General features: G+C 70.7%; 49 protein-coding genes, 2 tRNA genes, 1 other RNA gene and 3 pseudogenes (1 of these 55 running past the window's edge). 22 read left to right on the plus strand and 33 right to left on the minus strand.

From position 1 onward, the window contains the following. Window positions 1-428: 428 nt before the first annotated feature. A complete protein-coding gene (locus AB4030_RS11290) occupies window positions 429-1,547 on the minus strand; it encodes a glutamate--cysteine ligase (protein ID WP_442279324.1) in 1,119 nt (372 codons plus the stop codon). Between the two features lie 261 nt (window positions 1,548-1,808). Here AB4030_RS11290 and AB4030_RS11295 point away from each other — a divergent pair. Continuing rightward, window positions 1,809-3,236: pseudogene (locus AB4030_RS11295) on the plus strand (MDR family MFS transporter). Window positions 3,237-3,291: 55 nt separating this feature from the next. Beyond that, on the plus strand, window positions 3,292-3,780 hold the full coding sequence (locus AB4030_RS11300; RefSeq protein ID WP_442279457.1) for a pyridoxamine 5'-phosphate oxidase family protein: 489 nt from the start codon (window positions 3,292-3,294) through the stop codon (window positions 3,778-3,780). 161 nt (window positions 3,781-3,941) lie between these two features. Here the strand turns inward: AB4030_RS11300 and AB4030_RS11305 are convergent. Together AB4030_RS11305 and AB4030_RS11310 are read right to left on the minus strand one after the other, a co-directional pair. Next, window positions 3,942-4,787: pseudogene (locus AB4030_RS11305) on the minus strand (DNA topoisomerase IB); the annotation flags it as partial. A 56-nt stretch (window positions 4,788-4,843) separates the two neighbouring features. After that, complete coding sequence (locus AB4030_RS11310; protein ID WP_442279325.1) at window positions 4,844-5,059, minus strand: hypothetical protein; 216 nt, start codon at window positions 5,057-5,059, stop codon at window positions 4,844-4,846. Window positions 5,060-5,253: 194 nt separating this feature from the next. Between AB4030_RS11310 and AB4030_RS11315 the strand changes: the two genes are divergently transcribed. After that, window positions 5,254-6,585 carry an FAD-dependent oxidoreductase gene (locus tag AB4030_RS11315; RefSeq protein WP_442279326.1) on the plus strand — a complete coding sequence of 444 codons (1,332 nt, stop codon included), beginning with the start codon at window positions 5,254-5,256 and terminating at the stop codon, window positions 6,583-6,585. A 7-nt stretch (window positions 6,586-6,592) separates the two neighbouring features. Here the strand turns inward: AB4030_RS11315 and AB4030_RS11320 are convergent, their stop codons facing one another. The 3 genes and pseudogenes from AB4030_RS11320 to recR form a co-directional block, all read right to left on the minus strand. Continuing rightward, on the minus strand, window positions 6,593-7,864 hold the full coding sequence (locus AB4030_RS11320; protein ID WP_442279327.1) for an aspartate kinase: 1,272 nt from the start codon (window positions 7,862-7,864) through the stop codon (window positions 6,593-6,595). Between the two features lie 130 nt (window positions 7,865-7,994). Then, window positions 7,995-8,582, minus strand: a complete 588-nt coding sequence (locus AB4030_RS11325; protein WP_442279328.1) for a DUF5063 domain-containing protein — start codon at window positions 8,580-8,582, stop codon at window positions 7,995-7,997. A 181-nt stretch (window positions 8,583-8,763) separates the two neighbouring features. Further along, window positions 8,764-9,303, minus strand: a pseudogene (gene recR, locus AB4030_RS11330) (recombination mediator RecR); the annotation flags it as partial. A 671-nt stretch (window positions 9,304-9,974) separates the two neighbouring features. Between recR and AB4030_RS11335 the strand changes: the two are divergent. Further along, on the plus strand, window positions 9,975-10,316 hold the full coding sequence (locus AB4030_RS11335; protein ID WP_442279458.1) for an aminotransferase class I/II-fold pyridoxal phosphate-dependent enzyme: 342 nt from the start codon (window positions 9,975-9,977) through the stop codon (window positions 10,314-10,316). A gap of 306 nt (window positions 10,317-10,622) precedes the next feature. Here the strand turns inward: AB4030_RS11335 and AB4030_RS11340 are convergent, their stop codons facing one another. The 4 genes from AB4030_RS11340 to AB4030_RS11355 all read right to left on the minus strand — a co-directional run bounded on the left by AB4030_RS11340 (window position 10,623) and on the right by AB4030_RS11355 (window position 16,030). Beyond that, entirely contained in the window at window positions 10,623-11,744 is a 1,122-nt protein-coding gene (locus AB4030_RS11340; protein WP_442279329.1) for a HoxN/HupN/NixA family nickel/cobalt transporter, read from the minus strand. 45 nt (window positions 11,745-11,789) lie between these two features. Beyond that, window positions 11,790-12,464 carry a lysophospholipid acyltransferase family protein gene (locus AB4030_RS11345; RefSeq protein ID WP_442279330.1) on the minus strand — a complete coding sequence of 225 codons (675 nt, stop codon included), beginning with the start codon at window positions 12,462-12,464 and terminating at the stop codon, window positions 11,790-11,792. A 135-nt stretch (window positions 12,465-12,599) separates the two neighbouring features. Beyond that, window positions 12,600-13,358, minus strand: a complete 759-nt coding sequence (locus AB4030_RS11350) for a class I SAM-dependent methyltransferase (RefSeq protein ID WP_442279331.1) — start codon at window positions 13,356-13,358, stop codon at window positions 12,600-12,602. Window positions 13,359-13,423: 65 nt separating this feature from the next. Then, window positions 13,424-16,030 (minus strand): DNA polymerase III subunit gamma and tau, encoded by a 2,607-nt coding sequence (locus AB4030_RS11355; RefSeq protein WP_442279332.1) that lies wholly within the window; start codon window positions 16,028-16,030, stop codon window positions 13,424-13,426. A 187-nt stretch (window positions 16,031-16,217) separates the two neighbouring features. On the opposite strand from AB4030_RS11355, the gene egtB reads away from it, so the two are divergent. The 6 genes from egtB to AB4030_RS11385 all read left to right on the plus strand — a co-directional run bounded on the left by egtB (window position 16,218) and on the right by AB4030_RS11385 (window position 22,568). Then, complete coding sequence (egtB, locus tag AB4030_RS11360; protein ID WP_442279333.1) at window positions 16,218-17,519, plus strand: ergothioneine biosynthesis protein EgtB; 1,302 nt, start codon at window positions 16,218-16,220, stop codon at window positions 17,517-17,519. Continuing rightward, window positions 17,516-18,496, plus strand: coding sequence for an L-histidine N(alpha)-methyltransferase (gene egtD / locus AB4030_RS11365; RefSeq protein WP_442279334.1), 981 nt, complete (start codon window positions 17,516-17,518; stop codon window positions 18,494-18,496). The genes egtB and egtD overlap by 4 nt, the downstream gene beginning before the upstream one ends. 145 nt (window positions 18,497-18,641) lie before the next feature. Beyond that, window positions 18,642-19,103, plus strand: a complete 462-nt coding sequence (locus tag AB4030_RS11370) for a DUF3817 domain-containing protein (protein ID WP_442279335.1) — start codon at window positions 18,642-18,644, stop codon at window positions 19,101-19,103. A gap of 95 nt (window positions 19,104-19,198) precedes the next feature. After that, a complete protein-coding gene (locus tag AB4030_RS11375) occupies window positions 19,199-19,855 on the plus strand; it encodes an ABC transporter ATP-binding protein (protein ID WP_442279336.1) in 657 nt (218 codons plus the stop codon). A gap of 13 nt (window positions 19,856-19,868) precedes the next feature. Then, window positions 19,869-21,332 (plus strand): hypothetical protein, encoded by a 1,464-nt coding sequence (locus AB4030_RS11380; protein WP_442279337.1) that lies wholly within the window; start codon window positions 19,869-19,871, stop codon window positions 21,330-21,332. 48 nt (window positions 21,333-21,380) lie between these two features. Beyond that, entirely contained in the window at window positions 21,381-22,568 is a 1,188-nt protein-coding gene (locus AB4030_RS11385) for a GNAT family N-acetyltransferase (protein WP_442279338.1), read from the plus strand. Between the two features lie 135 nt (window positions 22,569-22,703). On the opposite strand, the gene AB4030_RS11390 is transcribed toward AB4030_RS11385, so the two are convergent. Beyond that, window positions 22,704-23,984 (minus strand): MFS transporter, encoded by a 1,281-nt coding sequence (locus AB4030_RS11390; RefSeq protein ID WP_442279339.1) that lies wholly within the window; start codon window positions 23,982-23,984, stop codon window positions 22,704-22,706. 156 nt (window positions 23,985-24,140) lie between these two features. On the opposite strand from AB4030_RS11390, the gene AB4030_RS11395 reads away from it, so the two are divergent. Beyond that, window positions 24,141-25,214, plus strand: a complete 1,074-nt coding sequence (locus AB4030_RS11395; RefSeq protein WP_442279340.1) for a LacI family DNA-binding transcriptional regulator — start codon at window positions 24,141-24,143, stop codon at window positions 25,212-25,214. Window positions 25,215-25,232: 18 nt separating this feature from the next. Here AB4030_RS11395 and ffs read toward each other — a convergent pair. The 3 genes from ffs to AB4030_RS11410 form a co-directional block, all read right to left on the minus strand. Then, an RNA gene (gene ffs / locus AB4030_RS11400) (signal recognition particle sRNA small type) lies at window positions 25,233-25,329 on the minus strand. Window positions 25,330-25,353: 24 nt separating this feature from the next. Beyond that, window positions 25,354-26,682 (minus strand): MFS transporter, encoded by a 1,329-nt coding sequence (locus tag AB4030_RS11405; RefSeq protein WP_442279341.1) that lies wholly within the window; start codon window positions 26,680-26,682, stop codon window positions 25,354-25,356. A 126-nt stretch (window positions 26,683-26,808) separates the two neighbouring features. Beyond that, window positions 26,809-26,896 (minus strand) — tRNA-Ser (locus AB4030_RS11410). Window positions 26,897-26,975: 79 nt separating this feature from the next. Between AB4030_RS11410 and AB4030_RS11415 the strand changes: the two genes are divergently transcribed. The 3 genes from AB4030_RS11415 to AB4030_RS11425 are packed head-to-tail and all read left to right on the plus strand — an operon-like array spanning window position 26,976 to window position 30,058. Then, a complete protein-coding gene (locus tag AB4030_RS11415; protein ID WP_442279342.1) occupies window positions 26,976-27,911 on the plus strand; it encodes an MBL fold metallo-hydrolase in 936 nt (311 codons plus the stop codon). Between the two features lie 44 nt (window positions 27,912-27,955). Next, window positions 27,956-28,969: an ornithine carbamoyltransferase gene (gene argF, locus AB4030_RS11420; RefSeq protein WP_442279343.1), complete on the plus strand. Its 1,014-nt coding sequence runs from the start codon at window positions 27,956-27,958 to the stop codon at window positions 28,967-28,969. Between the two features lie 54 nt (window positions 28,970-29,023). Continuing rightward, a complete protein-coding gene (locus AB4030_RS11425; protein ID WP_442279344.1) occupies window positions 29,024-30,058 on the plus strand; it encodes a metallophosphoesterase in 1,035 nt (344 codons plus the stop codon). Window positions 30,059-30,076: 18 nt separating this feature from the next. On the opposite strand, the gene AB4030_RS11430 is transcribed toward AB4030_RS11425, so the two are convergent. Next, window positions 30,077-30,754, minus strand: coding sequence for a response regulator (locus tag AB4030_RS11430; protein WP_442279345.1), 678 nt, complete (start codon window positions 30,752-30,754; stop codon window positions 30,077-30,079). Continuing rightward, window positions 30,751-32,439 carry an ATP-binding protein gene (locus AB4030_RS11435; protein ID WP_442279346.1) on the minus strand — a complete coding sequence of 563 codons (1,689 nt, stop codon included), beginning with the start codon at window positions 32,437-32,439 and terminating at the stop codon, window positions 30,751-30,753. Before AB4030_RS11435 ends, AB4030_RS11430 begins: the two co-directional genes overlap by 4 nt. Before the next feature lie 124 nt (window positions 32,440-32,563). Between AB4030_RS11435 and AB4030_RS11440 the strand changes: the two genes are divergently transcribed. The 3 genes from AB4030_RS11440 to AB4030_RS11450 all read left to right on the plus strand — a co-directional run bounded on the left by AB4030_RS11440 (window position 32,564) and on the right by AB4030_RS11450 (window position 35,412). Continuing rightward, window positions 32,564-33,373, plus strand: a complete 810-nt coding sequence (locus AB4030_RS11440; RefSeq protein WP_442279347.1) for an ABC transporter ATP-binding protein — start codon at window positions 32,564-32,566, stop codon at window positions 33,371-33,373. Then, window positions 33,370-34,269 (plus strand): ABC transporter permease, encoded by a 900-nt coding sequence (locus AB4030_RS11445; protein ID WP_442279348.1) that lies wholly within the window; start codon window positions 33,370-33,372, stop codon window positions 34,267-34,269. Before AB4030_RS11440 ends, AB4030_RS11445 begins: the two co-directional genes overlap by 4 nt. A 72-nt stretch (window positions 34,270-34,341) precedes the next feature. Further along, window positions 34,342-35,412, plus strand: coding sequence for an ABC transporter substrate-binding protein (locus AB4030_RS11450; protein WP_442279349.1), 1,071 nt, complete (start codon window positions 34,342-34,344; stop codon window positions 35,410-35,412). Window positions 35,413-35,481: 69 nt separating this feature from the next. Here the strand turns inward: AB4030_RS11450 and AB4030_RS11455 are convergent, their stop codons facing one another. After that, a complete protein-coding gene (locus tag AB4030_RS11455; RefSeq protein ID WP_442279350.1) occupies window positions 35,482-36,018 on the minus strand; it encodes a LytR C-terminal domain-containing protein in 537 nt (178 codons plus the stop codon). Between the two features lie 45 nt (window positions 36,019-36,063). After that, the gene (locus tag AB4030_RS11460; protein WP_020145941.1) at window positions 36,064-36,360 is read right to left on the minus strand and encodes a type II toxin-antitoxin system VapB family antitoxin; all 297 of its coding nucleotides are present in this window, start codon (window positions 36,358-36,360) and stop codon (window positions 36,064-36,066) included. A gap of 51 nt (window positions 36,361-36,411) precedes the next feature. Between AB4030_RS11460 and AB4030_RS11465 the strand changes: the two genes are divergently transcribed. After that, the gene (locus AB4030_RS11465; protein WP_442279351.1) at window positions 36,412-38,007 is read left to right on the plus strand and encodes a helicase HerA-like domain-containing protein; all 1,596 of its coding nucleotides are present in this window, start codon (window positions 36,412-36,414) and stop codon (window positions 38,005-38,007) included. On the opposite strand, the gene AB4030_RS11470 is transcribed toward AB4030_RS11465, so the two are convergent. From AB4030_RS11470 to AB4030_RS11485, 4 genes are all read right to left on the minus strand, one after another. Continuing rightward, the gene (locus AB4030_RS11470; protein WP_442279352.1) at window positions 38,008-38,844 is read right to left on the minus strand and encodes a helix-turn-helix transcriptional regulator; all 837 of its coding nucleotides are present in this window, start codon (window positions 38,842-38,844) and stop codon (window positions 38,008-38,010) included. Window positions 38,845-38,907: 63 nt separating this feature from the next. Next, window positions 38,908-39,804 (minus strand): SDR family oxidoreductase, encoded by an 897-nt coding sequence (locus AB4030_RS11475; protein ID WP_442279353.1) that lies wholly within the window; start codon window positions 39,802-39,804, stop codon window positions 38,908-38,910. A gap of 183 nt (window positions 39,805-39,987) precedes the next feature. Continuing rightward, window positions 39,988-40,077 (minus strand) — tRNA-Ser (locus AB4030_RS11480). Between the two features lie 10 nt (window positions 40,078-40,087). After that, window positions 40,088-40,591: a nucleoside deaminase gene (locus AB4030_RS11485; protein WP_442279354.1), complete on the minus strand. Its 504-nt coding sequence runs from the start codon at window positions 40,589-40,591 to the stop codon at window positions 40,088-40,090. Window positions 40,592-40,608: 17 nt separating this feature from the next. Here AB4030_RS11485 and upp point away from each other — a divergent pair, with 17 nt between their 5' ends. After that, window positions 40,609-41,247 (plus strand): uracil phosphoribosyltransferase, encoded by a 639-nt coding sequence (gene upp, locus AB4030_RS11490; RefSeq protein WP_442279355.1) that lies wholly within the window; start codon window positions 40,609-40,611, stop codon window positions 41,245-41,247. A gap of 29 nt (window positions 41,248-41,276) precedes the next feature. Here the strand turns inward: upp and AB4030_RS11495 are convergent, their stop codons facing one another. Beyond that, window positions 41,277-42,266, minus strand: coding sequence for a small ribosomal subunit Rsm22 family protein (locus AB4030_RS11495; RefSeq protein ID WP_442279356.1), 990 nt, complete (start codon window positions 42,264-42,266; stop codon window positions 41,277-41,279). 151 nt (window positions 42,267-42,417) lie between these two features. Between AB4030_RS11495 and AB4030_RS11500 the strand changes: the two genes are divergently transcribed. From AB4030_RS11500 to AB4030_RS11510, 3 genes are all read left to right on the plus strand, one after another. Continuing rightward, window positions 42,418-42,588, plus strand: a complete 171-nt coding sequence (locus AB4030_RS11500; RefSeq protein ID WP_442279357.1) for a hypothetical protein — start codon at window positions 42,418-42,420, stop codon at window positions 42,586-42,588. Between the two features lie 18 nt (window positions 42,589-42,606). Next, the gene (locus tag AB4030_RS11505; RefSeq protein WP_442279358.1) at window positions 42,607-43,335 is read left to right on the plus strand and encodes a PH domain-containing protein; all 729 of its coding nucleotides are present in this window, start codon (window positions 42,607-42,609) and stop codon (window positions 43,333-43,335) included. A gap of 103 nt (window positions 43,336-43,438) precedes the next feature. Then, complete coding sequence (locus AB4030_RS11510) at window positions 43,439-44,938, plus strand: APC family permease (protein ID WP_442279359.1); 1,500 nt, start codon at window positions 43,439-43,441, stop codon at window positions 44,936-44,938. 38 nt (window positions 44,939-44,976) lie between these two features. On the opposite strand, the gene AB4030_RS11515 is transcribed toward AB4030_RS11510, so the two are convergent. From AB4030_RS11515 to AB4030_RS11560, 10 genes are all read right to left on the minus strand, one after another. Further along, window positions 44,977-45,657 (minus strand): helix-turn-helix domain-containing protein, encoded by a 681-nt coding sequence (locus AB4030_RS11515; protein ID WP_442279360.1) that lies wholly within the window; start codon window positions 45,655-45,657, stop codon window positions 44,977-44,979. 218 nt (window positions 45,658-45,875) lie between these two features. After that, on the minus strand, window positions 45,876-47,198 hold the full coding sequence (gene pntB, locus AB4030_RS11520) for a Re/Si-specific NAD(P)(+) transhydrogenase subunit beta (protein WP_442279459.1): 1,323 nt from the start codon (window positions 47,196-47,198) through the stop codon (window positions 45,876-45,878). 66 nt (window positions 47,199-47,264) lie between these two features. Beyond that, window positions 47,265-48,827, minus strand: coding sequence for a Re/Si-specific NAD(P)(+) transhydrogenase subunit alpha (locus AB4030_RS11525; RefSeq protein ID WP_442279361.1), 1,563 nt, complete (start codon window positions 48,825-48,827; stop codon window positions 47,265-47,267). A 175-nt stretch (window positions 48,828-49,002) separates the two neighbouring features. Continuing rightward, window positions 49,003-49,383: an SHOCT domain-containing protein gene (locus AB4030_RS11530; protein ID WP_442279362.1), complete on the minus strand. Its 381-nt coding sequence runs from the start codon at window positions 49,381-49,383 to the stop codon at window positions 49,003-49,005. A 115-nt stretch (window positions 49,384-49,498) separates the two neighbouring features. Next, a complete protein-coding gene (locus tag AB4030_RS11535; protein WP_442279363.1) occupies window positions 49,499-50,218 on the minus strand; it encodes a flavodoxin family protein in 720 nt (239 codons plus the stop codon). A 51-nt stretch (window positions 50,219-50,269) separates the two neighbouring features. After that, the gene (locus AB4030_RS11540; protein WP_442279364.1) at window positions 50,270-51,022 is read right to left on the minus strand and encodes a DUF4328 domain-containing protein; all 753 of its coding nucleotides are present in this window, start codon (window positions 51,020-51,022) and stop codon (window positions 50,270-50,272) included. A 99-nt stretch (window positions 51,023-51,121) separates the two neighbouring features. Then, complete coding sequence (gene argS / locus AB4030_RS11545; protein WP_442279365.1) at window positions 51,122-52,882, minus strand: arginine--tRNA ligase; 1,761 nt, start codon at window positions 52,880-52,882, stop codon at window positions 51,122-51,124. A 168-nt stretch (window positions 52,883-53,050) separates the two neighbouring features. Next, on the minus strand, window positions 53,051-54,553 hold the full coding sequence (locus AB4030_RS11550) for a sunset domain-containing protein (RefSeq protein WP_442279366.1): 1,503 nt from the start codon (window positions 54,551-54,553) through the stop codon (window positions 53,051-53,053). A 67-nt stretch (window positions 54,554-54,620) separates the two neighbouring features. Beyond that, window positions 54,621-56,264, minus strand: coding sequence for an AMP-binding protein (locus tag AB4030_RS11555; protein ID WP_442279367.1), 1,644 nt, complete (start codon window positions 56,262-56,264; stop codon window positions 54,621-54,623). Between the two features lie 122 nt (window positions 56,265-56,386). Next, window positions 56,387-56,753 carry the end of an alpha/beta fold hydrolase gene (locus AB4030_RS11560; protein WP_442279368.1) on the minus strand. The gene runs 488 nt beyond the window's last position, so only the last 367 of its 855 coding nucleotides appear in the window; its start codon lies off the right edge, out of view; it ends in the stop codon at window positions 56,387-56,389.

The following is a 56,753-nucleotide window of genomic DNA, read 5'->3' on the forward strand; positions in this document are numbered from 1 at the left end:
TGCGAGGAACCGGCCAGGACGGCTGTGATGACAAGACGACGCTTCGACACCACCGACCCTGCCGGATCCGGTTATGCCGATGACCTGCGACACGCCATTCCGATGTCCTGAGACAGCCCATTCCGATGTCCTGAGATCGGACACTGTCACCCCGACCATCCGAAGGGCCTGGTGGAGAGCGAGAACGTCGCCTTCCACCAGGCCCTTCGTCATGTGGCTGCACCCGCCGCAGTGACTGGCGAGCAGGGGCACGACGACGACGCCGGTCGAACCGCCGAGCAGGTCACCCAGACTCGGTCCCTCGAGACCAGGCGCCCGGACCAGGATGGCGACGACCGACAGGAACGGGACGGCTGCGACGACGACCAGCAGGACGCCGGCGCGCAGCGCACTCGCTTTCCGTCGGGTCCAAGCCAGGCGTCGACTGGCTAGCCCGCGCCCCGCGACGACGTCTCGCGGACCGACGCGGCGACGACGTCGACGAGCTGCCCGGTGTGCGCCATCACGGCCCGCTGGCGGATGGCACCGTTGCCCTCCGCGCGCACCCGGGCGAGCCCCTCCCGCACCATCTCGAGATCCCCGGCCGCCTGCAGGGCCGGCCCCACGTGGTCGACGAGCGACTCGAGCACCGACCAGCACGGCCTCGGCAGCTCGGTGCGCCAGTCGATGAGGTTCCCCTCGAGCCCCTCCCGCCCGGCCTGCCATGTCGCGAACCGCAGCATCTGCGTCGGCACGTCGGGCGCCGCCCTGCCGGCCGCCCACTCGAGCGCGGCCGTCTCGACGAGTCCTCGGCACAGGGCCGCGACGACGATCGCCTCCTCGACGCTGAAGCAGACGTCCGCGGCGCGGATCTCCACGGTCGGGTAGTGCTGGGACAGACGGGCGTCGAAGTAGACCATGCCCGGGTCGAGGATCACCGAGCTCAGCGCCATCCTGCGCACGAGCCGGTGGTAGCCCTCAGCCGAGCCGTAGCGGTCGGCCGGCCCCCACGAGGGCCATCTCGCGAACGCCTGGGACCTGTAGCTCGCATAGCCGGAGTCCTGGCCGTTCCAGAAGGGAGAGTTGGCGCTGAGCGCGAGCAGTGACGGCAGCCAGACCCGGATGCGGTCCAGGACGCCCACGCCCTCCTCGTCGCTGTCCACGGAGACGTGCACGTGGCAGCCGCACGTGAGGTGCTCACGTGCGGTGAGCTGGTAGCGGTCCCCCAGCCAGTCGTACCGCGGCGACCTCGTCAGGACCGGGCGCACGGGCAGCGGTGAGGTGGCGAGCGCGGCGACGCTCGAACCCGTCCCCCGCGCCGCCGAGACGGCCTCGGAGCGCCACCTCCGGACCTCGGCACGGAGGGCGGCCATGTCGGCGGCCGGCGCGGTGCGCGTCTCGATCTGCTGCTGCTGCAGCTCCGCCGCGATGGCTCCGTGCACCCCCACGCCCGCCGACTCGGGGCGCCGGCGCGGGGCGTGCGCCAGCATCTGCCCGGAGACCGATCGCGGTCGTCCGGTGCGCACGTCGACGAGCAGCATCTCCTCCTCCACACCGACCGTTCGCACCGCGACTCTCCTTCCCCGGCCACCAGTGGACGGATGCCGTCGGTCCGGGCCTGAGTCCACAGTGGCAGCAACGAGACGCTGCAGCAGGCCGATGCGCGGTCCCGGATGCCGAGCGGTCGGGAATGAACCGCGCCCACGAGCGTTGTCCCTCTTTGTCGCCGCCCGCGCCGGGCACCCGGCTCCGCCAGCATCAGGAGGATCGTGTCCACCTCGTCGAACCTGGGATTCCGCTCGGACCGTGGGCCGATCCTCATCGCCCTCATGCTGTCGACGTCGCTCATCGCGCTCGACTCGACGATCCTGGCGACGGCCGTCCCGTCCATCGTCGCGGACCTCGGCGGCCTGACCCAGTTCCCGTGGCTGTTCTCGGTCTACCTGCTGGCGCAGGCCGTGTCGGTCCCGGTCTATGCCAAGCTCGCCGACACGGTCGGACGAAAGCCGGTCATCCTCGTCGGGATCGGACTCTTCCTCGTCGGCAGCATCCTCTGCGGGTTCGCTTGGGACATGGGCTCGCTCATCGTCATGCGAGCCCTGCAGGGCCTCGGGGCCGGCGCGGTGCTGCCCATGACGACCACGATCGCCGCCGACATCTACACCGTGGCCGAGCGCGCCAAGACCCAGGGCTACATCGCGAGCGTGTGGGCCGTGTCGTCCGTCGTCGGTCCCACGCTCGGCGGCGTCTTCTCCCAGTTCGCGTCGTGGCGGTGGATCTTCTTCGTCAACATCCCCTTCTGCCTGCTCGCCGCGGGCATGCTGTGGCGCAACTACGACGAGTCCGTCGAGCGACGCCGGCACCGCATCGACTACGCCGGGGCCAGCGTGCTCACGGTCTCGTTGACGCTGCTCATCCTCGCCGTCCTCGAGGGCGGCCAGGCCTGGGCGTGGAGCTCGTGGCAGAGCATCGGAGCCTTCTCCGTCGGCGCTCTCCTGCTCGTCATCTTCGGCTTCATCGAGCGCCGCGCACCGGAGCCGGTGCTGCCTCTGGAGATCCTGACGCGCCGACTCATCGTCGCGACGTGCCTCATCAGCATCGGCGTCGGCGCCGTGCTCGTCGGCCTCACCTCCTACGTCCCGACCTTCCTCGAGCGCTCGACGGGAGCCACGCCGATCGTCGCCGGGCTCGCCGTCGCCGCCCTCACCATCGGCTGGCCGATCTCGGCGTCGCAGTCCGGGCGTCTCTACATGCGCATCGGCTTCCGCCCGACCGCGCTCATCGGTCTGGTCATCGCGACCCTGGGCGCCCTGTCCCTCTGGATCGTCTCCTCGACCCCGAACGTCTGGGCCACGGCCGGGTCGTGCCTCGTCGTCGGCCTCGGGCTCGGCCTGGTGGCGACCCCGACCCTGATCGCGGCCCAGGCCTCCGTGCCGTGAAACGAGCGCGCCGTCGTCACCGGCACCAACATGTTCATGCGCTCGGTGGGCAGCGCGGTCGGCGTCGCGATCTTCGGCGCCATCGCCAACGCCGTCATCGCGGCTCGGGGCGGGGACGCCTCGAGGGCGGCCGTCCAGGCCGGCTCGACGGCGGTCTTCCTCGCCGTGCTCGTCGCAGCCGTCGTCAGCATCGCGGCCGGCCTGCTCATGCCGCACACGCGGGCCGAGGACGTCTCCCACGGGGGCACCGGGGAGAGCACCCCGGAGGAGGCCGATCTGGACCTGGCCGAACCCTCGACACGCTCGACCACCGCCTGAGCGCATCGGGTACGTGGCCGGTGACAGCGTCACCGACCCCGACGAGGAGTACGCCATGAGCGAGCACGACGACGGCACGAAGAAGGTCGCAGACCTCATCAAGGACATCCGGATCGCGATGCTGACGCACGTGGACTCGAACGGCGCACTCGTCAGCCACCCGATGGCGACGCAGGAGGTCGAGTTCGACGGCGACGTCCTCTTCGTCGCGGAGCGCGACAGCCACAAGGCCCGTGACATCGCCGCGCAGTCCCCGGCGAAGGTCAATGTCGCCTACAGCTCGCAGAGCTCGTGGGTGTCGCTGTCCGGCACCGCCACGATCGTCGATGACACGGCCAAGCTCGCCGAGCTGTGGAACTCCTTCACGGGCGCGTGGCTCGAGGGTGGCCCGGAGAACCCCAACAACATCCTCATCAAGGTGAGCGCCGACTCGGCCGAGTACTGGGACTCCCCGGGCGCGAAGGTCACGCAGATCGCCAACTTCATCAAGGCGAAGGTGACCGGCGAGCGCCTGGAGGGCGACAACGAGGTCGTCGACCTCTGACCGCCTGACAAGCCTGCGTATGCCGTCGGGTTCCCTTCGCTTCGAAGGGAACCGAGGCGGCTGCGATCCGCCTTGGTCAGGCGGTTGAGACTGCGCGCGATAGTGCGGCCGACGGCATACTCGTCGAGGACCCGAGGGTCGACGTACGACCTGCGCGCGACGGCGGGCGTGTTGCCGAGGTGCTCCGACACGACCTTCATGGTGTCTTTCTCGGCCCGCTTGAGCTCGCGCTCGGACGCGACGGGACCGATCCGGGCGAGGGAGACGGCCGCGGTCACGGTCGCCGCCCAGGTGCGCAGGTCCTTGACGGTGTGCTCCTCGCCGACGAGCTCCTTGAACGCGACGTTGAGGTCGCTCGACCGCAGCTCGTGCCATCCGTCGGTGTCGCGGTAGGCCAGCAGCCGCTCGCCCGGATAACCACTTCGCTTGAGGGACAGCACGATCCGCGCGAGCAGCTGGTCGGTCATGACCGCCTCGCGGGTGACCCCGGACTTCGCGGGGAACTCGAACGTGACGTCCTCGCCACTCACGGTCACGTGTGAGCGCAGGAGGGTCGCCACCCCGTGGGAGCCGTGCTCGGCCTCGTACTCCTCACCGCCGCTGCGGAAGAGTCCGGCGTCGAGCATCCGCAGACCGGCGGCCGTGACGCGCTTCTTCGTCAGCCCGTTCGTGCGCAGGTCGGCGGCGATCTGCTTGCGGGCGGCGGGCAGCTTGCGCGCGAGGACCATGACGCGGTCGTGCTTCTCGCGGCCACGCTCCTCGTGCCAGGCCCCGTGGTAGAGGTACTGGCGACGGCCGGCGTCGTCGGTGCCGACGGCCTGGATGTGCCCGTTGGGATGCGGGCTGATCCAGACGTCCTGCCACGCCGGCGGGATGACGAGAGCCGTGATCCGCTCCCGCGTGGCCGGGTCGACCGTGCGACCGTCGGCGTCGACGTAGCCGAAGCCGCGGCCTCGCCGCACTCGACGGATCCCGGGCTTGTCGATGACGCTCCGACGCAGTCTCACGTCGAGGAGATACCCGGTTCGTCACGGTGCGCGAACACCCGGTCCGGACGAGGCCGTCAGTCGGGTGGCGACGACTCCCGCACACCGGCCGTCTCGGACGTGGCGTCCTGGGTCTCGCGGGTGTCGCTCGCGCGGTCCGGGCCGTCGGGCGTCGACACCGGCACGATGTCGGGCACGTGGATCTCCACCTGACCGGGTGACGGCGGCGGGTCGGGTGTGACGGGCGGGAAGACCGAGCCGTCGCTCTGCAGATGTGATTCGTGAGGGGTCACGTTGGCCGTACCTATCGCCCCGAGTAGGTGACTGCTGCTGTGTCTTCGACCATACCCGCGGCCCGCACCGGTGAACCTGTGAACCAGGGACGGGCATATGCCGCAGATCGCGGCGGCGCGCCTGCGGGGAGCCCGAAATCGCTTGACGCCCAGCAGGTCCACTCCCACTGTGGAGATGCGAGGGGGTGGTGGTCGTGAAGGTCGCCGTCATCGGAGGAGGTCCCACGGGGCTCGTCACGGGAATGGGTCTCGCACGCCGCGGGCACCAGGTCGTGGCGGTCGACCGGGACCCCGGACCCCCGCTGGACGGGGGAACCTGGGCCCGCCGGGGCGTCATGCAGTTCCACCACGCGCATGCCTTCCGACCCCAGGTCGGCGAGGTGCTCCGCGCCGAGGCGCCTGCGGCGTGGGACGCGTGGCTCGCCCTGGGCGGTGAGCCGATCGAGATGCCGCTCCCCGACGGCCGGACGCTGCCGGCCGGTGTGCGCTCGCGCCGTGAGACCTTCGAGCGGGCCGTACGGTCCGCGGCGCTCGAGCAGCCCGGCCTCGAGATGCGCACCGGTCACGTCGACGGCGTCACGACGAGAGGCGGCCAGGCCCGGGGCATCCGCGTCGACGGCTCGGACCTCGAGGCCGACCTCGTCGTCGACGCCTCCGGCCGGTCCGGGCGGGTCAACCGGCACCTGCGGGCCCCCGGGATCGGCGGTGAGTGCGGGATCGCCTACGTCGACCGCGCCTACCGTCTGCTGCCGAACGCCCCGCTGCCGCGGATGACGAATGCCATTGCCTGGCAGGGCAACTACGTCGGCTTCATGGTTCTCATCTTCCTCCACGAGAGGGGCATCTTCTCCGCCCTCATCATCCGGTCGACGGCGGACCGGAACCTCGTGGGGCTCAGACACGTGAGGGCGTTCGAGGCCGCGAGCGCCGCGATTCCGGGGCTCGCCGAGTGGACCGCGACCGAGGTCGCCGAGCCGTTGACCGACGTGCTCCCGGGCGGGCCGCTCCTCAACGTCTACCGCGGGCAGCGTGGCCCCTCCGGCGACCTCGCCCTGCCGGGGCTCGTCTTCGTCGGCGACGCAGTGTGCACGACGACACCGAACTTTGGCCGAGGTGTGACGACCTCACTCACCCAGGTCAGCGAGCTGCTGCGCCTGATCGACGTGCACGGACCCGACGTCGAGGCGGTGGGCGAGGAGCTCGACGCGTGGGACGAGGCGCGGATGCGGCCGTGGGTCGAGGACCACATCGCGATGGACCACGCCCAGGCTCGGCGCTGGGCCGGGGACGACATCGACCTTTCCGGGCACCTGCCGTCGGACGTCATCATGATGGCCGCCGCGCAGGACCCGTCCATCGGTGAGGCCATCGGGCCGTACGTGTCGATGCAGGCCCTTCCCTCGGTCCTGGGCACCGTCGAGGAGAGGGCTCGGGCCGTCTACCGCTCCGGCTGGCGCCCGCAGCCCGACCCGGGCCCGTCACGCGAGGAGCTGGCCGACATCGTGGCGACCGCCGTCCCCGCGTGAGGTCCCGTCAACGACCGGTGCCGCCGTAGACGATCGCCTCGTCCGCGGAGTCGAGCCCGAAGGCCGTGTGCACGGCGCGGACGGCGTCGTCGAGCTGCTCGGCCCGCGTCACCGCCGAGACGCGGATCTCGGAGGTCGAGATCATCTCGATGTTGATGCCGGCCTCGGCGAGCGCGCCGAAGAACTTGGCCGAGACGCCCGGGTGGCTCTTCATGCCGGCGCCGACGAGTGCGATCTTGCCGATCTTGTCGTCGAGGCGCAGGTCGGCGTACTCGACCTCGTGCTTGATCGACTGGAGCACCTGCATGCCGCGGGCGCCGTCGGCCTGCGGGAGGGTGAAGGAGATGTCGGTCTTCGCCGTCTCGGCGGCCGACACGTTCTGCACGATCATGTCGATGTTGATGCCGGACTCCGCGATCGCGCCGAAGATCTTGGCGGCGATGCCGACGCGGTCGGGGACGCCGACGATGGTGATCTTGGCCTCGCTGCGGTCGTGGGCGATGCCGGCGATGATCGGAGCTTCCACAGCGCCTTCTCCTTCGTAGGGGTTGTCCTTGATCCAGGTGCCGGCCTTCTGCGACCAGGACGAGCGCACGTGGATGGGGATGCCGTAGCGGCGGGCGTACTCGACGCAGCGCAGGTGCAGGATCTTGCTGCCGTTGGCGGCGAGGTCGAGCATCTCCTCCATCGACAGGACGTCGAGCTTGCGGGCGCTCGGCAGGACGCGCGGGTCGGCGGTGAAGACGCCGTCGACGTCGGTGTAGATCTCGCAGACGTCGGCCTCGAGCGCGGCGGCCAGCGCGACGGCGGTCGTGTCGGACCCGCCCCGGCCCAGGGTGGTGATGTCCTTCGTCGTCTGGCTCACGCCTTGGAAGCCGGCGACGATCGCGATGTGGCCGGCGTCGAGGGCGCTCTGGATGCGACCCGGAGTCACGTCGATGATGCGCGCGGCGCCGTGGGCGTCGTCGGTGATGACGCCGGCCTGGCTGCCGGTGAATGACCGGGCCTCGGCGCCGAGCTGCGCGATCGCCATGGCCACCAGGGCCATCGAGATGCGCTCACCCGAGGTGAGGAGCATGTCGAGCTCACGCGCGGGCGGCGCGGGCGTCACCTGCTCGGCGAGGTCCATCAGCTCGTCCGTCGTGTCGCCCATCGCCGAGACGACGACGCACACGGAGTGCCCGGCCCGCTGCGTCTCGACGATGCGCCGGGCCACCCGCTTGATGGCCTCGGCGTCGGACACGGACGAACCGCCGTACTTCTGGACGACGATGCTCACTCTGGCTCCGGATCTCCTCGGTGGTCTGCGGTGCGTCCGAGTCTAGGCTCGGACGCTCGGGACCCATCGGGACGTCACGATGGTGAGATGTGCGCCGATTCGTCCCGCGCGCCGCACGTTCTCGCGCGGACTAGGGGTGCAGCGCGTCGAACTCCGCCTCGCCGACGGTCTCCTCGTCGGCGTCGAGGCGCAGGTGGGCGAGGATCGAGTGGAGCGAGCGGAGCGCCGTCAGACCCCGGTCACCCCAGTGCGACAGGTAGCCGAACTGCCACCACCACAGGGCCTCGAGCTTGCGCCCGGTCGCGTAGTGCTTGAGTCCGTGGCTCAGCGACACCGCCACGTCGACGAGGTCGTTGGTGATCGAGCCGTCGGCACGCTCCGTGGACGTGATCGGGTCGATGACGTAGACGTAGTCGTCGATGCCGGCGAAGACGTTCGCGAGGCCCGTGCGCAGCGGGTCGGCGTCGTCGTCGGTCGCGTCCGGTTCGAACCGCTCCTCCGGCACGACGTCCTCGATCGCCCCGAGCCGCGCGCCGGCGAGGAGCACCTGCGAGAGCGCGAGCGTCAGCAACGGGAGCGCGGTGTCGGGCGAGCTGCCCGACGCCACCTCGGTGACGGATGTCAGGAAGGCACTCGCCTCCGCGGCGGTCAGATCGGCCAGGCCCGACAGGTCGTCGACCTCGCTCGCGTGGCCCTCGGTCACCGGGTCATCAGTCATGGTCCCAGCATGCCGTATGCCGTGTGGCGCGGTCGCCCCGGGAACGAGCGCACCAGCGCTGGTGCCTCATCGACCCGCCCCCCTTCTCCAATCGAAAGAGCAATCCGCCCCCTCCGATCGAAAGAGCAATCCGTCCCCTCCGATCGAAAGAGCAATCCGCCCCCTCCGATCGAAAGAGCAATCCGTCCGCCTCGATCGAGAGAGCGATCCGTCCGCTGACCGTCACGGTGAGGCCGACGTCGCGCAGCAGTCGGCTCAGGTAGGTGGCCGTGGCCTCGCCCTCGAGGTTGGGGTCGGTCGCGATGATGACCTCCTGCACCTCACCGGAGGCGAGGCGCGTCATGAGCTCGCGCACCCGCAGGTCGTCGGGTCCGATGCCGTCGATGGGGCTGATCGCGCCACCGAGCACGTGGTACTTCCCGCGGAACTCGCGCGTGCGCTCGATGGCGACGACGTCCTTGGGCTCCTCGACGACGCAGATCGCCGTGTGGTCGCGGCGCGGGTCGGCGCAGATGCGGCACTTCTCGGCCTCCGCGACGTTGCCGCACTCCTCGCAGAAGCGGACCCGGGCCTTGACCTCGGTCAGCGCCGTGACGAGACGCGTGACGTCGTCGGAGTCCGCCTGGAGCAGGTGGAAGGCGATGCGTTGCGCGCTCTTGGGACCGACTCCCGGGAGTCGTCCGAGCTCGTCGATCAGGTCCTGCACCGCGCCTTCGTACACACCGCAACCCTAAGCCTCGCAAAGCCGTCCTGCGGACCACCGCACCGGTCTAGCGTGGCCGCACGACGACGGCGACGTGGCCAGACGAGGTGACACAGTGCAGGCCGACCCCGACCAACACGCACAGGGTGGGTCCGTCTCACGCCGCAGCCAGCAGATCCAGGCAGCCACACCGTTCCGGATGCTCTTCGGTTTCCTGCGCCGTCGCGCCGCGGAGGAGACCGGTCGCCGCGACCACGGAGTCCTGGACTTCACCTTCGGTGACCCGCACGAGCTGGCGATGCCGGCCTACGTCGACGCGCTGCGCGAGGCCGCCGTGCCGCGTGACGAGCTGTGGTTCGCCTACAAGCAGAGCGAGAAGCCGCCCCAGGACGCAGCCGCGGCCTCGCTCGAACGCGTCGTCCCGCTCGGCTGGACCGGCGACCACCTCCGCATGACCACCGGTGGCTTCGGCGCGATCACCGTGGTGATGAAGACGGTGGCCGACCCCGGCGACGAGGTCGTCTACACGCTCCCGCCCTGGTTCCTCTACGAGATCCTCGCCATCGAGGCCGGCCTCGTGCCAGTCAAGGTGCCGGCGCTCCAGCCGAGCTTCGACCTGGACCTCGGGGCCATCTCCGCCGCGATCACGGCCCGCACGCGCATCATCGTCGTCTCCAGGTCGCGGGCGGCTGGCTCTTCCCGAACGCGGTCATGCAGTATGCCGTCCCCGACCTCGAGCGCCTCTCCCTCGACGTCGCCGCCCTCCAGGCCAAACGCGACCGGCTCGTCACGGCGCTGCGTGGGATGGGCTATGGGTAGCCTCCCCGGAGGGCACGTTCTACCTCTGGCCGCGCTCGCCCGTCCCGGACCACGAAGCGTTCGTCGCATCGCTCGAGCGTCGCGGCGTCCTCGTGATTCCGGGCGCGCTCTTCGAGACGCCAGGATGGTTCCGGATCTGCCTCACGGCGACCGCCGAGTCCATCGAGGCTGCCCTGCCGCACTTCCGCGCCGCCATCGAGGCCACCCGCTAACCCCTCTAACCCCGCTGAACCCTCTGACCCGGCCCCACCCCCGCACCAACCCCGCCCCGGCGGACTTGTGACGGTCAAACCCCGCGCCACCCCCGCACCAACCCCGCCCCGGCGGACTTGTGACGGTCAAACCCGGCCCCACCCCCGCACCAACCCCGCCCGGCGGACTTGTGACGGTCAAACCCCGCGCCACCCCCGCACCAACCCCGCCCCGGCGGACTTGTGACGGTCAAACCCCGCGCCACCCCCGCACCAACCCCGCCCCGGCGGACTTGTGACGGCCAAACCCGCCGCGGAGGGCTGCGCTCAGGCGCCCCCGTCGGGCAACCCCGCGGACCAGCGCTCCTCGATGCGCCCGAGGCGCCACACGGCGAGCGCCACGGCCCAGGTGACGACGAAGAGCCCGACGATCCAGAAGCCGACGTCTGCGAGGTCGATCGAGCCGATCCACGCGACCGGACCCGAGGTGATGTCGAGCTTGTCGCCGAGGAGGCCGGCGAGCTCGATGACCCCGATGACGAGGGCGACGGCGACCGAGAGCGCTGTGATGGTGATGTTGTAGTAGATCTTGCGCACCGGCTTGCTGAAGGCCCAGCCGTAGGCGAAGTTCATGAACGACCCGTCGATGGTGTCCAGGAGCGACATGCCCGCGGCGAAGAGCACCGGGAGGATGAGCACGGCATACCAAGGCAGGTTGGCCGCGGCGGCGCCGCCGGCGATGACGAGCAGCCCGACCTCGGTGACCGTGTCGAAGCCGAGGCCGAAGAGCAGCCCCACGGGGTACATGTGCCAGGACCTGCGCACCGTCCGCGTCACGCGCCCGAGGATCCGGTTGAGCAGGCCACGCTTGTCGAGCTGGGCATTGAGCTCTGCCTCGTCGTAGTCACCGGCACGCATGCGTCGGAAGACCTTGAGGATCCCGACGAGCGCGGCGAGGTTGATGAGGCCGATGAGGACGAGGAAGACGCCGGAGACCGCGGTCCCCCAGACTCCCGTCACCTGCTGGAGGGTCGAGCTGTCGTCCTCGATCGCGCCGGCCAGCGCCCGGATGCCGAAGGCGACGAGCGCGACCATGACGAAGACGACCGACGAGTGGCCGAGGCTGAACCAGAAGCCGACGCTCATCGGGCGCTGGCCCTCGGCCATGAGCTTGCGCGTCGTGTTGTCGATGGCCGCGATGTGGTCGGCGTCGAACGCGTGCCGCATGCCGAGGGTGTAGGCCGTCACCCCGAGCCCGACGCCGAAGAGCTGGCCGGCCACCTGGTACTGGTGCGGTGCGACGACGCCGACGAGCAGGCCCCAGCCGACGAGGTGCAGCACGAGGATGACCGTGGCCATGCCGAGCAGGCTGCGGCGTTCACTGCGGCCGAGACGGCGGGTCGCCGACGCTCGGGCGGTGGCGAGGGACGACGCTCGGGCTTCGGTCACGGACCCACGCTAGATGCGACAGGGTCGCATCTGCAAAGGAATCGCTCAGATCGGGGACTCGGCGCCCGGCACCTCGTTGTACGCGTCGGCGCGCTCCTGCCCGCTCAGCTCGGCGATGGCCGCCATGACGCGGTCGGTCAGCAGGCGACGCGCCTTGCCCGCGGGCATACCGGCATACTCCTCGACCCCGATCGGGGCGCCGAAGCGCACCGTGACCTTGGCGAGCTTGGGGAACCGTGCCCCGACCGGCTGGATCTGCTCGGTGCCGATGAGCCCCACGGGCACGATCGGCACCTGCGCCGTCAGGGCCAGCCAGGCGACGCCCGTGCGGCCCCGGTAGAGCCGGCCGTCGCGTGAGCGGGTGCCCTCGGGATAGATGCCGAAGGCGTCACCGGCCCTCAGCAGCTCGAGCGCCGTGTCGAGGCTCTCCTGGGCGGCGCTCGCCGAGTGGCGGTCGACCGGCACCATCCCGACAGCCGTGAAGAAGCCCTTGCGCAGGAAGCCGCCGACACCCGTCCCGGTCCAGTACTCCTCCTTGGCGAGAAAGCGGACCTGCCGTGGGGACGCCAGCGGGATCGCGAAGGAGTCGATGAACGACAGGTGGTTGCTCGCGACGATGACACCGCCCTGCCGCGGGATGTTCTCCTTGCCCTCGATCGTGGGCCGGTACAGCGCATGGGACAGCGGGTACAGGAGGTTGCGCCCGAGGCTGTAGAACATGGGCCACAGCCTAGGGCCGGGGGCGGACCGTCCGTGGCGACCGTCCGTCGCAGCCGCCGGATGACCACCCTTTGGTATGCCGGGTGAGCGCGTCCGCTCGGTCCGCGTCAGCGCGTCTGAGTCAGCCGGTCTGCGTCAGGCCCGGGCGCGCACCGCCCACGCGGTTGCCATGATGTAGAAGGGCGGATCGGGCAGCAGCTGCCGGCAGCGTTCACGCAACCGTGCTCGCGCCATCTCATCGAGGCTTCGCACGTGCGCGCCCGCGGGTCCCACCCCGAACGTGTAGGGCACCCACCAGTCCTCGAAGGTCGGGTGTCGCACGGTGACGGTGAGGGCGGTGTCCTCGATCTGGTTCAGGCCGGCCTGGTCGCACAGGTGCGCCAGCTCGCCCTCCCGGGTCCCGGGCCTGCCGGACTCGTCGTCGACGTCGGGGTCGAGGTCGCGTGCCGCCCGCCAGAAGGGGGCCAGCGGCGCGCCACCGCCGGCGAGGTCCCAGACGCAGGCGGACACCGTGCCGCCGGGGCGCGTGACCCGGGACATCTCCTGCAGCCCGAGCACCGGGTCCGCCATGAAGCTGACGACGAGCTGGGCGAGCGCGTGGTCGAAGAGGTCGTCGGGGTAGGGCAGCCGCTCTGCCGTCGCGGTCTGCACGTCGAGCGTCGGAAACGCCTGCCGCAGGGCGGCGAGCAGCTGCAAGGACGGGTCGACCGCGGAGACGCCGTCGACCCCCAGCCGCTCGATGAGCACACGGGTCAAGGCCCCGGTTCCACAGCCCACATCCAGCGCCCGACTGGGTCTGGCCACACCTGACCAGTCGGCGAACCGCTCGGCGAGCGGCCCCGAATACCGCCCCATGAACCGGTTGTACGCGTCCGCCGCAACCTCGAAGGTCACGCTTCGACGCTACTCCGGGACGCGCCTGCCCCTCCGGGTTATGACGATTGCCGGCCCGTGGACGGTCAGTTGTCGAGCTCCTGGACGACGCGGCCGCCGAGGACCTTCTCGATGACAGAACGCCCGACGTCGCCGGACTGCTCGATGTCCTCGTCGTCGTCGCTCACGGCGGAGTCGTCGGTGACTGGCTGTCGCGGCTCGTCGTCGGTCGAGCGCGCACCCCCGGCCCGCGACCGGGCCTGGGCGAACGACTGCCGCACGGCACTCGCCCCACGCACCGCCGAGTCCGTCGGCGCGTCTCCCCCGGAGGCGCCACCTGCCGAGGCGCCACCTGCCGAGGCGCCACCTGCCGAGGCGGCACCCGCCGCGGCGCCCGTGGGCGGCGGCGCGGACGGCGACGCAGCGGACGGCGAGGCGGGGGCCGGCCCGGTGGCCCAGTCCGGGGCCGGACCCGTCGTCGATCCCCAGCCGGCATTGTCCTGGAGCGACCGTCCGGAGACCGGGCTCAGCCCGGCGTCGGCGAGCGCCGCGCCTCCCGACGGGGACGATCCACCGTGGCCGCCGGTCCCGGTCGGAGCGTTGCCCCCGGGGCCGGCGGAGTCATGCCCCGCGCCGGCATCACCCCATGACGAACGACCCGCACCACCGTCACCAGCACCGGCGCCCCCCTGCCCGCCGTCGGCCGGACCACCCGGGGCGCCCTTGCTCGGCGGGTCGGGAAGCCCCGCGGGGACGACTCCCGGCGGTGGCGCGACCGGAGTCTGCTGCGACACGGTGTCCATGTGGATGCCGTCGACGACGGCGTCGACCCCGAGCTCGTCGATGAGCGCCTGGCGCACGATGTCGGCGTGGTTGCCCGCTCGGAAGGTCTGCGTGAGCCCGGCGGTCGCGATGCCGAGCGTCAGGGTCCTGCCGTCGAAGGCCGTGACCTGGGCGTTCTGCGAGACGAAGGTCCACGTGATGCGGCGCATCGTGAAGATGCGACCGAGGACGTTGGGCCACGCGCGCCGGATGGCGTCGGTGTCCATGCCACCGGCCGACCCAGCCTGCGTGGCTTCGCCCGGCCGCCCTGCGGCCGAGGGCGGCTCGGGCGCCGGGACCGAGGCGGCGGACGAACCCGCCGAGGGGCCCGCGCCGGACCGGACCTGCTCGGACGCACCGGCGAGGTGCTGGTCACCAGTGCTCGACTCGACGACAGCGGACGGGCCACCGACCGACTCGGCCGGCGTCATGACGGGTGGCGCACCGACCTCGGCACGCGCCGCGTCGATGCGGCCCGCATCACCAGGGCCTGGACTCGACGCCGGACCAGACGGGCCGCCGGCGGACTCGATGCCCGTGCTGCGACCGCCGCCACCCATGCCGCCGGCGGCGTGCGAGGCACCCGCCCCGCCACCGCTCGAGGGGGGCGTGTAGTCGGAGACCGTGCGGGGCGGAGCGGACGCCGCGGGAGCGGGCGGCGCGTGACCGGCCGGTGCCGGAGCGTCACCGCGGGCGGCGGTCGGGACTCCCCCGACGTCGAGGCGGCGCTCGAGACGGTCGAGGCGGGCGGCATACCCCTGCTCGCCGGAGGCGGCCGGCAGGAGGATGCGCGCGCAGATCAGCTCGAGCTGCAGCCGCGGGGCGGTGGCGCCGGTCATCTCGGTGAGGCCCGTGTTGACGATGTCGGCCGCACGCGAGAGCGCACCCGGGCCGAAGGCCGCCTGCTGCACGCGCATGCGCTCGAGCTGGTCCTCGGGGACGCCGCGCAGCACCTGCCCGGCGCCCTCGGGGATCGCGGCCACGATGATGAGGTCGCGGAGGCGCTCGAGCAGGTCCTCGACGAAACGGCGCGGGTCGTGGCCCGACTCGATGACCTTGTCGATCTGGCGGAAGGTGGCGGCACCGTCGCCGGCCGCCAGCGCGTCGACGGTGCTGTCGAGCAGCTCGCCGTCGGTGAAGCCGAGCAACGACACGGCGCCGTCGTAGGTCAGGCCCTCGGGACCCGAGCCGGCGATGAGCTGGTCGAGCACCGACAGCGAGTCACGCACCGAGCCGCCGCCCGCACGTGTGACGAAGCTGAGCACCCCCGGCTGGGTCGCGACGTGCTCTGACTCGAGGAGCCGCTCCATGTAGCTCGTGAGCTTGGCCGGCGGCACGAGCCGGAAGGGGTAGTGGTGCGTGCGGGAGCGGATGGTGCCGATGACCTTCTCGGGCTCGGTCGTCGCGAAGACGAACTTCACGTGCTCCGGCGGCTCCTCGACGATCTTGAGCAGGGCGTTGAAGCCCTGCGGCGTCACCATGTGCGCCTCGTCGATGATGTAGATCTTGAAGCGGCTCTGGGCCGGGCCGTAGCTCGCCCGCTCGCGCAGGTCACGGGCGTCGTCGACGCCTCCGTGGCTCGCGGCATCGATCTCGATGACGTCGACCGAGCCGGAGCCACCACGGGCGAGCGCCACGCACGAGTCACACGTGCCGCACGGGATCGGCGTCGGCCCCTGCTCGCAGTTGAGGCAGCGCGCGAGGATGCGCGCGCTCGTCGTCTTGCCGCAGCCGCGTGGCCCGCTGAAGAGGTAGGCGTGGTTGACCCGGCCCGTGCGCAGCGCCTGCATGAGCGGCTCCGTCACGTGCTCCTGGCCGATGACGTCGGCGAAGCTCTCGGGCCGATAGCGGCGGTACAGGGCGGTGGCCATGCCCGAAACCCTAACCGCCAGGACCGACGCCGGGAACGCCGACCGAAGGGCCGCCGCATCGGGGGGCGAAAGGGTGAACAGCTCCTTACGGTGCGCCGTTCCGAGGGCGGATGTCGGCGGCTGTGCCTAGGGTCGATGCACCGGCCCGTCGAGCGACCCATGCATCGGCCGGACGGAGGAGGACACCATGCCCGACCCGATGCGGCGGTATCAGTGGGACGCCGACACGCTCGTCGCACGCTACGACGAGGTGCGATCCCACACCGAGACTCTCGCCGCCCCGCTCTCACCCGAGGACCAGACCGTCCAGTCCATGCCGGACGTGTCGCCCACGAAGTGGCACCGGGCGCACGTGACGTGGTTCTTCGAGACGTTCGTGCTCGCCGACCACGAGCCGTCCTTTACGCCCTACCAGGACCAGTACTGGTTCCTCTTCAACAGCTACTACGAGGGCGTCGGGCCGCGCTACGCCCGCGCCGAGCGCGGCTTCATCACCCGGCCCGGCGCCCACGACGTCGGCCTCTACCGCGCCGACGTCGACGACCGCATGCGCGACCTCGTGAACACCCTCGACGGCGGTTCGCTCCAGAAGCTGAGCCCGACCATCGAGCTCGGCTTCCACCACGAGCAGCAGCACCAGGAGCTGCTGCTCATGGACATCAAGCACGTGCTGTCGGTCAACCCCCTCCAGCCTGCGTATGCCGGCACCCCCCTCACGCCGTCCGCTCCCGACCCGCTGGGCTGGGTCGACGTCGAGGGCGGGCTCGTCGAGGTGGGGCACCGGGGCGGCGGCTTCGGCTTCGACAACGAGCTGCCGCTGCACCAGCAGTGGCTCGAGCCCTACCGCCTCGCCGACCGGCTCGTGACCAATGGCGAGTGGCTCGAGTTCATGGCCGACCGCGGCTACGAGCGCCACGAGCTCTGGCTCTCCGACGGGTGGGCCAGGGTGCGCGGGGAGCGCTGGCGGGCGCCGTTCTACTGGCGCGAGGTCGACGGCGCCTGGTTCGAGCACACGCTGAGCGGCACCCGCCCGGTCGACCCCGGCCTGCCGGTGAGCCACGTCAGCCACTACGAGGCCGACGCCTTCGCGACGTGGGCCGGCAAGCGGCTGCCCACCGAGGGCGAGTGGGAGCACGCCGTCGTCGCGGACGGGCAGGCCGAGGCGTCGACCGCCGCCGGCAACCTCGCCGACACCGAGACGTTCCACCCCCGGGCCGCCGGCCCACCGACGGGTCACCTCCGCCAGGTCTACGGCGACTGCTGGGAATGGACGAGCTCGGCCTACCTCGCCTACCCCGGCTACCACCCGCCGGCCGGCGCCATCGGCGAGTACAACGGCAAGTTCATGTCGGGCCAGATGGTCCTGCGCGGGGGGTGCGCCCTGACGCCCCCGGGTCATGCGCGACTGTCGTACCGCAACTTCTTCCCGCCCGGCTCGCGCTGGGCCCTGTCCGGCGTCCGCCTCGCCGACGGAGGGGTCCGCTCGTGACCGCTCGTGAGCCTGTCGTGACCGTGGCCCTCGACCCGGACTGGGCTTCCGGGGCTCTCGTCGACGACGTGCGACGAGGCCTCGGATCGCAGCCCCGCTCGCTCTCGCCGAAGTGGCTCTACGACGACGTCGGCTCCGATCTCTTCGACCAGATCACCCGGCTGCCGGAGTACTACCCGACCGAGCGCGAGCGGGCGATCCTGCGCGACCACGCCGTCGACATCGTGACCGCGTGCGACGCCACGACCTTTGTCGAGCTCGGTAGCGGCACGAGCGACAAGACCCGCACCCTGCTCGATGCGTTCGCCGCCGCCGGCAGGCTCGAGCGCTTCGTGCCGGTCGACGTCTCCGAGCAGACGCTGCGCGACGCCGCCGCGATGCTGTCCGAGCGCTACCCCGCACTGCAGGTCGAGGCGCTCGTCGGGGACTTCACCCTCCACCTCAGTCACCTCCCGCGCGGAGGTCGTCGTCTGGTGGCCTTCCTCGGCGGGACCATCGGCAACTTCTACGTCGAGGAGCGGGCAGCCTTCCTCGGGGCACTCCACGACAGCCTCGAGCCGGGTGACTCCTTCCTGCTCGGCACCGACCTCGTCAAGAGCAGCGACCGGCTCATCTCCGCCTATGACGACGGCCAAGGGGTCACCGCCGCCTTCGTCACGAACTGCCTCCACGTGCTCAACCGTGAGCTCGGGGCCGACTTCGACATCGACGCCTTCTCCTACGTGCCCTTCTGGGACCCGCGCCAGGAGCGGATGGACCTGCGGCTGAGGGCCGACATGCCGCAGCGCGTCACCATCCCCGGCGCCGACCTGACGTTCGAGCTGGCGCACGGTGAGGAGATCCGCGTCGAGATCTCGACGAAGTTCCGGCCCGAGCGCCTGCGTGACGAGCTCGCCGCGGCCGGCTTCACCGTCGAGCACACGTGGACCGACACCGACGGCGACTTCGCCCTCACCCTCGCCCGGCGCGAGGCCTGACCCTCCCGAGTGTCCGATCGAGAGAGCAATCCGTCCGGACGAACTGCTCTTTCGATCGGGAGGGGCGGAGGGGGCAGTGGTCGAGGGGGACGTGCGGCTTGCCATACTTGGCGTTCGAGTACGACACGACGTAGGAGACGCCCGCATGGCCCCTCGCACCCTCTACCGCCGGATCGCCCTCGCGGAGGTGGTGACGTGGGCGCTGCTCCTGCTCGGGATGGTCCTCAAGTACGTCACGCGCACGACGGACCTCGGGGTCAAGGTCTTCGGGCTCGCCCACGGCGTCGTCTTCATCGCCTTCTGCCTCGTCACGGTCCTGCTGTGGGTCAACCAGCGCTGGACGGTCCGCGAGGGCCTGCTGGGTCTGCTCAGCGCCGTGCCGCCGCTCCTCACCGTCTGGTGGGAGCGCCGGCTCGAACGGCGCGGGCGTCTCGAGGGCGGCTGGCGTCTGGGACGCGACGGCGAGACGCCCACCAACCCGGCCGAGCGGGTCGTCGCGGCGCTCCTCGCCCGTCCGATGATCGCCGTCGCGGTCGGCGTCGTGGCCGTGCTCGCCCTGACCGGGGTCGCGCTGGTCGTCGGTCCACCCGTCGGGCCGCAGGGCTGAGTGCTCCGTGCGGTCAGCGCGTTCGGAGCCAAGCGGCATACGGTGGCTTCCGACGGCGCGACAGCGCGACGGTGTCAGCGAAGGGATGGGTGCAGATGGGTGCGGTCGCAGTGCTGGCCGGTGAGGTCCGCGCGGAGGGCGTCGGCAAGACGATCGACGAGACGACCCTGCTGCTCCCGACCGATGTCAGCGCCGACCCGGGCGAGTGCATCGTCCTGCGCGGCCCCAACGGTTCGGGCAAGACGACGCTGCTGCGGATCATCGGCGGGCTGCTCGTGCCGAGCACCGGCACCGCGACCATCGGCGGCCGCGAGGCCGACGAGCGCGACCGAGCCGTGCGCGCTGCCGTCGCCGCCCTGCTCGGCGCCCCGACGACCTATCGCGACCTGACGCTCATCGACCACCTCGTGCTCATCGACTCGACGTGGGGCGGCGAGCCCGCGACGTCCGACGAGCGCAGCCTGGCCCTGCTGGACCGTCTCGGCATCGCCCACCTGGACGACCGCTTCCCGCACGAGCTGTCGTCGGGCCAGGAGCAGCTCTTCCGGCTGGCGCTGACCTTCTCGCGCCCGGCGAGCGTCGTGCTGCTCGACGAGCCCGAGCAGCGCCTCGACACCGGCAAGCGCCAGGTCGTCGCGGCCCTGATCGGCGAGCGGACCGAGGCCGGCGGCACGGTCGTCATGGCCTGCCACGACCCCGAGCTGACCGCGACCCTCGCGACCCGCGTCGTCGACGTCGTGCCGGCGCGCTGACCGGGGACGCGCGATGAGCAAGCGCAAGAAGCCGGCTGGCCCACAGCCCGCACCCGAGGCACCGCCGCGCCACCCGGCATACGACCCGGCGGCACTGGTCCCGACGGCGACCGAGGTCGACTACGACGACCACGACCTGCTCGGCCAGGCCGACTGGGTCATCGGCGGTGATGCCGCGCGCAAGGCCCGGCAGCAGGGGTTGTATGCCGGCTACGTCCTCTTCCTCGGCGCCCTCGTCTACGGCCTGCCGATCGTCCAGGCGGTCTTCCGCACGTCGGACGCGAGCTCCCTCGGGGAGCAGCTGCGCTCCCCCGTGGCCATCGCCCTGCTCGTCGCCTCGGTGGCGGCCCTGCTCGGCGCCGTCGTCTTCGCCGGGCGCTTCCGCGGGCCGGTGGTCCCACCCATGCCGTGGATCGACCTGGTGCTGCCCGTCCCGCTCGACCGGGCCCTCGCCCTGCGCCGGTGGTGGCGCTACGCCGCGGTCGGCGGCCTCTTCGTCGGCGCGCTGAGCGGGCTGACCGTCGGGGCCGGTCTGGCCTTCGCCCACGTCGCCGGCGTCGCCACCATTCTCGTGACGACGCTGATCGGCACCGCGCTCGGCGTCCTCGCGACGCGTCTCTGGCTGTGGTCGCAGGTCCGCTCCTGGCCCGGACCCGACCGTGGCCTCAGCCTGTTGTGGCGGGTGCCCGACGCCCTTCGTGAGCTGCATGCCGAGTCGCTGCGCGCCCACTCGGCCAACACCTCGACGATGGCGGGGTCGGCCCTCACCGGCAACCTCCGCACGGCGCGGCTCGCCCTGACCCGACCCGTCCGCCACGGCCGCTCCGCGCGACTGCGCGCCGGCCGCCCGTTCGGTGTGCTCGTGCGACGCGACATCCTCGGACTGCGGCGCACCCCGGGAGCCTTCCTCTCGGGTCTGGGCCTGACCGTCCTCGGCGGCGCGATCGTCACGTGGGCCTTCACGCAGCCGGCCGCCCCGAGCATCGCGGCGACGATCGGCCTGCTGCCCCTCTACCTCGGCTTCGGCGCCTGGGCCGAGGGCCTGCGCCTGCAGGCCGACAACGTCGGCACGCCCTCGCTCCTCGGCACCGGCGAGGTCACCGAGGCCGTCGCCCACGTGACGGTGCCGACCGTGCTCACGGTCGTCGTCCTCGGCGGCTGGGTGGGGGTCGCGGCGGCGCTCGGATCGCTGCCGGTCAGCGCAGGACTCTCACTGTGGCTGGTCCTCGTGCTCGTCGTCGCGGGCAATGTGCTGGCAGCCTTCCGCGGCTCACCGACATTCGTGCTCCGTCCCCAGATGGTGGCGATCTGGTATGCCGTGCCGGCCGTGACCGTCGTCCTGCTCGGCTCGATCGTCGCGGTGCTGACCAAGGCCGGGAACTACACGTGGCTCTCGGTCGTGAGCTGGCTCGTCTACGCCGTCCTCGCCTGGGCGGTCTCGAAGGTCCGTCGCCTCACCTACCTCCACCGGGCCTGACCGACCACCCGGTCGCCCTCGGCCTCGGCCAGTCGTTAGGTTCGGCGCATGAGCGAGCTGCGCACGCGCGACGTCGTCGACGCCGACCTCCCCGCCGTCCTGGCGATCCGCAACCGGTCCTTCGGACCGCTCGGCACCGGGGGTGACGCCTGGTGGCAACGGGTCTCGGCCGAGACCCTGGGCGGTCGGATGATCGCCGTGGTCGACGAGTCCGGCACCGTCCTCGGCGCGGGGCGCATCCGGCCCTACGAGCAGGCCTGGGGCGGACGACACCTGCGGATGGGCGGCGTCGCCGGCGTCTACGTCGAGCCGAGCGCCCGAGGCCGAGGCGTCGCGACGACGCTTACCCGCGCCCTGATCACCCGGATGGGCGAGCTCGGCGACGTCGTGTCCTGCCTCTTCCCGACGACGGCCACGTTGTACCGCCGGTCCGGCTACGAGATCGGCGGCGTGCAGACGCGGACGACGTATGCCGCCCACCTCCTCCGCGACCTCGGCACCTCCCGCACGGGGCGGGGCGGGTCGGGCGGACTCCGGCCGGCGACCCGCGCCGACGCCCAGTGGATGCACGACCTCGCCCGTGCGGCAAGTGCTCGGCACGGCGTCAGCGGACCGATGGTGCCGTCGGTCGCCGCGCTCGAGGGGACGCTCGAGCGGGACGAGCTCATCGCGTACGCCGTCGACGGTGGGTTCGTCCTCTACGACCTGTCCGAGCAGGCCGTCACGGTGGAGCACCTCGTCGCGACGACCCCGGAGGCCGCCGGAACCCTGTGGGGTGTCGTCGGGTCGGGGTCGTCGGCCACGCCGACGGTGCATACCTACCTCGACCCACGGGACCCGGTCACGCTCGGGCTCGGTGGGCTGCCGGCCAAGGAGGTGCGTCAGATCCCGTGGATGGGGCGGGTCGTGGACCTCGGTGCCGCGTTCGATGGCCGTGGCTTCGGTCCGCACACCTCGGTCGAGGTGGACCTTCTCGTCGAGGACGCCGACGCCCCGGTGAACTCCGGCCGGTGGACGCTGGCGGTGTCAGCAGGCCGCGGCACGGCCACCCGCGCCGACGGCGGGCCCGGCGGGAGCGTGCTCCGGGTCGAGGCGCGGGGACTGTCTGCGCTGTGGTGCGGATGGTCCGTGTCGCGCCTGCGCCAAGCCGGGCTCGCCACGGGCGGCACCCCCGAGGGTGACGCGGCCCTCGACGCCGTCTTCGCGGGTCAGCCCTTCATCACCGAGTACTTCTGAGCCCCACCGACCTTCCCACCCCACCGCGCACCGCCCCCGAGCCACTGATCGAAAGAGCGATCCGTCCGTTCGGACGGATCGCTCTTTCGATCGGTGGGCTGGGGGGCGGATCGCTCTTTCGATCAGGACAGCGGGTCAGGGGGTGTGGGCGCTCGGGGTGGTGGCGCCGGGGGTTTTGGCGCCAGGGGTTTTGGCGCTAGGGGTTTTGGCGCCAGGGGTTTTGGCGCGCTCGGGCTCGCGGACGGCAGGGATGGCCACGAGGGCAACGACGGCCATCGCGCCGACGACGAGCAGCGAGTGGAGCACGCCGACGTGGTCACCGAGGAAGCCGAGGAGCGGCGGCCCGGCGAGGAACGCGGTGTAGCCGATCGTCGAGACGACGCTCATCCGGGCCGCAGCGCGCCTCGGGTCGTCGGCGGCGGCGCTCATCCCCACCGGGAAGCCGAGGCTCGCACCAACACCCCAGATCGCTGCACCGACGAAGGCGAGCACCGGTCCGCCGAAGACGACGAGCAGGCAGCCGACGACGGCGGAGACGAACAGGACCCGGAGCACCGGCACCCGGCCGCGCCGGTCGAGGACGCGTGTGCCGAGCAGGCGACCGGCGGTCATCGCGGTCAGGAAGACCGCGAAACCCACGACGCCGACCCAGCGCTCGAGGCCGTAGCCGTCCGAGAGCGCGACCCCGACCCAGTCGTTGGCCGTGCCCTCGGTGAAGGCGGCCGCGAGGACGACGAGGCCGATGAGCAGCGTGCGCGGCTCGAGCCAGGCAGCGCCGATGCCGGCTCCCGAGCGCACCTCCGCGCCGGTCTCGTCCGTCTCCACCGACCGGGGCAGGAAGGCGCGCAGGAACCAGGGGGTCACGAGAAGGAGCAGCACGACGACGCCGACGAGGTGCGCGGCGACGGGCACGTGCAGGAACGACAGGCCGGCCCCGATGAGCGCGCTGACGACGGTGCCGGCGCTGAAGGAGGCATGGAAGTGCGGCATGATCGCGCGGCCGAGGAAGCGCTCGACCTCGGCGCCTTCGAGGTTCATCCCCACGTCGAACACACCGCTGCCGAAGCCGACGAGGAGGAGACCGCCCATCACGACCGCCCGGTTGTCCGCGACGTCGACGCCGATCCCCACCCCGACGAGGCCGACGCTCTGGATGATCGCGGCGCCCATCAGGGTGCGGGCGGCGCCGAGGTGGTGGACGATCCAGCCCGACAGCGGCAGCCCGATGACGGAGCCGAGGGACGCCGCCAGCAGGGTCAGCCCGAGAGCTCCCGCTGACAGCCCGAGCGCGTGCTTGATGTCTGGCACCCGCGAGGCGAACGCCGCGAAGGCTGCCCCGTTGATGGCGAAGGCCGCGAAGACGGCGGTGCGGGCCACTCGGACGGAGGTGGCCGGCGGAGCGCTGGCGACGGACATGGAACAAGCCTCTCAGGGGGACGGCGGCCAGAGCAGTGACGAGCGGCACGCTTCCCGTGCGGCCGGCCACCTCGTCGGCAGCCGACGGTCGATCGATGGTGGGGTGCGAGACGTTCGAATCGATTCGACTCGAAACGTTTCGATAGCATGCCTCCCATGGTTGCCCGAGGTCAAGCCCGCCCGACGCTCCGCGATGTGGCCGAGCGCGCCGGCGTGTCGGTGTCGACGGCCTCCCTCGTGTTCAGCGGCAAGGGCCCCGTCGCCGAGGCGACCGGCGAGCGCGTCAGGGCAGCCGCCGCAGAGCTCGGCTTCACCGGGCCCAACCCGCTCGCCGCGTCGCTGCGCCAGGGAAGGTCGGGCGCGATCGGCGTCCTCGTCGAGGGCCGTCTGCGCATGGCGTTCCGTGACCCGTTCGCCATCGCCGTGCTCGACGGCCTGGCCGAGGTGCTCGAGGCGGTCCCCACCGGCATGCTGCTCATCGGGCAGCCCCGCGACGACGGCGAGTCCGTCGTGCCGCAGCTCGCGCCGCTCGCCCTCGACGCCGTCGTCTTCTCGCTCTGCGGCCCGGGCGAGAACCCCGCGGTCGAGCACCTCGCCGCCCGCGGCATACCGATGTTCAGCACCGGCGTGCCGAGCGACCGCCGGATCACCCAGGTGCGCATCGACGAGCGTGCAGCCGGGCGCGCCATCGCCGAGCACGTCCACGCACTCGGGCACCGCCGGGTGGCCCACGTCGCCATGCCGATGCTGCCGACGAGTGGGGCTGGTCCCGTGCCCGACGACGAGGTGCAGGTCGACGAGGCGCACGTCCCGAGCGTCGGTCGCCTGCTCGGCTTCCGCGACGTCTTCGGGCCGGACGCCCCGGCGGTCCAGACCAGCGACGGGTCGTCGTTCGAGGGCGGCTCGATCGCAGGTCGCGCCCTGCTCGACGTGCCTGAGCGCACCCGGCCCACCGCCGTCGTCGCCCAGTCCGACGTCATTGCCGCCGGCGTCATCCACGCCGCCGAGGAGCTCGGCCTGCGCGTCCCGGAGGACCTCAGCGTCACCGGCTTCGACGGCGTCGACCTGCCGTGGCTGCCCCACCGGCTGACGACGATGGACCAGCACGGCCGCGAGAAGGGCCGGATCCTCGGCACGCTCGTGCGCCGACGGCTCGACGGCACGAGACCCCGCAGCGTCACCCAACCCGTCGAGCTTCGGGTCGGCACGACCACCGCTCCCCCGCGCTGAGCGACCACCGACAGCGACAAAGAAGACACCCCGCGTACCTGGAAGAGCTCTCCTACCCTTGCTGCATTCCTGCCCTGGGGGAGTTCGGAGAGGTACCACCACGCGGGGTGCCGACGGCCAGTGTATGCCGCAGCCGACGTCAGCCGGAAATCGCCCTGTCCGCCGTGGCCGCCCCGGCAACGGCGGCCGGTTCCGCCTCGCGCACGCCGTTGACGTGCGGCGGCAGGTGCCGCTCCACGACGAGCGCGATGACGGCGAGCACCACGCAGCCGCCGACGAGGAAGCCGACGTAGACGAGGCCCAGGTCGCGACCGACGAGGACGCTCGAGACGACCGGTCCGACGACGAAGGCCACCGAGAACATCAGCGAGCTGAGCGCGTTGTAACGGCCGCGCAGGTGGTCGGGCGCGAGGTCGTTGACCATCGCGGCGCTCGTCGGCTGGAGCATCGTCTCGCCGAGACCGAAGACCCCGGCGCACGCGGCGAGCAGGACCGTCGCCGTCACCGTGCCCGGCACGAGGGACGTCGCCCCGAGCAGGGACCACGCCACCATCCACGTGAAGGCCATGACGACGGTGACGCGCGTGCGGCGCTTGCCCTCGATGCGCTGCAGCACGAAGAGCTGCAGGACGACGATGACGACGGTGTTGGCAGCGAAGGCATAACCCAGCCCCTCGGTCGAGATCTGCCCCTCGGCTCGCGCGTAGGCCGGCATCCCGGCGTTGAGCTGGGGGTAGCTGACGAGGGCCGCGACCGCGACGAGGAGCAGCAGTGCCCGCAGCCGGGGGTCGCGCAGCAGCGTCAGGTAGGAGACCTTCCCGGAGGCCGCGTCGGCAGGCCGCTCCACCCGGTCGCGGGCATGGCGCAGCGCGACGAGCAGGATGAACAGCCCCGGCACGTAGCTGAGGGCGTCGAGCAGGTAGATCGTCACGAAGGTGCCCGGCCGCGAGACGTCCACGAAACGGCCACCGACGATGCCACCGATGCCGATGCCGAGGTTGAGCAGCGTGAAGTTGATCCCGAAGTAGCGCTGTCGCTGCTCGGTCGGGATGAGGTTGCCGATGAGCGCGCTCGAGGCCGGCCACACGATGCCGAAGCCGTAGCCCATCAGCACGAGCGCCACGGCCGCCTGCCCGGTCGTCGTCGCGAGCGCCAGGAGGACGTCGGCGACGAGCAGCGCGACGAGGCTGCTCGCATAGACCCGACGCGGTCCGATCCGGTCGATGAGCGCCCCCGCCGGCGTGACGAGCACGATGCCGACGCCGGCCTGGAGCGCCAGCAGTAGGCCCACCGTCTCGAGCGGGATCCCTCGCACCTCGTGGAGGTAGACGACCATGAACGGCAGGACGAGGCCCGTGCCGATCGACTGGAAGACGACGGTCGAGATGAGCAGCTTGCCCTCGCGCGGCAGGTCGTGCCAGAACGAGGACAGCCGCGGTCGGGTCGGGGCAGGGCTGGTCGAGCTCACCGGGGCAGTCTGCCGTGCCGCACCGACATCCGTCGCCCGCCTTTCGGGTCGTCCGCCCAGGGGGGAGATGGACGCCACAGGACAGATGGCCCCGCTGCGCTGCGCGCGGCGGGGCCATCTGTCCTGTGGCGGAGGATGGGGGATTTGAACCCCCGAGGGTTTTATCCCAACACGATTTCCAATCGTGCGCACTAGGCCACTATGCGAATCCTCCGTCGGGCAGGCTACCCGAGGCGCACCCCGCACATGAAATCGGCGTGCGCGACGCCGCGGACCAGAGCACACTCGCCCGCATGCCGCGCCCCGACCTCGTGCCTATCGACACCGACGTCCGCTGGATCCACGGCTCCCCCTCGCCCCGACGGCGCACCGACCCACCCCTGCAGGTCCACGCCCTCGCGCCAGGCACCGTCCTCATCCGACAGAGCAAGGACGTCACCTTCGAGGCGCCGTTCATCCTGCTGCTCCTCGGCGAGCGCCGCGCCCTGCTGCTCGACACGGGCGCCGTCGACGGCACGACGCTGCGCGGGACGGTCGACCGGCTCGTCGCCGACTGGCTGTCCACGCGCACCCCGCCCGACGCATACGACCTCGTCGTCGCGCACACGCACGGACACGGCGACCACGTCGCGGGTGACGCGGCCTTCACCGATCGTCCGCACACGACGGTCGTCGGTCACGACGTCGACGCCGTGCGCGCCTACTTCGGGATCTCAGACCGGCCCGCAGAGGTCGTCACCCTCGATCTCGGCGGCCGCACCCTCGAGGTCTTCGGCATCCCCGGCCATCACGAGGCCTCGATCGCGGTCCACGACCCGATGACCGGCCTGCTGCACACGGGTGACACGGTCTATCCCGGTCGCATCTACGTCGACGACCCCACCGCGCTCCTGGCGACGCTCGACCGGCTCGTCGCCTTCGCCGAGCAGCGCGACGTCCAGCACGTGCTCGGCTGCCACGTCGAGATGACGCGCACCCCCGGCCGCGACTACCCGCTCGGCTCGCGCTACCAGCCCGACGAGCCGTCGCCCTTCATGACCGTCGCGCAGCTGCGCGCGGTCCGCGATGCCTTCCAGACCGTGGCCCGCCGCCCCGGCATCCACCGGTTCGACGAGGTCGTCTTCTGCGTCGGCGAGGGGCCCCGCGTGGTCGTGCCCCTCCAGTCTCGCGCCCTTGTCGAGCAGCTCCGCTGGCGGCTCGGCCGGCTCCGTCGACGCCCGGGCACCTGAGACCGGATTGCCGCGCGTCGACGACTCCTGAAACCATCACGTCCATGTCGCTCGCCGCACTCCACCGCCGCAACCTGCTCAAGGAGATCGACCTGACGCCCGACGAGTTCCGGGCGCTGCTCGACCTCGCCGCCGAGCTCAAGGCCGCCAAGCGGGAGGGCCGCGAGGAGCGACGCCTTGCCGGCAAGAACATCGCGCTGCTCTTCGCCAAGACCTCGACCCGCACCCGCTGCGCCTTCGAGGTGGCCGCGGCCGACCAGGGCGCGAGCACGACCTACCTCGACCCGATCGGCTCGCAGATGGGCCACAAGGAGTCGGCCAAGGACACCGCCCGCGTGCTCGGCCGCTTCTACGACGGCATCGAGTACCGCGGCTCGGGCCACGGCGTCATCGAGACGCTCGGCGCCTTCGCGGGCGTCCCCGTGTGGAACGGCCTCACCGACGACTGGCACCCGACGCAGTCCCTCTGTGACGCGCTGACGATGCGCGAGCACGCCGGCAAGCCGGACGACCAGATCGCGTACGCCTACGTCGGCGACGCCCGCTTCAACATGGGCAACTCGCTGCTCGTCACCGGCGCCATCCTCGGCATGGACGTGCGCATCGTCGCGCCACGGTCGCTGTGGCCCGCCGACTCCGTCGTGGCCATCGCGAGGACGTATGCCGCCGAGACCGGCGCGCGGGTCACGCTCACCGAGGACGTGGCCGAGGGCGTCCGCGGTGTCGACTTCGTCCACACCGACGTGTGGGTGTCGATGGGCGAGCCCAAGGAGGTGTGGGCCGAGCGCATCGAGCTGCTCACGCCGTACCAGGTGAACGCGGATCTCCTTGCGCTGACGGGCAATCCGCGGGTCAAGTTCATGCACTGCCTCCCTGCCTTCCACGACCTCGAGACGGCGGTCGGCATGGACGTGCACGAGCAGTTCGGGCTCAAGGAGCTCGAGGTCACCGACGACGTCTTCGAGTCAGAGGCGTCGGTGGTCTTCGACCAGGCCGAGAACCGCATGCACACCATCAAGGCGCTCATGGTCGCCACGATGGTGCAGCTCGACGCCTGACGTTCACCCGTTCGTGGTGGTGGCGGCCGCGCGCCATGCGGCATAACGGCTGTCATGCACCTTTCGCGCACCCCAGCCCTCGCGGCCGTCGCCGCCTCGCTCGTCGTCCTCTCCGCCGCAGCGGCCACCGCATCGCCCGGCGACGCGGCCGGCCAGGGCAAGGACGGCCACTACCGGTTCGCCGTCATCGGCGACCTGCCCTACGGTGACGCCCAGGTCGCGGCCCTCCCGCGGTGGGCCGACCAGATCAACGCGACGCCGGACCTGTCGTTCACCATCCACGTCGGCGACATCAAGAACGGCTCGTCGAAGTGCACCAACGAGTACTTCAGCATGATCCGCACGCAGTTCGACCGCTTCACGATGCCACTCGTCTACAGCCCGGGCGACAACGAGTGGACCGACTGCCACCGCACCAACAACGGCACCTACAACCCCCTCGAGCGCCTCTCCGCCATCCGCTCGACGTTCTTCGACCGCCCCGGCCACACGCTCGGCACCGACATGACGGTGGCGTCGCAGGCCGCGGCCGGCTTCCCGGAGAACGTCTCGTTCCGCCGGCAGGGCGTCGACCTGGCGACCCTCCACGTCGTGGGCAGCAACAACGGGCTCCTCCCCTGGCCTGAGCTCGGCCACACCTCGCCGACGCCGGAGCAGGTTGCCGAGGAGCGAGCCCGCATGGACAGCGCTGTTGCACAGGTTCGCTCGGCCTTCGCCGGCGCGCGTCAGCGTCACGACCGAGCCGTCGCGCTCTTCCTCCAGGCCGACATGTTCGACCCGACGTATGCCGTGACGTGGGCCGACGACTCGGCCTTCCAGCCGCTCGTGCGCGAGCTCGTCACCCAGTCGGACGCCTTCGACGGCGAGGTCTACCTCTTCAACGGTGACAGCCACGTCTACAACTCCGACAAGCCCCTGGCGGCCGGTTCGCGGTGGCTCGACTTCTACGGCGTGCAGGGCTCCGCGGACAACCTGACACGCGTCACCGTCGACGGCTCGAGCAACAACACGGACTTCCTCGAGGTCACCGTCAACCGCCCGGGAGCCGAGCACGTGCTCTCCTGGCAGCGGGTGCCGTACACGTCCTGACCTTTACCGGGCCAGGGGTCAGCCGCGGCGAGGCACGTAGCGGTGCTCGGGGCGTCCCGTCGAGCCGTAGGCGAGGTCGAGGTCGAGGAGCTGCTTCTTGACGAGCCCGGCCAGGTAGCGCTGCGCCGTCGGGCGGCTCGCGCCGAGGAGCTCCGCGACCTCTGCCGCCCCCACCGGGGCCTGCGCCGCCGTGACGATCTCGAGAACGCGCGCCATCGTCGGCTGCAGCGCATGGGTCGCCGTGGCGCGCCGGGGCGGAGCGCCCCGGAGGCCGTAGAGGACGTCGACGACGTGCTGGTCGGCCTCGGGCGCCCGGTCGATGCGCTCGGCCCAGGCCCGATAGCCCTCGAGCTGCTCGCGCAGCGCGGCGAAGCTGAAGGGTTTGACGAGGTAGTAGAAGGCCCCCAGCTGCATCGCGGTGCGCACCGAGTCGATGTCGCGGGCCGCGGTGACGAGGAGGAAGTCAGGCACCTGCGCACCGGAGGCGGCGATCTGCCGCACGAGGTCGAGCCCGCTGAAGTCCGGCAGGTACATGTCGAGCAGGAGCAGGTCGGGCTCGGTCGCCGCGACCAGCTCACGAGCCTCGGCGCCGGTGTGCGCCTCCCCGACGACCGAGAAGCCCGGCACCCGGGCGACGCTCAGGGCGTGGGCGCGCGCGACGTGGTAGTCGTCGTCGACGACGAGGACGCGGATCATGACACTCCTTGACGGACCCGTAGCGGTAGGTGGACCTCGAAGCGTGCGCCGGCGGGAGAGCTCGCCCCGATCGTGCCACCGGCCCGGGTGACCAGCCGGTGCACGAGGGCGAGCCCCACCCCTCGACGCATGGCACCTCGAGGCTGCTTCGTCGAGTAGCCGTCGAGGAAGACGTCGTCGAGCCGGTCGTCCGGGATTCCCGGGCCCGTGTCGGTCACGGTCAGCACGAGGGTGTCGTGGGAGCAGGTGAGTAGGACGACCACCTCGCCCCGGGGATGCGTCCCCGCGGTCCGGGGGTCGTCCGCCACCGCGTCGACGGCGTTGTCGATGAGGTTGCCGAGCACCGAGACGAGGGGGAGGTGCTCGTCGTGTCCCGCCTCGAGCCGGCTCGCCGGGTCCAGACGCACGACGACGTCCCGCTCCGCGGCGATGGTGGTCTTGGCGAGCAGCAGGGCCGCCACGACGGGTGATCCGACGCGGGCCCGGATCTCCTCGCTGACGAGGGCCGTCTCCGCCTGGAGCTCGCGGCTGTAGCGGGTGGCCTCGTCGACCTCGCCGAGCTCGAGCAGGACCGACAGCACGTGCAGGCGGTTGGAGAACTCGTGCTCCTGCGCACGCAGCGCCGTCGAGAGCCCCTCCATCGAGTCGAGCTGGCGCATCAGCGCCTCGAGCTCGGTGCGGTCGCGGATGGTCACGACCCAGCCCGCGTTGCGCCCGCCGACGAGCACCGGCATCCGGTTGAGCACGAGCAGGTGCTCGTCCGTGACCGCGACGACGTCGACGCCGCCGACCTCCCCGGTGATGACCCTGCGCAAGCGGCCGTCGGGGACGACGTCCTCGACGCGCTGACCGAGCCCGACCGACTCGATGCCGAGCAGGCGCCGCGCCTCGTCGTTGAGCACGTTGATGGCGCCCTTGGCGTCGACGGCCAGCACGCCTTCGCGTATGCCGTGCAGCATCGCCTCGCGCTCCTGCACCAGCTCGACGATCTCGGCCGGCTCGACACCGAACGTCACCCGTTTGATGGCGCGTGCGAGCAGGAGCGAGGCCGCGACGCCGAGGGCGAGGGCGACCGCCGCATAGAGGGCGATGTCGAGCACCTCTGCCGTCAGCCGGACCCCGACCTCGGACTCGAGGATTCCCACGGACACCTCACCCACGGTGCGCCCCGAGGCGTCGACGATGGGAGCGCGGGCGTTGGCGGAGCGACCGAGGCTCCCCTCGTCGATGCCCGTATGCACCTGCCCGTCGAGGGCCACCACGGGCTCCTCGATGCGCTGCCCGATGAGGGCCGGGTTGGGATGGGAGTAGCGCAGCCCCGTGCGGTCGATGATGACGACGTAGGAGGCGCCCGTCGAGGCCCGCACCTGCGACCCGAGAGCCGGCAGCACGTGGGACGGGTCGCCGTCCACGACCTCCCGGGCGACCTGCGGCACCCGGCCGAGGGTCACCGCGATCCCGCTCGCCTGCTCGATGGCGTGCGCATCGGCGGTCTGTGACGTCAGGCGCGCGAAGAGCGCGAAGCCGACGGCGAGCGTGACCACGACGATCCCGAGCACGGCCAGCAGGATCCGGGCGGCCAGCGTCCTGCCCAGTCGCGGCATACGCCTCCTCCGCTCCTGCCCGCCCCGCCCCGTCGTGGCGCGTGGTCCGGTGACGCCGACGTCGGCGTCGCCACCAAGCATGGCTGAGCAGATTGCACAAAACCATCTCTATCGCGGCTATCGGCGGCAACGAGCACAAGCATTCCGGCCGGACGTGGCCCGCTCCTACGGTGACGCAACTCAACGAGGAGAAAGGGCGGGGCCAATGGCGGCCATCGAGCTACGCAACGTCACCAAGAAGTTCGCCACGGCGGACGGCGGCACCTACACCGCGATCCAGGACCTGTCGCTGACCGTCGAGGACGGGCAGTTCTGCGCGGTCGTCGGGCCCACCGGCTGCGGCAAGTCCACGACGCTCACCCTCATCTCGGGGCTGGAGCGCCCGTCCCGCGGCGAGGCCTTCGTCCACGGCGAGCCGGTCCAGGGCATCGACACGGGCACCGGTTTCGTCTTCCAGCAGGATGCCGTCTTCCCGTGGAGGTCGGTCCTCGACAACGTCGCGGCGGGCCCGATCTACCGCGGCCAGAGCCGGACCGAGGCCGCCAAGCTGGCCCGGGACTGGCTGCGCCGCGTCGGTCTCAGCGGCTTCGAGGACCGATACCCCCACCAGCTGTCGGGCGGGATGCGCAAGCGGGTCGCCCTCGCACAGTCCCTCATCAACCAGCCGCGCGTCCTGCTCATGGACGAGCCCTTCAGCGCGCTCGACGTGCAGACCCGGTCCATCATGTCGACCGAGCTGCTGCACCTGTGGGACCAGACGAAGCCGGCCGTCGTCTTCGTGACGCACGACCTCGAGGAGGCCATCGCCCTCGCCGACAAGGTCGTCGTCATCACCGCCGGTCCCGGCACGGTCAAGGCCGAGTTCGAGATCGACCTGCCGCGACCACGGGTCGTCCAGGAGATCCGCTTCGACCCGCGCTTCACCCGCCTCTACGAGCAGATCTGGGAGGCGCTGCGCGCCGAGGTCGCCGAGGCGTACGCCCGCACGACGCGCGTGGCGGAGGTGGCGTCATGATCGACACCCCCACCCAGAGCGACGGATCCCTCACCGCCCTGGCCGCACAGTTCCCGCCCGAACGGGCGATGACCGGCACGTCCACCCGTGCCCGCGCGAACCGCCGCCGCGTCGTGCTGGCCGGCATGCGGCTCGGCATCGTCGTCGTCCTGCTCGTCGGCTGGCAGCTCTGCGTCAACGCCAAGATCGTCGACCCCTTCTTCTGGGGCGAGCCCAAGGGTGTGTGGGCGGACCTCGTCGACTGGTTCACCGTCGGCACGAGCCAGGGGTCGCTCGCCGACCAGATCCTCGTCACGCTCGAGGAGGCCGTGCTCGGCTTCATCATCGGTTCGATCCTCGGCGTCGTCTGCGGCATCGCCCTCGGCCGCGTCCGGGTGCTCTCCGAGCTCTTCGCCCCGTTCCTCAAGGCCGCCAACTCGATCCCGCGCATCATCCTCGGCTCGATCTTCACCGTGGCCTTCGGCTTCGGCATCCAGTCGAAGGTCATCCTCGCCGTCGTCCTCGTCTTCTTCGGCGTCTTCTTCAACGCCTTCCAGGGCGCCCGCGAGGTCGACCGCAACCTCATCGCCAACGCCCGCCTGCTCGGCGCCTCCCGCTGGCAGGTGACACGCGACGTCGTGCTCCCCTCCGCCTTCACGTGGATCCTGGCGAGCCTGCACATCAGCTTCGGCTTCGCCCTCATCGGCGCCCTCGTCGGCGAGATCCTCGGCGCCAACCAGGGCCTCGGGCTGCTGATCCGCTCGTCGCAGAACAACTTCGACATGAACGGGGTGCTGGCCGGCATGGTCCTCGTCGCCGTCATCGCCCTGACGGCGGAGGCACTCATCACCGTCCTCGAGCGGCGCCTGCTGCGGTGGCGCCCCCCGCAGACCCATGGAGGTGCGGCCGTCGAGTAGCCCCCGCATCCCACCAGCACCTCAGCACATCAGCACGCACCCATCACGCAACAGACTCAAAGGAGAGTTCCCATGAACACCAAGCGCATCGGCGCAGCAGGCGCTGCCTTCCTCGCCGCCACCACGATGGCCGCCTGTGCCAACAACGCGTCGGGCTCCACGACGGCCGCCGGCGCCGGCGCCGCCACGGTCGACGCGAGCGCACCCACCGTGACGATCATGGTCGGCGGCATGAGCAAGCAGATCTACCTGCCCTTCATGCTGGCCAAGCAGCTCGGCTACTACGCCAAGGCCGGGATCAACGTCAACCTCGTCGACGAGCCCGCGGGCGGCGACGCCACGCAGAACATGCTCGCCGGGCAGGTGCAGGGCGTCGGCGGTTTCTACGACCACAACATCGCCCTCCAGGCGCAGGGCAAGTCGTCCGAGGCCGTCGTGTCGATGCTCCAGATCCCCGGTGAGGTCGAGCTGTGCCGCAGCGACCTCAAGGGCGCCGTCAAGAGCCCGGCCGACTTCAAGGGCCGCTCGCTCGGCATCACCGACACGGGCTCCTCGACCGACTTCCTGACCCAGTACCTGAGCAAGAAGAACGGCGTCGACCCCTCGCAGGAGACCCGTCGCGGCGTCGGCGCCGGTCAGACCTTCCTCGCCGCGATGAAGCAGAAGGCGATCGACTGCGGCATGACGACGGAGCCCACTGTCTCGCAGGCAGTTTCAGACGGCACGGCCTTCATCCTGCTCGACATGCGCACGGCCGAAGGCTCCAAGGCCGCATTGGGCGGCACCTACCCGGCGACCTCGCTCTACATGCCGACCGACTGGGTCAACAGCAACAAGGCGACGGTGCAGAAGCTCGTCAACGCCTACGTCTCGACCCTCGCCTGGATCCAGCAGCACGACGGGGCGGCGATCGCCGACAAGATGCCCGCGGCGTACTACAAGGGCGTCGGCAAGGACGCCTACGTCAAGGCCCTCAACAGCGAGAAGGGCATCTTCAACCCGACGGGCCTCATGCCGGAGGACGGCCCCAAGACGTGTCTCGCGGTCCTCGGCGAGTTCAACCCGAAGGTCCAGGGCAAGAGCATCGACCTGGCCAAGACCTACACGAACGAGTTCGTCAAGGCCGCGTCCTCGGTGGGCTGACCCCGAACCCCCTGCTGGGAGTATGCCGTCCGGCGCGGTTCGCGCCGGACGGCATCGTCACGCCCGGGGTCAGTTCTGGGCCGTCACCGTCGGGCACTGGCGAAGCGTCTGGGTGGGAGCGGGGGCGACCGGTACCTTGCCGAAGCTCTTCCATCCCTGGCCCACGACGAGGTCGATGGTGTCGCCCTTGCGCTTGTCGTCGACGAGAACGGCCTGCGGCACGTGGCTCTTGACCAGCTCCGCCGACGCGGCTCCCTCGGAGCCGAAGCGGATCTGGGCGGTCTGCGCGATGGTCGCCTTCAGCGGGTCGTTGCCGACCGCCTTGACCTTGAATCCGCGCTCCGTCGCGGTCTTGGCGACCGCGGCGGCCAACCCCCGGTGCGACGTCGAGTTGTAGACGTTGAGGCTCACGTCGGCCGGCTCGAGCGGCACGACCGGGGCCGCCGTCGTGCACGGCGTCGGCTTGGGGGCCGTGTCGCGGAAGTACGTCGACGCGTAGTAGAACGCACCGCCCAGGCCGAGCAGGACGACCACGATGACGATCGCCGATCGGCGTTGACGTCGCACCCGGTACCTGCGGTCGTCCTGGTCAACGACCTCCGACATCCACGCTCCTTCGTTCGTCAGCCCCCGTGGCCGGGCGGCTCTGTGTCAGGAGAGTACGAGGACTCGGGCGTGAAGGACAGGTCTCTGCTGCAGCGCGGCGCGAAGAGCTCGGTGCAGCCCGTCCTCGAGGTAGAGCTCGCCCTCCCACTCGACGCAGTGGGGGAAGAGGTCGCCGTAGAACGTCGAGTCGTCCGCGAGAAGGCCGCGCAGGTCGAGCGTGCTCTTGGTCGTGATGAGCTCGCCGAGCTGCACCACCCGTGGCGGGACGTTCGACCAGTCCTTGGTCGTCTCTAGTCCATGGTCGGGGTACGGGCGGGAGTCGCCGACGGCCTTGAAAATCACCGGGACAGCATAGACATCGAACGTGAACACCCGACGGCTAGAGTGCGAGGCGTGACCGAGACCGCAGCCTCAGGAGCCCCTCAGACGGGCGCAACGGGCGACACGACCCAGATCGACGAGATCCGCGCCGGCTATGCGTTCAACGGTGCCGTGCTCAGGCTGGGTGCCGCCGTGGTGGACGGACAGGCCCACGCCGACGCGCCGGTGCAGATCCCGCTGAGCGTGCTCAACCGCCACGGCCTCGTCGCCGGCGCGACCGGCACCGGCAAGACGAAGACGCTCCAGCTCATGGCCGAGCAGCTGTCCGACCAGGGCGTCCCGGTCTTCCTCGCCGACCTGAAGGGTGACCTCTCCGGCCTCGCGACTCCCGGCGAGGGCGGCGACAAGATCACCAGCCGCGCAGCCGACGTCGGCATGCCGTGGACGGCGACGGCATACCCCACCGAGTTCTTCTCGCTCGGCGGCAAGGGCGAGGGCATCTCGATCCGCGCCACGATCACGAGCTTCGGCCCGACCCTGCTGAGCAAGGTCCTCGGCCTCAACGACACGCAGGAGAGCAGCCTGGGGCTGATCTTCCACTACGCCGACAAGAACGGCCTCGCCCTGCTCGACCTCAAGGACCTGCGCGCCGTCATCACCCACCTGACCTCCGACGAGGGCAAGGCCGACCTCAAGGACCTCGGCGGCCTCTCGAGCGCGACGGCCGGGGTCATCCTGCGCAACCTCATCACCTTCGAGGACCAGGGCGCCGGCGACTTCTTCGGCGAGCCCGAGTTCGAGACGAGCGACCTGCTGCGCACGGCCGCCGACGGCAGGGGGATGATCTCCTGCCTCGAGCTCCCCCAGGTCCAGGACCGCCCGCAGCTCTTCTCCACGTTCCTCATGTGGATGCTCGCCGACCTCTTCCACGACCTGCCCGAGGAGGGCGACCTCGACAAGCCGAAGCTCGTCTTCTTCTTCGACGAGGCCCACCTTCTCTTCGACGACGCGAGCAAGGCGTTCCTGCAGGCCATCGAGCAGACGGTCCGGCTCATCCGCTCGAAGGGCATCGGCGTCTTCTTCGTGACGCAGTCGCCCAAGGATGTCCCCGCCGGTGTGCTCGCCCAGCTCGGCAACCGCGTCCAGCACGCCCTGCGGGCCTTCACCCCCGACGACGCCAAGTCGCTCAAGCAGGCCATCGCGACCTACCCGCACACGGCATACGACATGGAGAAGCTCCTGACGAGCCTCGGCATCGGCGAGGCGGTCGTCACGGTGCTGTCCGACCGGGGCGTGCCGACGCCGGTCGCGTGGACCCGGATGAAGGCCCCGAACTCGCTCATGGACCCCTCGCCCCAGGCGACGATGGACGCCGTCATCGGCGCGTCGCAGCTCAAGGCGAAGTATGCCGACGTCGTCGACCGCGAGTCCGCCTACGAGAAGCTCGCGGCCCGGCTCCAGGCGGCCCCGGCCGCGCCCGCCGACTCCCCGGCGCCGTCCCCGGCGGCCCCCGCTCCCGCGTCCGCCCCGAAGCGCGCCCCCAAGGAGGAGCCGAGCATCATCGAGCAGGTCGCCGGCAGCACGGCGTTCAAGTCGATGCTCCGCTCCGCCGGCACGGTCATCGGCCGCGAGATCACCCGCAGCCTCTTCGGGACGCGCCGCCGCTGACTACGCGTCGAACTCGATGTCGTCGAGGTCGCCGTCGACGTCGGCGAAGTAGCTGATGACCCGGATGTCGGGCTCGTCGAGCACCTGGAGCACGAGCTGACGCAGCTGGATCACCTGCCCGTTGTCGCGACGGATCCGCTTGGTGCGGCCGCGGGTCGGGTCGGTGTCGTGGCGCTCCCACCACTCGACCGTCGCGGGGTTCGACTTGAAGATCTCGTCGAGGATCCGCTTGAACGCCGGGTCGTCGGGGTGCCGGGCGTACGCCTCGCGGAAGAGCGCGAGCTGGTCGGCCGCCTCCTGCTCCCAGTCGACGAAGAGGCTGCGCGCGGCGGGGTCGCAGCAGTAGAACCACAGCAGGTTGCGCTCACGCTTGCTCCGCTTGGTCTCCCAGTCCGTGAAGAGCTGACACGCGGTGTGGTTGGCCCCGAGGACGTCCCACCGGGCACCCACGACGTAGGCCGGGTTGGGCTCGATCGAGTCGAGCAGCTCCTCGAGCTCCTCCGTCAGCTCCTCGGGTGCCTGCGGCCGCCGGGACGGGGTGCCGGTCGCGAGCGCGTGCAGGTGCGAGCGCCCGTCGGAGTCGAGCTTGAGCGCGCGGGCGAGGCCGTCGATGACGCTCTTGCTCGGGCGCAGGTCGCGGCCGCGCTCGATGAGGTCGTAGTACGCCACGGAGATGTTGGCGAGCTCGGCGACCTCGGTGCGACTGAGGCCCACCCGGCGCCGGCCCTTCGCCCGCTTGATGCCGACCTCCTCGGGCGCGAGCTCGTGCCGGCGCGCACGAAGGAACTCGCCCAGGGGTGAGGGGGTGCGCACACTGAGGGGAACGTCCGTGGTCATGGCGCACATCCTGCCAGTGCGGGCACCGGACTCACCGCCGAGGAGGTCGGCAGGTCAGGCGGCTCAGGTGAGGGGCTGGCCCCCGGTGACACCGAGCACCTCGCCGGTGACGTAGCTCGACTCCGGCGACGCGAGGAAGACGAAGGCCGAAGCGAGCTCGGCAGGCTGGCCGGCGCGCCCCATCGGCGTCTGTTCCCCGAAGCCCTCGACCTTGTCCTCGTCCATGGTGGCGGGGATCAGCGGGGTCCAGATCGGCCCGGGCGCCACGGCGTTGACCCGGATCCCCTGCTGCGCCAGCTGGCCTGCCAGTGCCTGCGTGAAGGCGACGATGCCCGCCTTGGTCGTCGCGTAGTCGAGCAGCTCGGGTGACGGCTGACGCGACTGGATCGACGACGTGTTGACGATCGTGGCGCCCGCCTCCAGGTGGGGCAGTGCCTTCTTGCACAGCCAGAACATCGCGTAGAGGTTCGTCTTCATGACGCGGTCGAACTGCTCCGTGCTCACGTCGGCGATGCCGCCCGGCTGCGACATCTGGTATGCCGCGTTGTTGACGAGGATGTCGATGCCACCGAGGTCCGACACCGCCCGGTCCACGACCTCCGCGCACTGCTCCTCCCGGGTGAGGTCGCCCAGGCACAGCACGGCCTTGCGGCCGGCCTCGCGCACCAGGCGCGCGGTCTCCTCGGCGTCCTCGGCCTCCGACTCCAGGGCCGAGATGAGGACGTCCGCGCCCTCTCGGGCAAAGGCGATCGCCACGGCGCGTCCGATGCCCGAGTCACCGCCGGTGATCACGGCTCGGCGGCCCTCGAGCCGTCCGCTGCCGCGGTAGGTGTCCTCGCCGTGGTCCGGCTCGTCGCCCATGGCGGCCGTCAACCCCGGGTGCTCGATCTGCTCGCCCTCGGTTCGGGGCTGGTCGTGCTGCGTCGTGGGGTCCTGCTCGGTGTACTGGTCATCTGACATGGTCGGCCTCGATCGCGTGGGAACTCAGGGATGCAGGCATGTGCACGGCTGTGCACGGATGTGCCGCGCTCATACCCACCCCCGGCTCCGCACACGCCCGTGGCGCCGAAATCGAGAAGGCCTCCGAGAACGACGAAGGACCCGACTCACGAACGAGTCGGGTCCTGCGCCGATCACACTGGCTGGCGGTGGCGGTGGGATTTGAACCCACGGTGGAGTTACCCCCACACACGCTTTCGAGGCGTGCTCCTTAGGCCGCTCGGACACGCCACCGGGAGAGACCCTACCGGAGCCTGCGGCCCTCGAAGAAATCGACGAGGAGGGCCGCCGACTCCTCGGCGCGGACACCGCCGACGACGTCCACGAGGTGCGTGGCCAGGGGGTCACGGGTCAGGTCCCACACCGATCCGCACGCCCCAGCCTTGGGGTCCCACGCGCCGAACACGATCCGCTCGAGCCGCGCCGCCATCGCCGCACCGGCGCACATGACGCACGGTTCCAGCGTCACGACGAGGGTGCAGCCGTCGAGCCGCCACGAGCCGAGCATCTGCGCGGCCTCCCGCAGGGCGACGACCTCGGCGTGCCCCGTCGGGTCGCCGCGCTCCTCGCGGACGTTGCGCCCACGGCCGACCACGTGACCGTCGGGGTCGACGACGAGCGCACCGACCGGCACGTCCTGCGCCCTCGCTGTCGCCGCGGCCAGGTCGAGCGCCTGGCCCAGCCAGACGGCATACGTCTCCGGTCCGGGGACGGAGCCCTTGCCGGGGGTCTCGGATCTCTTCGCCACGCGCTAAGTTTCCACCCATGGACGTCCACGTCGCAGATCACCCGCTCATCGCGCACAAGCTGACCTACCTGCGCGACAAGCGGACCGACAGCCCCACCTTCCGGCGCCTCGCCGAGGAGCTCGTCACGCTCCTCGCCTACGAGGCCACGCGCGACGTCCGCGTCGAGCCGTTCGACATCGAGACGCCGGTCGCGCCGACGACCGGCATCAAGCTCTCCAACCCCAAGCCGATCATCGTCCCGATCCTGCGCGCCGGGCTCGGCATGCTCGACGGCATGGTCAAGCTCCTGCCGAGCGCCGAGGTCGGCTTCCTCGGGATGATCCGCAACGAGGAGACCCTCGAGGTCTCGACCTACGCGAACCGGCTGCCCGACGACCTCACCGGTCGGCAGGTCTTCATCCTCGACCCGATGCTCGCCACCGGCGGCACGCTCGTCATGGCGATCGACTACCTGACGAGCAAGGGTGCGCGGGACATCACGGCCGTCTGCCTCCTCGCGGCCCCCGAAGGCATCAAGCACCTCGAGGACGAGCTCTCCGAGAGCAACATCCCGGTCAAGGTCGTGCTCGGCACCATCGACGAGAAGCTCAACGAGAAGGGCTACATCGTCCCCGGCCTCGGCGACGCCGGGGACCGCCTCTACGGCGTCGTCTGAGCCGACTCCTGCGTGCGTATGCCGTGGGCTCAGGGCAGCGTGTCGCCCCACTCGGCGTCTCGCGCCCGCCGGTAACGCTCCCCCGCCTTCTTCGAGATGACCTCACGGCCCGCGGTGCCGTCGGGGCGGCACGCCTGGAACTCTACGAAACCCTTGCGCTTCAGAGGATGTCGGAGGATCCGGCCCGATGTCGCCCCCTCTTGCCGGGGTGCCACGACGCCCGGGGACGCGGCTGCGACCCACGAGAACTTCTCGTCCTCGTAGGACAGCTCGGCGCCCTTGAGGCGGCGGTGCTCGGCGGAGCGTTCCAGGCGGGCCGCGAAGTGACACCAGTCGCCCGGCGCCAGGGGACAGTCCGCCTCGTGGGGGCACGGACCCAGCAGGGTCCAACCTGCCGCCAGGAGCGCCGCCCGGACGCGCAGCACCCGGGCGTAGCCGTCGGGGGTGCCCGGCTCGGCGACGACGACGGTCCGCCCGCGCCGCATCGCGTCGGAGACGAGCGTGTCCTGCTGGCGCTCGTCGAGCTCGCTGAGGACGTAGGACACGGTGACGAGGTCGGCCTCCAGGTCGGGCCAGGCGCCGGCGAAGGCCCGACGGAAGGTCGCGCCCGCCAGGGCCGGCGAGGGTGCGTCGGCAACGAGCACCCGCCCGAGAGCCAGGGCGTCCTCGACCTGGTCGAGCACCGTGATCGACTCGAGGGACGCGAAGACGCCGGCCGCGGCCCACGCCGCGGCACCCGTCCCGCCACCGAGGTCGAGCAGCGAGCGAGGGGCCAGGCCACGGGCCGCGACGGCGTCGAGCACGCGCGCCAGGGCGGCGTGTGTGGCCGGCATCCGGTAGGAGGCGTATGCCGCGACGCGCACCCGTGAGGCGAGGATCGGAGCCGATGCGGGGGCCACGGACCGGTAGCGCGCGACGAGGGCCTCGGTCGCCCGGGCCAGCTCCCCGGCGTCGGCCCCACTCGCTGTGCGCGCCAGGGCGCTGCGCAGCGCGGCGGCATGCTCCGGCGTTCGCGACACGCGAGGAGGATAGCGGTCAGGGCGGTCTCGCTACCGACACGCGCGGCACGGTCCCGCACCCCACCCGTACCGTGCGACACACTGGGAACATCCCTGTGCCGTGGGGCTGTCAGGGCAGCGCCAGCACCTTCCTCCAAGGAGCGACACCACCATGGGCCCCAAGGCCAAGAAGATTATCCTGATCATCGTGCTGGCGTTCTTCGTCTACGCCGTCTTCACCTCCCCGGTCAAGGCTGCCGACATCGTCAACAACGTCTGGGGCATCCTCGTCGACGGCTTCAACGCGATCCTCGCGTTCTTCAGCTCCCTGCTCAACCGCTGATGCGAGCACACTGAGCTCATGGCGTTGCGTCGGAGCATGGAGGTCCCGGCAGGACTGGCTCCGATCCTGCTCCCGGGCGAGCGGCTCGTCACCGCCGTTCGCGCCCACTGGGCCAAGCTCGCCGAGCCGGTCGCGACCGCCACCCTCGCCTTGGCAGCAGCGGTGTGGGTGGACTCCAACGTCACGAAGTCGACCCAGGCGGTCGGCACGCTCTTCTGGTGGATCTTCTTCGCCCTGCTCGTGCGCCTGCTCTGGCGGCTGCTCGAATGGAGCCACAACTGGTTCGTGGCGACCGACAAGCGCCTGCTCCTGCGCTACGGCCTGATCGCGCACAAGGTCGCGATGATGCCCCTGCTCAAGGTGACCGACATGAGCTACGTCCGGTCCATCCCCGGCCAGTTCCTCGGCTACGGCAAGTTCGTCCTCGAGAGCGCGGGCCAGGACCAGGCCCTCCGTGAGGTCAAGTGGGTGCCCAACCCCGACCAGACCTACCGTGACATCTGCGCCGAGATCTTCCACATCGTGCCGCCCCGGCGGGCCGACGACCTCGAGGAGATCGTCGGCGATCTCCCCGACGTGCACGGCACCCACGATCCCATCCAGGACCGCCTCGACTCCTACTCCCGGGGCGTGCCGATCCAGCGTCCGGTCAACCGACCCGAGACGGTCTACGAGAGCGACGACCTCAGGCGTCGCCGGCGCGGCCCCGACACCGGCCCGATCTGGCCCGGCTCCGACGACGACTGAGGCAGGTTCCTCACCGACGATGCCCGCACGGGGGCTCGCCGCCGGTCGCGCACCCCGCTAGTTTGTGATGATCCGTACGTCCCCGACCCGCTCGGAGGTCAGCATGAGCGTGTTCCGTACCAAGTCGGTCGAGGCCTCGATGGCTGCGTCCGAGGAGGCCGACCACAAACTGAAGAGGACCCTCAGCGCCCTCGATCTCACGGTCTTCGGCATCGGCGTCATCATCGGCGCCGGCATCTTCACGCTGACCGGCAGGGCGGCGAAGGACTACGCCGGACCGTCGATCGCGCTGTCGTTCGTCATCGGCGCCATCGTCTGCGGCCTCGCCGCAATGTGCTACGCCGAGTTCGCCTCCACGGTCCCGGTCTCGGGATCGGCGTACACCTTCTCCTACGCGACGCTCGGCGAGCTCATCGCGTGGATCATCGGCTGGGACCTGCTCCTCGAGCTCATGCTCGGCGCGAGCGTGGTCGCCCAGGGGTGGTCGGAGTACTTCGTGACCTTCCTCGGGCAACTCGGAGTCACGTGGCCCGAGTCGGTCGGGCCGGGGTCGCACTTCGACCTGCCGGCCTTCCTGCTCATCGCCGGCCTGACGCTGCTCATCGCGTGGGGCATCAAGGAGTCGTTGCGCGTCAACCTCGTGCTCGTCGGCGTCAAGCTCTTCATCGTGCTCTTCGTCATCTTCGCGGGCATCCAGTTCATCAACCGCGACAACTGGTCGCCCTTCATCCCGCCGTCGCAGCCGGGCAAGGCCGCGGAGGGCCTGACGACGCCCCTGCTCCAGGTCATCTCCGGGATGACCCCTGCGACGTACGGCGTCATGGGCATCATGGCCGGCGCCGCCATCGTCTTCTTCGCCTACATCGGTTTCGATGTGGTCGCGACGACGGCTGAGGAGGCCAAGAACCCGCAGCGCGACCTGCCCCGCGGCATCCTCGGCTCCCTCGCCATCTGCACGGTGCTCTACGTCGCCGTCACGCTGGTCATCACGGGCATGCAGAACTACAAGGACATCGACCCCAAGGCAGCCCTGGCGACCGCCTTCACCCACGTCGGCAAGGACGGCTACGCAACGCTCATCTCGGCCGGCGCCGTGGCAGGCCTGACCACCGTGGTCATGACCCTCATCATCGGCGCCACGCGCGTGACGTTCGCGATGAGCCGCGACCACCTCATCCCGGCGGGGCTGGGCCGGACCAACCCGAAGACGGGCACGCCGATCAGACTCACGCTCATCATCGGCACCGTCGTGGCCCTCATCGCCTCGTTGACCCCCATCGGCAAGCTCGAGGAGATGGTCAACATCGGCACGCTGACGGCCTTCATGCTCGTCTCGCTCGCCGTCCCGATCCTGCGCAAGCGCCGCCCCGACCTCAAGCGGTCGTTCACGGTGCCGGGCAACCCGGTCGTGCCGTGGCTGTCCGCGGCCGCCTGCTTCTACCTCGTGCTCAACCTCTCGGTCGAGACGTGGATCCGCTTCATCGTGTGGATGGTGCTCGGCTTCCTCATCTACTTCTTCTACTCGCGCCAGCACAGCAGGCTCGCGACGGGCGAGGAGGAGGCCGGCCTCACGGGCACCCCGGAGGTCCTGAGCGAACGCTGACCCCGCACCCCAGCATGCCCAGCAGCCCGCCCGTGACGTCACGGGCGGGCTGTCGGCTTCACCGCCTGCCCTGGTCGCCGGTGGTCCGGCTCGCACTGGCAGGGGCAGTCTGGCAGGCATGCGCGTTCGAAGCAGTCGTCGAAGCACGAGCACTCCGGCTCGGGTTGGGTGGCGCGGCGGGCCTCAGCCGCAGCCACGCCGCTCCAGTAGGCGACCCGGCGATCCTCACGGAGCCCGCTGACCGTGGGGTGGTCGACCGGCACACCTCCACGCCCGCGGCGGGTGGCCCGGGAGGGGCGCTGCTCGAACCATCCCCGCGCCTCCGGCGTCCCGCGCCGCGGGTGGACCCGGTCGGAGGGTGCATCCTGGGGCGGCCGGACGTCCAGGTGGCCCGGGAAGCGCCGGTCCGCGCGGTCACGCAGGACGTCGACCGGGATGGGCTCCACCTCGCGGCCGGCATGGTCCACGACGGCAAGCCGAAGGCCGGCTCTTCCGAGGATGACCGACAGCGTCGCCGTGTCCACCTTGGTGACCCCCGACTCGAGCCGCCCGATGGTGGCCCTCGACATGCCGATCTCATCGGCGAGCTCCCGCTGGCTGAGGTCCGCGATTCGCCGCGCGCGCACGATGTAGCGCGCACCGTCGAAGATCTCGCTCGACAGGTCCGTGTCACCCGGCTCTGCAGACCCTGGGGAACCTTCCCGTTCCGTCTCGCTCACGGCCACCGCCTCCCTCGTGCACGAGATGCTGGCAGGGACGGCTGACACTCCTTCACTGTTGGCTACACTTCTGGCGCGCTCGCGACCTGCTCCCCAGAGCGGAGCAAGGTCCGATACGCAAGCACCAGACAAACCGTCACGCGACTCGGAACTTGCTCCGGAAGGCGGAGCAGGTCACGAGGAGGCGGCGCGAAGTCCCACTCCCGACGACGTCCTGCTCAGAGTTCCTTGATGATGTCCTCGACGCGCTCCTTGGCGTCGCCGAAGAGCATGGCGGAGTTGTCGCGGAAGAAGAGCGGGTTCTGGACCCCGGCGTAGCCGGCGTTCATCGAGCGCTTGAAGACGACGACGTCCTTGGCGTTCCACACCTTGAGCACCGGCATTCCGGCGATCGGCGAGGTCGGGTCCTCGGCTGCCGCCGGGTTGACCGTGTCGTTGGCGCCGATGACGAGGACGACGTCGGTGTCGGGGAAGTCGTCGTTGACCTCGTCCATCTCCAGGACGATGTCGTAGGGCACCCTGGCCTCGGCGAGGAGCACGTTCATGTGGCCCGGGAGCCGGCCCGCGACCGGGTGGATGCCGAACCGCACGTCGACCCCCCGCTCGCGCAGCTTGGACGTGAGCTCGGCGACCGGGTACTGCGCCTGCGCGACGGCCATGCCGTAGCCGGGGGTGATGACCACGGACGACGCGTTCCTGAGCAGGTCGGCGACCTCGGCCGCATTCGTCTCGCGGTGGTCGCCGTAGTCGACGTCCGAGTCGAAGACCGCCCCGTCGGAGCCGAACCCGCCGGCGATGACCGACACGAACGACCGGTTCATTGCCGTGCACATGATGTACGACAGGTACGCACCGGACGAGCCCACGAGCGCGCCGGTCACGATGAGCAGGTCGTTGCCGAGCATGAAGCCCGCCGCAGCCGCCGCCCAACCCGAGTAGCTGTTGAGCATCGACACGACGACGGGCATGTCACCTCCGCCGATCGAGGCGACCAGGTGCCAGCCGAACGCGAGCGCGATGGCCGTCATGACCAGCAGCGGCACGATCGAGTGGGCCGCCACGAACCAACCGAGCAGGCCGGCGGACACCACGAGGGCAGTGAGGTTGAGCCAGTGCCGCGCCGGCAACATCAGCGGCTTGCTCGAGATTCGCGCCGACAGCTTGAGGAAGGCCACGATCGAGCCCGTGAACGTCACGGCGCCGATGAAGACGCCGAGATAGATCTCGACGAGGTGCACCGAGTCCCCCGCGCCGCCCGACGCGAGGAAGGTGTTGAGTCCCACGAGCACCGCGGCCGCACCGACGAACGAGTGGAGCATGGCGATCAGCTCGGGCATGCCGGTCATCTCGACGCGACGTGCGCGCCAGATGCCGATCACGGCGCCGATGGCCATCGCAACCGCCACGGCGATGACGTTGCCCCAGGGGGCATCGCGCAGGGCGAGCCAGAGGGTGGCGACGAGGGCGATCCCCATGCCGACCATGCCGAGCACGTTGCCGTCACGCGCGGTCTCGTGCTTCGAGAGGCCGGCCAGCGACATGATGAAGAGCAGGGCGGCGACGATGTAGGCGGCCTGGATGAGCGAGGTGCTGACGTCGGTCACGGTTCAGCCCTTCCGGAACATCGTCAGCATGCGGCGGGTCACGGTGAAGCCACCGAAGATGTTGATGCTCGCGATCAACGTGGCGAGGAAGGCCAGGACCATGATCACCAGCTGCGAGCCCGGCGACGTGCGCGCCGCACCCAGCTGGAGCAGGGCACCGACGACGATGATGCCGCTGATCGCGTTGGTCACCGACATCAGCGGAGTGTGCAGGGCGTGGTGGACGTTACCGATGACGTAGTAGCCGATGACGACCGCGAGCGCGAACACGGTGAAGTGGCCGAGGAAACTCGGGGGTGAGACGGCCGCGACCACCGCGAACACGACCGCACCGACGGCCATGACGGCATACCTCCGGCGTGGGTCCTTCGGTGGCTCAGGCTCTTTGACGACCTTCTTGCCGGCCGGGGACTGCGCTACGGGGGCAGCGCTGACCTGGATGGCGGGCGGGGGCCACAGCAGCTCACCGTCCTTCGCGACCGTCATGTTGCGCTGGACGACGTCGTCGAAGTCGAGGACGAGCTGGCCGTCCTTGCCCGGCGTGAGCAGTTTCATGAGGTTGACGAGGTTGGTGCCGTAGAGCTGCGATGCCTGGGTGGGCAGCCGGGCCGCGAGGTCGGTGTAGCCGATGATCCGGACGCCGTTGCCGGTGACGACCATCTCGTCGGCGACCGAGCCCTCGACGTTGCCGCCGTTGGCCGCGGCCATGTCGACGATCACGGAGCCCGGCTTCATCGCCGCGACCATGTCGGCGGTGATGAGCCGGGGCGCCGGGCGCCCGGGGATGAGCGCCGTCGTGACGATGATGTCGACGTCGGGGGCCTGCGCGGCATACAGCTCCGCGGCCCGCCGGTTGTACTCCTCGCCCATCTCCTTGGCGTAGCCGTCGCTCGACGCGGCGGCGGCGTCGACCTCGGGCATCTGCACGGCGAGGAAGTCGGCGCCCATCGACTCGACCTGCTCGGCCACCTCGACGCGGGCGTCGGTCGCGCGGACGATCGCGCCGAGCGACCGCGCGGTCCCGATCGCGGCGAGACCCGCGACGCCGGCCCCGGCGACGAGCACCTTCGCGGGCGGCACCTTCCCAGCCGCCGTCACCTGGCCGGTGAAGAACGACCCGAACTCGTGGGCGGCCTCGACGACGGCGCGGTAGCCGGCGATGTTGGCCATCGACGACAGGACGTCCAGCGACTGCGCCCGGCTGATGCGGGGGACTGCGTCCATGGCCATGGCCGTGACACCGGCGGCGCGGAGCCTCTCGACGAGATCGGGACTGATCGCCGGCGCCAGGAGCGAGACGAGCACGGTGCCCGGTCGCAGCCGAGCGATCTCCACGTCCGAGGGTGCGTTGACCTTGTGCACGACCGGCGAGGCCCACGCCTCGTCGGCGGTGACGACGCGAGCACCCGCGACGGCATACGCCTCGTCGGAGAAGCTCGCCCGGTCCCCCGCTCCGCTCTCGACGGCCACGTCGTAGCCGAGAGCCACGAGCTGCTCGACGGTCTTGGGCGTCGCGGCGACACGTGTCTCACGGGCACGGGATTCACGGGGGACACCGATCTGCACGCTGGGCTCCTTCGCGCGGAGGGCTGGGGCACTGGTTCCCGAACCTAGAGCACGAGGAGCGGCTGGCGGAGGGTCTGCCGGGCACGTCACACAAAAGAGACGCAGCCGAGCCCGGCATCTCTGATCGTGGGCAGCGGCAGCGGCGGCGGCGGCAGGGACGGTCCGACAGCGACGATCAGGCCAGGGCCTTCGCCTTAAGGGAGGCGAACTCGTCGGCGGAGATGGCTCCCGAGTCCAGGAGTTCCTTCGCCTTGGCGATCTGCTCCGGGGCCGAGGAACTCGTGCCCGCCACCGAACGGACGTAGTCCTCCTGCGCCGCGCGGGCCTCCTCGTACTTCTTCGCCGCGCGCTCGTTCATGCCACGCCCGCGGACGATGAGGTAGACGACGGCCGTGATGAAGGTGAAGAAGACGAGGCAGATGACCCAGACCGCCTTCATCACCCCGGAGACCTCGGGGTCGCGGAAGAGGTCGGCGACGATCGAGAACAGCACCATGAGGTACGTCGCAAACGCGAAGAAGACGATGATGAACCAGATGATGTCCCAGAACGACATGTCCGGACGACCTTTCTCGTAGGGCAGCGACCCCGTCGGGGGTGCTCACAGCCATCGTCTGGCCGCCCTCCGCTCGCGGCATCATCCCCACGGGGTGACTGTGCCTCCCGACGCGTCAGCGGTACTCGGGGTTGTGCCACCCGAAGCGCTCACCCGAGTTCCAGGACGAGCGGACGTTGCCGTATGCCGGCACGCCGCCCGCGTCGTGCAGCATCCTCGCGAGGTGCATGAGGTTCCACGTCATGAAGGTCGTGTTGCGGTTGGTGAAGTCGTTCTCCGGCCCCCCGCTGCCGGGGTCGAGGTAGCTCGGTCCCGGGCCCGCCTCGCCGATCCATCCCGCGTCGGCGTTGGGCGGGATGGTGTAGCCGACGTGCTGGAGGCTGTAGAGCACGTTCTGGGCGCAGTGCTTGATGCCGTCCTCGTTGCCGGTGATGAGGCAGCCGGCGACCCTGCCGTAGAAGAGGTACTGCCCCTGGTCGTTGAGCATCCCGCTGAGTGAGTAGATCCGCTCGATGAGTCGCTTCGTGACACTCGAGTTGTCACCGAGCCAAATCGGGCCGGCGACGACGAGGATCTGGCTGTCGAGGATGCCGGGGTAGAGGCCCGGCCACGCGTCGGTCTGCCAGCCGTGCTCGCGCATGTCGGGGTAGACGCCCGTCGCGACGTCGTGGTCGACGAAGCGGATCTCCTCGACGGTCACGCCGTGCTCGCGCATGATGGCCGCGCTGGCGTCGACGAGCCCCTGGGTGTGGCTCAGCTCGGGGCTCTTCTTGAGGGTGCAGTTGACGTAGGTGGCCCTGAGGCCGCTGAAGTCCCAGTCGCTCATGACGGTCATGGAGCCGACTGTCCTCCGACAAGCGCGCGTGTCGCAGGGGATCGGGCGGTTTCAGCGACGTGTGTAGCGCATGACCTGTCGGATGATGAGGATGGCGACGACGGAACCAGCAGCGCCGGACAGGCCAGCGACCGCCTCGTAGGTCAGGCTCGTGCGGAGCGCGCTCATGAGCGCGTCGAGCGACTCCGGCTGCTGCAGGCCACCCTGGGTGCCACGTCCGAGCACCACGAGCACCACGTTGACGCCGATGACGATCCAGAACGCGATCACGAGCCGCGGGGTGGCGGCCGGACGTCCGGGCCGCGCCCGGGGGCTGGCGTGCTCGGTGCCCCACATCAGGTCGCGCAGGGCGAGCGGCCCGAGGACGAAGTTGGCGAACGGGATGAACCAGCCGCCGATCGCGAGGCCGGTGCCGCGCGTGTAGAGGCTGTGGTCGGAGCGGTCCGAGGTCCAGACCCGGTGGAACCAGACGAGCAGGAACACACCCGCAAGCGAGCCGACGCCGAGGATGAGCCCGTAGAGGCCGTCGGCGCCCTGCGCTTCGCGCTCGATGGCCGCGAAGTCCCGGCCGTCGAGGAGCCCCATGACCTTGAGGTCGACCGAGGCCAGGTAGAGGTTGGCGACGGCGGCGACGACAAACAGCATCTGCGCCATGACCGCGAGCACGGCCGTGGACTGCCGCCACGGGCGCACCGTGACGTTCTTGAAGTTCGCGGTCACACCCGGCTGGAAGTCCGGGGCGCCCTCGACGGAATGGGCTGCGGTGGGAATCGGCGGCTCGGGCGGTGCGGCGGGCTGGGTCATGACGGTTCTCCCCTGTTGGTGTGATGTGCGCCCGAAACGTACATCAGCCCTTGCGGTGCAAGGGCGATTCCAGGGCAAATCGCCGCATGACCCCGCGGGTCACATCTGCTCGGGCGACTCCAGTCCCAGCAGGTCGAGACCGGTCGTCATGACCCGGAAGACGAGGGCGCACAGCGTCAGGCGCGACTCCTTGACCTCGTCGCGCTCGGCCTTGAGCACGGGGCAGTTCTCGTAGAACGCCGAGAACGCCTGGGCCAGCTCGAACAGGTAGCCGGCCAGCCGGTGCGGCTCGTAGGTGTCGCCGACCTCGGCCACGACGTCGCCGAACCCGAGCAGGTGCGTGGCGAGGGCCCGCTCGTGCGGCTCACCGAGCAGGATCGGCGCGTGCTGGGCAGCCGGGTCGAGCCCGATCTGGCGGAAGATCGACCGGATGCGGGCGACGACGTACTGGAGGTACGGGCCGGTGTTGCCGGTGAGCGCGACCATGCGGTCGAGGTCGAAGACGTACTCGCTGTCGTGCGCGACGGACAGGTCGGCGTACTTCACGGCCCCGATGCCGATCTGCCGGGCGATGGCCGCCCGGACGGTGTCGTCGAGGTCCGGTCGCGTCTCGTCGATGACGGCACGCGCCTTCTCGATGGCCTCCTCGAGGAGCGCCATGAGCCGCAACGGCGCCCCCGAGCGCGTCTTGAGGATCTTGCGATCCTCGCCGAGCACGTTGCCGATCTGCACGTGGACGGGGACGACGTCGTCGGGCAGCCAGCCGGCCTTGCGCGCCGTGTCCCACACCATGTTGAGGTGCAGCGACTGCGGCGCACCGATGACGTAGAGCACGCGATGGGCGCCGAGATCGTGCACGCGGTACTTGATGGTCGCGAGATCCGTTGTGGCATAGCCGTATCCACCGTCGGACTTGCGGATGATGAGCGGCACCGGCTTGCCCTCGCGGCCGGTGTAGCCGTCGAGGAAGACGCACAGCGCCCCGTCGGACACCTCGGCGATGCCGCGCGTCTCGAGCTCCTCGCAGATGCCGGGGAGGGCGTCGTTGTACATCGACTCGCCCGCGAGGTGCAGGTCGGTCAGCGTCACACCGAGGGTCGAGTACAGCTTGTTGAAGTAGACCTTGGAGAGGTCGACGAGCTCGTTCCAGAGTCTCAGGGTCTCGGCGTCACCGGCCTGCAGGAGGACGACCCGCGAGCGAGCGCGCACGTTGAAGTCGCCGGCGCTGCCGGCAGGAACGGCCTTCTCGGCGGTGTCGAACTTGACGCGGGCAGCCTGGTAGAAGGCGTTCGGGTCGGTGACGAGCAGACCGGCCTCGTCCGAGCCCTCCCCGACGTCGAGCAGGTGCTCGATGAGCATGCCGAACGGCGTGCCCCAGTCGCCGATGTGGTTCTGGCGGATGACGTTGTGCCCCAAGTGCTCGAGAGTGCGAGCGATCGAGTCGCCGACGACGGTCGTGCGCAGGTGCCCGACGTGCATCTCCTTGGCGACGTTGGGCGCGGAGTAGTCGATGGGGATGTTCTGCGTCGGCTGGAGCGGGACGCCGGCACGCTCGTCGGCCTCGACCTCCTGCAGCAGCCCGGCGATCCAGGCGTCGGAGAAGGTGAGGTTGATGAACCCCGGGCCGCTGACCTCGACGGAGTCGCACACACGGTCGAGGTCGAGCGCGGCGACGATCTCGGCCGCGACCTCGCGTGGCGGCATCCCGACCTTCTTGGCCAGCGCGAGCGCGGCGTTGACCTGCACGTCGGCGAACTGCGACGGACGCAGCACCGGGTCGGCCTCGCGGAAGTCGTCACCGAGGGCGGTGGCGATCGCGGACTGGACCTTGGGCGTGAGCGCGACGAGCGGGGAGACCATGCCGGCAGTCTATTTGGGCCAGTCGGGTGCCCGCGCCACGGTTTCCGGCGGGCACCGAGGGCCGAGAACGCCGCTCCCGCCCCCGTATGGGTCCGGGCAAGGGTGTGGCCACGTGCACGTGTGCACGTGGCCACTCGGCCTGCTGTGACTCGACCCGTCAGAGCGAGGTCACTCGCCCTCGCGGTGGAAGCCCGCGCGGCGGGCTGCCTCCTCGTTGTAGAACCACACGTCGGGCTCGACGTCGTCGTAGCCGGCGTCGTCGGGGCCGAGGAACGTCGTGCCCTCACGCCGACCCTTGACCGCGTGGCCGAGCGGTTGCGCGCCGTCGGCGATGGGTGCGGCCGAGCCGAGTCCGAAACCGCCGTCGACGACCTCGTCGAAACCGGACATCCGGCGGCCCGAGGTCGAGTCGTCGATGGACCAGGCGGTGTCGGTCGGCGCCGCCGTGCCGCGCTGCTGCTCATCGTGCTCGCCGTGCTCATCGTGCTCGGCGCGGTCGTCGTCCGCGGGGCCGCTGCTGTCCGGGGCGTCGGTCCAGGCCGTGTCGGTGGCGCCGCCACTCGCACTCTCGGTCGCGTCGTCGCTCGCCGGCTCTGCCAGCTCGTCGTCCTCGTCGCTCTCATGGGAGTGCGGGGCCATGTCGACGTCGAGCCCCTCGTCTGCGGCGTCGCCATCATCGGTCGCGTCGTCGAGGCCGCGGTTGCCGGGCGTCGTCGCCCAGGCCTGACCGCGGTGGTCGCCGGGGTCGTTGGCCGGGGTGCCGCCATCGGCAACGACGTCGGCGCGCTCGGCCAGGGCCGGCACCTCGACCTGCTTCGGCTCGTCCGCATCGGCCACGGGCGGCGCCGGGACCTGCTCGGACGTGTCGTCGATGTCGCGGGAGGACTGGTCGCTCACGGCGGTGGGCCTTTCGTCAGGGGACTGCTCCGATGCAGTCCCTGTACCCACTGAGGCCGCGGACGAGCCCCTCGACGAGCCTTCGGACACGACCTCGGGCTCCTCGGACGCGTAGGAGGACTCGTCGGCGTCGTGCTCGCCGATCTCGAGGTCCGAGGCGCTCGCGAGGTCCGTTCCATCACCAGCCGCGACGGGTGTGGTCTCGGCGTCGGTGGGCGGGGCGAAAGGGTTCTCGGCGTCGGCGAGGTCGTCCTCGTCGTCATCGTTCGTGAACGCCGCGGAGCCGACGGCCGGCGACTCCTGACCCGACTGGCGGGGGCCGCTGCCGTCGACGCGGTGGCCCTCGTCGTCGGTGCGGACGTCGGGGTCGACGCGGTCGGCCTCGCGCTCGAGGCCCGCGTGCTCGACGCGGGCGGACTCGGCGGCGGCGTGGTGCTGCTGGGCCTGCTCCTCGAGGCGGCGGGCCTCGGCAGCCCGACGATCGGCCTCCTTGGCCTGACGCTCGGCCTCGGCGGCTTGGCGCTCCGCCTCGGCGGCCTGGCGCTCGGCCTCGGCGCGGGCGTCGGCCGCCATCGCGGCGGTCACCGACGCGCGGTCCTCCGTGCGCTGCACCTCCGGCAGTCGCTCCTGGACCCGGGCCCGCAGGTTGCCCGCCTCGAGGCGGCGCGCCTCGGCCTCGCGGCGGCGAGCCGCCGAGACGAACAACCAGATGATCACGGCGATGACGACGACCGCCACCACGATCCACAGCACCGTCTTGCCTGTGTCGGACATGCCATTCCCCTCACGGATTACGGGTCCTCGCGACCACGTCCCCGAAACCTACTGCCCTCGAGCCCCGTCAGCCGAGTCCGAGCTTCTTCGCCGTGGTCTCTCGCATCTCGACCTTGCGGATCTTGCCGGTGACCGTCATCGGGAACTCGTCGACGATCTCGACGTAGCGCGGGATCTTGAAGTGGGCGAGCTGGCCGGTGCAGAACTGGCGCAGGGACTCGGCGGTGAGCGGCGTCGCGCCGTCCTTCATGCGGACCCAGGCGCACAGCTCCTCGCCGTACTTCTCGTCCGGGACGCCGATGACCTGGGCGTCGAGGATGTCGGGGTGGGTGTAGAGGAACTCCTCGATCTCGCGCGGGTAGACGTTCTCGCCGCCGCGGATGACCATGTCCTTGATCCGGCCGGTGATCTCGACGTAGCCGTCGTCGTGCATGACACCGATGTCGCCGGTGTGCATCCAACCGTCCTCGATGGCCTCGGCGGTCTTGTCGGGCTGCTCCCAGTAGCCGAGCATCACGGAGTAGCCCTTGGTCATGAACTCCCCGGCCTTGCCGCGCGGCAGGGTCTCGCCGGTCACCGGGTCGGCGATCTTGATCTCGAGGTGCGGCCCGACCCGGCCGACGGTTCCGACCTTCTGCTCGAACGTGTCGTCGGTGCGGTTCTGCGTCGACACCGGCGACGTCTCGGTCATGCCGTAGCAGATCGTCATCTCCTCGATGCCTGACGCGATGAGCTTCTTCATCAGCTCTGCGGGACAAGGAGATCCGGCCATGATGCCGGTGCGCACGGTCGACAGGTCGTAGTCCGCGAAGTCGGGCAGGTTCCACTCCGCGATGAACATCGTCGGCACGCCGTAGAGCGAGGTGACCTTCTCGTCCTGGGTGGCTCGCAGGGTCGCGGCGGGGTCGAACCCGGGTGCCGGGATGACCATGCAGGCGCCGTGGGTCGTGCACGCGAGGTTGCCCATGACCATGCCGAAGCAGTGGTAGAAGGGCACCGGGATGCAGACGCGGTCCGCCTCGGTGTAGTCGCAGAGCTCGCCGACGAAGTAGCCGTTGTTGAGGATGTTGCGGTGGCTCAGGGTGGCGCCCTTGGGGAACCCCGTGGTGCCCGAGGTGTACTGGATGTTGATCGGGTCGGTGTTCGCGAGCCCCGCTTGTATGCCGGCCAGCTCGCTCTCCGACACCTGGTCGGCGTGGGCGAGCAGGTCGTCCCAGTCGGACGTGCCGATGTAGACGACACGCTCGAGGCCGTCGACCTCCCCACGCACCTCGTCGACCATCTCGCGGTAGCTGCTCGTCTTGAACGACTCGGCCGAGATCAGCGTCGAGATGCCGGCCTGACCGAGCACGTAGTGCAGCTCGTGCGAGCGGTAGCTGGGGTTGATGTTGACGAGGATCGCGCCCATCTTGGCGGTCGCGTACTGGACGAGCGTCCACTCGGAGCAGTTGGGCGCCCAGATGCCGACGCGGTCACCGGTCCTGACCCCGACGGCCAGCAGAGCGCGCGCGAGCCGGTCCACGTCGGCTCGCAGCTCGGCATACGTCCAGCGGCGCCCCTGGGCCACGTCGACGAGCGCCTCACGGTCACCGAAGCGGCGCACGGTGTCGTCGAAGTTGTCGCCGATGGTCTGCTCGATGAGCGCTGGCTCGGACTCGCCGCGGGTGTGCGAGAGCGTCGGGTCGAGGGTCTCGGGCGGGGCGTCGGTCATCGGTGGCCTCTCGGGCGCGGCATCGGACGGGTCTCCCCACACCCAACTCCCGGCCCGGCCACGGCGCAAGGGAACGGGACCGAAGTGGAGTGAACTCACATCAGCACGCCGACGCGCCCGCCTCAGGCCGGCCCGTCGGTCGCGGTCAGCGGAGGCAGGTGGACGCCGCGGTGGATCTCGTAGGCGCGCGCGTCGCCCGGCGAGTCGGGGTCGTCGCGGATCGGCTGGTCCGCCATGAACTGGCGCGTGACGTTCGCGAGCTCACCGGGATGGCTGAAGTTGATGGCGTGGGCGGCGCCGTGGATCACGACGAGCAGCACGTGGTTGTCGGTCTGCCCGGCGATCTGCTGGATCCGGGGCAGCGCGGGCATCAGGGGGTCGGCGCTTCCGACGACGACGAGGGTGGGGATGCGCAGCGCCAGCAGGCGGTCGAGAGCGGGGTAGCGCGTGAGCGCCCGGAACATCCGCATCGTGCTGGGCACGCCGAAC

Source organism: Terrabacter sp. 2YAF2 (assembly GCF_052114705.1).
GTDB lineage: Bacteria > Actinomycetota > Actinomycetes > Actinomycetales > Dermatophilaceae > Terrabacter.

What these genes read in the sequence shown, in the direction of transcription:
- AB4030_RS11445 (WP_442279348.1), top strand. Translation starts at nt 33,370, where the DNA reads ATGATCGACACCCCCACCCAGAGCGACGGATCCCTCACCGCCCTGGCC.
- AB4030_RS11355 (WP_442279332.1), bottom strand. Translation starts at nt 16,030, where the DNA reads ATGGCCACCGCCCTGTACCGCCGCTATCGGCCCGAGAGCTTCGCCGAC.
- AB4030_RS11375 (WP_442279336.1), top strand. Translation starts at nt 19,199, where the DNA reads ATGGGTGCGGTCGCAGTGCTGGCCGGTGAGGTCCGCGCGGAGGGCGTC.
- AB4030_RS11550 (WP_442279366.1), bottom strand. Translation starts at nt 54,553, where the DNA reads ATGTCCGACACAGGCAAGACGGTGCTGTGGATCGTGGTGGCGGTCGTC.
- AB4030_RS11475 (WP_442279353.1), bottom strand. Translation starts at nt 39,804, where the DNA reads ATGTCAGATGACCAGTACACCGAGCAGGACCCCACGACGCAGCACGAC.
- AB4030_RS11555 (WP_442279367.1), bottom strand. Translation starts at nt 56,264, where the DNA reads ATGACCGACGCCCCGCCCGAGACCCTCGACCCGACGCTCTCGCACACC.
- AB4030_RS11510 (WP_442279359.1), top strand. Translation starts at nt 43,439, where the DNA reads ATGAGCGTGTTCCGTACCAAGTCGGTCGAGGCCTCGATGGCTGCGTCC.
- AB4030_RS11415 (WP_442279342.1), top strand. Translation starts at nt 26,976, where the DNA reads ATGCCGCGCCCCGACCTCGTGCCTATCGACACCGACGTCCGCTGGATC.
- AB4030_RS11425 (WP_442279344.1), top strand. Translation starts at nt 29,024, where the DNA reads ATGCACCTTTCGCGCACCCCAGCCCTCGCGGCCGTCGCCGCCTCGCTC.
- AB4030_RS11345 (WP_442279330.1), bottom strand. Translation starts at nt 12,464, where the DNA reads ATGTTCTACAGCCTCGGGCGCAACCTCCTGTACCCGCTGTCCCATGCG.
- AB4030_RS11435 (WP_442279346.1), bottom strand. Translation starts at nt 32,439, where the DNA reads ATGCTTGGTGGCGACGCCGACGTCGGCGTCACCGGACCACGCGCCACG.
- AB4030_RS11325 (WP_442279328.1), bottom strand. Translation starts at nt 8,582, where the DNA reads ATGACTGATGACCCGGTGACCGAGGGCCACGCGAGCGAGGTCGACGAC.
- AB4030_RS11535 (WP_442279363.1), bottom strand. Translation starts at nt 50,218, where the DNA reads ATGACCGTCATGAGCGACTGGGACTTCAGCGGCCTCAGGGCCACCTAC.
- AB4030_RS11300 (WP_442279457.1), top strand. Translation starts at nt 3,292, where the DNA reads ATGAGCGAGCACGACGACGGCACGAAGAAGGTCGCAGACCTCATCAAG.
- argS (WP_442279365.1), bottom strand. Translation starts at nt 52,882, where the DNA reads ATGGTCTCCCCGCTCGTCGCGCTCACGCCCAAGGTCCAGTCCGCGATC.
- AB4030_RS11455 (WP_442279350.1), bottom strand. Translation starts at nt 36,018, where the DNA reads ATGTCGGAGGTCGTTGACCAGGACGACCGCAGGTACCGGGTGCGACGT.
- AB4030_RS11380 (WP_442279337.1), top strand. Translation starts at nt 19,869, where the DNA reads ATGAGCAAGCGCAAGAAGCCGGCTGGCCCACAGCCCGCACCCGAGGCA.
- AB4030_RS11440 (WP_442279347.1), top strand. Translation starts at nt 32,564, where the DNA reads ATGGCGGCCATCGAGCTACGCAACGTCACCAAGAAGTTCGCCACGGCG.
- AB4030_RS11390 (WP_442279339.1), bottom strand. Translation starts at nt 23,984, where the DNA reads ATGTCCGTCGCCAGCGCTCCGCCGGCCACCTCCGTCCGAGTGGCCCGC.
- AB4030_RS11450 (WP_442279349.1), top strand. Translation starts at nt 34,342, where the DNA reads ATGAACACCAAGCGCATCGGCGCAGCAGGCGCTGCCTTCCTCGCCGCC.
- AB4030_RS11470 (WP_442279352.1), bottom strand. Translation starts at nt 38,844, where the DNA reads ATGACCACGGACGTTCCCCTCAGTGTGCGCACCCCCTCACCCCTGGGC.
- AB4030_RS11505 (WP_442279358.1), top strand. Translation starts at nt 42,607, where the DNA reads ATGGCGTTGCGTCGGAGCATGGAGGTCCCGGCAGGACTGGCTCCGATC.
- AB4030_RS11430 (WP_442279345.1), bottom strand. Translation starts at nt 30,754, where the DNA reads ATGATCCGCGTCCTCGTCGTCGACGACGACTACCACGTCGCGCGCGCC.
- AB4030_RS11540 (WP_442279364.1), bottom strand. Translation starts at nt 51,022, where the DNA reads ATGACCCAGCCCGCCGCACCGCCCGAGCCGCCGATTCCCACCGCAGCC.
- egtB (WP_442279333.1), top strand. Translation starts at nt 16,218, where the DNA reads ATGCCCGACCCGATGCGGCGGTATCAGTGGGACGCCGACACGCTCGTC.
- AB4030_RS11395 (WP_442279340.1), top strand. Translation starts at nt 24,141, where the DNA reads ATGGTTGCCCGAGGTCAAGCCCGCCCGACGCTCCGCGATGTGGCCGAG.
- argF (WP_442279343.1), top strand. Translation starts at nt 27,956, where the DNA reads ATGTCGCTCGCCGCACTCCACCGCCGCAACCTGCTCAAGGAGATCGAC.
- AB4030_RS11370 (WP_442279335.1), top strand. Translation starts at nt 18,642, where the DNA reads ATGGCCCCTCGCACCCTCTACCGCCGGATCGCCCTCGCGGAGGTGGTG.
- pntB (WP_442279459.1), bottom strand. Translation starts at nt 47,198, where the DNA reads ATGTCGCTGGCCGGCCTCTCGAAGCACGAGACCGCGCGTGACGGCAAC.
- upp (WP_442279355.1), top strand. Translation starts at nt 40,609, where the DNA reads ATGGACGTCCACGTCGCAGATCACCCGCTCATCGCGCACAAGCTGACC.
- AB4030_RS11385 (WP_442279338.1), top strand. Translation starts at nt 21,381, where the DNA reads ATGAGCGAGCTGCGCACGCGCGACGTCGTCGACGCCGACCTCCCCGCC.
- AB4030_RS11500 (WP_442279357.1), top strand. Translation starts at nt 42,418, where the DNA reads ATGGGCCCCAAGGCCAAGAAGATTATCCTGATCATCGTGCTGGCGTTC.
- AB4030_RS11530 (WP_442279362.1), bottom strand. Translation starts at nt 49,383, where the DNA reads ATGTCGTTCTGGGACATCATCTGGTTCATCATCGTCTTCTTCGCGTTT.